Source organism: Fibrobacter sp. (genome assembly GCA_024398965.1).
Classification (GTDB): domain Bacteria; phylum Fibrobacterota; class Fibrobacteria; order Fibrobacterales; family Fibrobacteraceae; genus Fibrobacter.
The window spans coordinates 1-57,671 of the sequence record JAKSIF010000002.1 but is presented as its reverse complement, the minus strand read 5'-3'; the positions used below and the strand labels follow the sequence as shown (position 1 = coordinate 57,671).

General features: G+C 48.9%; 49 protein-coding genes and 1 tRNA gene (1 of these 50 running past the window's edge). 23 read left to right on the top strand and 27 right to left on the bottom strand.

Annotation, left to right across the window (positions count from 1 at the left end):
* The 4 genes in view from MJZ26_01175 to MJZ26_01160 are tightly spaced (at most 29 nt apart) and all read left to right on the top strand, a layout consistent with a single transcriptional unit that may run on beyond the window.
* Positions 1–13 carry the 3' end of a hypothetical protein gene (locus tag MJZ26_01175; GenBank protein MCQ2104380.1) on the top strand. The gene continues 998 nt to the left of window position 1, outside the view, so the window shows 13 of its 1,011 coding nt (coding positions 999–1,011); its start codon lies off the left edge, out of view; it ends in the stop codon at positions 11–13.
* A 29-nt stretch (positions 14–42) separates the two neighbouring features.
* Positions 43–1,209: a glycosyltransferase gene (locus MJZ26_01170; GenBank protein ID MCQ2104379.1), complete on the top strand. Its 1,167-nt coding sequence runs from the start codon at positions 43–45 to the stop codon at positions 1,207–1,209.
* A 10-nt stretch (positions 1,210–1,219) separates the two neighbouring features.
* Positions 1,220–3,184, top strand: a complete 1,965-nt coding sequence (locus tag MJZ26_01165; GenBank protein MCQ2104378.1) for a sulfatase-like hydrolase/transferase — start codon at positions 1,220–1,222, stop codon at positions 3,182–3,184.
* Between the two features lie 14 nt (positions 3,185–3,198).
* Complete coding sequence (locus MJZ26_01160; GenBank protein ID MCQ2104377.1) at positions 3,199–5,829, top strand: efflux RND transporter permease subunit; 2,631 nt, start codon at positions 3,199–3,201, stop codon at positions 5,827–5,829.
* Positions 5,830–6,109: 280 nt separating this feature from the next.
* Here the strand turns inward: MJZ26_01160 and MJZ26_01155 are convergent, their stop codons facing one another.
* From MJZ26_01155 to MJZ26_01140, 4 genes are all read right to left on the bottom strand, one after another.
* Positions 6,110–8,179: an LTA synthase family protein gene (locus tag MJZ26_01155; GenBank protein MCQ2104376.1), complete on the bottom strand. Its 2,070-nt coding sequence runs from the start codon at positions 8,177–8,179 to the stop codon at positions 6,110–6,112.
* A 68-nt stretch (positions 8,180–8,247) separates the two neighbouring features.
* Positions 8,248–8,565 (bottom strand): Dabb family protein, encoded by a 318-nt coding sequence (locus MJZ26_01150; protein MCQ2104375.1) that lies wholly within the window; start codon positions 8,563–8,565, stop codon positions 8,248–8,250.
* Complete coding sequence (locus MJZ26_01145; protein MCQ2104374.1) at positions 8,558–9,751, bottom strand: glycosyltransferase; 1,194 nt, start codon at positions 9,749–9,751, stop codon at positions 8,558–8,560. Before MJZ26_01145 ends, MJZ26_01150 begins: the two co-directional genes overlap by 8 nt.
* Positions 9,752–9,770: 19 nt before the next feature.
* Positions 9,771–11,654, bottom strand: a complete 1,884-nt coding sequence (locus MJZ26_01140) for a CHC2 zinc finger domain-containing protein (GenBank protein MCQ2104373.1) — start codon at positions 11,652–11,654, stop codon at positions 9,771–9,773.
* A 55-nt stretch (positions 11,655–11,709) separates the two neighbouring features.
* Between MJZ26_01140 and ruvC the strand changes: the two genes are divergently transcribed.
* Genes ruvC through mpaA form a run of 3 tightly spaced genes read left to right on the top strand, consistent with a single transcriptional unit; the run spans position 11,710 to position 13,738 of the window.
* Positions 11,710–12,327 carry a crossover junction endodeoxyribonuclease RuvC gene (ruvC, locus tag MJZ26_01135; GenBank protein MCQ2104372.1) on the top strand — a complete coding sequence of 206 codons (618 nt, stop codon included), beginning with the start codon at positions 11,710–11,712 and terminating at the stop codon, positions 12,325–12,327.
* Complete coding sequence (locus MJZ26_01130) at positions 12,324–12,998, top strand: M15 family metallopeptidase (GenBank protein ID MCQ2104371.1); 675 nt, start codon at positions 12,324–12,326, stop codon at positions 12,996–12,998. The genes ruvC and MJZ26_01130 overlap by 4 nt, the downstream gene beginning before the upstream one ends.
* 14 nt (positions 12,999–13,012) lie before the next feature.
* The gene (mpaA, locus tag MJZ26_01125) at positions 13,013–13,738 is read left to right on the top strand and encodes a murein tripeptide amidase MpaA (GenBank protein ID MCQ2104370.1); all 726 of its coding nucleotides are present in this window, start codon (positions 13,013–13,015) and stop codon (positions 13,736–13,738) included.
* Here the strand turns inward: mpaA and MJZ26_01120 are convergent, their stop codons facing one another.
* The 8 genes from MJZ26_01120 to MJZ26_01085 form a co-directional block, all read right to left on the bottom strand.
* A complete protein-coding gene (locus MJZ26_01120) occupies positions 13,739–14,539 on the bottom strand; it encodes a CDP-alcohol phosphatidyltransferase family protein (GenBank protein ID MCQ2104369.1) in 801 nt (266 codons plus the stop codon).
* Between the two features lie 101 nt (positions 14,540–14,640).
* Positions 14,641–16,410: an ABC transporter substrate-binding protein gene (locus MJZ26_01115; GenBank protein ID MCQ2104368.1), complete on the bottom strand. Its 1,770-nt coding sequence runs from the start codon at positions 16,408–16,410 to the stop codon at positions 14,641–14,643.
* A 115-nt stretch (positions 16,411–16,525) separates the two neighbouring features.
* Positions 16,526–19,051, bottom strand: a complete 2,526-nt coding sequence (locus MJZ26_01110) for a hypothetical protein (GenBank protein ID MCQ2104367.1) — start codon at positions 19,049–19,051, stop codon at positions 16,526–16,528.
* Positions 19,044–19,757, bottom strand: a complete 714-nt coding sequence (locus MJZ26_01105) for a response regulator transcription factor (GenBank protein ID MCQ2104366.1) — start codon at positions 19,755–19,757, stop codon at positions 19,044–19,046. Before MJZ26_01105 ends, MJZ26_01110 begins: the two co-directional genes overlap by 8 nt.
* Positions 19,758–21,818, bottom strand: coding sequence for a HAMP domain-containing histidine kinase (locus tag MJZ26_01100; GenBank protein ID MCQ2104365.1), 2,061 nt, complete (start codon positions 21,816–21,818; stop codon positions 19,758–19,760).
* 29 nt (positions 21,819–21,847) lie between these two features.
* On the bottom strand, positions 21,848–23,020 hold the full coding sequence (locus tag MJZ26_01095; GenBank protein ID MCQ2104364.1) for a LysM peptidoglycan-binding domain-containing protein: 1,173 nt from the start codon (positions 23,018–23,020) through the stop codon (positions 21,848–21,850).
* A gap of 31 nt (positions 23,021–23,051) precedes the next feature.
* Entirely contained in the window at positions 23,052–24,416 is a 1,365-nt protein-coding gene (locus MJZ26_01090) for a hypothetical protein (protein MCQ2104363.1), read from the bottom strand.
* Between the two features lie 19 nt (positions 24,417–24,435).
* Positions 24,436–26,184, bottom strand: a complete 1,749-nt coding sequence (locus MJZ26_01085) for an AAA family ATPase (GenBank protein MCQ2104362.1) — start codon at positions 26,182–26,184, stop codon at positions 24,436–24,438.
* A 118-nt stretch (positions 26,185–26,302) separates the two neighbouring features.
* Between MJZ26_01085 and cysK the strand changes: the two genes are divergently transcribed.
* Positions 26,303–27,223: a cysteine synthase A gene (gene cysK / locus MJZ26_01080; GenBank protein ID MCQ2104361.1), complete on the top strand. Its 921-nt coding sequence runs from the start codon at positions 26,303–26,305 to the stop codon at positions 27,221–27,223.
* A gap of 115 nt (positions 27,224–27,338) precedes the next feature.
* Positions 27,339–29,006 (top strand): glutamine--tRNA ligase/YqeY domain fusion protein, encoded by a 1,668-nt coding sequence (locus MJZ26_01075; GenBank protein ID MCQ2104360.1) that lies wholly within the window; start codon positions 27,339–27,341, stop codon positions 29,004–29,006.
* A 74-nt stretch (positions 29,007–29,080) separates the two neighbouring features.
* Here MJZ26_01075 and MJZ26_01070 read toward each other — a convergent pair whose 3' ends face one another.
* The gene (locus MJZ26_01070; protein MCQ2104359.1) at positions 29,081–30,916 is read right to left on the bottom strand and encodes a CotH kinase family protein; all 1,836 of its coding nucleotides are present in this window, start codon (positions 30,914–30,916) and stop codon (positions 29,081–29,083) included.
* A 197-nt stretch (positions 30,917–31,113) separates the two neighbouring features.
* Here MJZ26_01070 and MJZ26_01065 point away from each other — a divergent pair, with 197 nt between their 5' ends.
* A complete protein-coding gene (locus MJZ26_01065; GenBank protein ID MCQ2104358.1) occupies positions 31,114–32,337 on the top strand; it encodes a DUF3300 domain-containing protein in 1,224 nt (407 codons plus the stop codon).
* 38 nt (positions 32,338–32,375) lie between these two features.
* Here MJZ26_01065 and MJZ26_01060 read toward each other — a convergent pair whose 3' ends face one another.
* The 6 genes from MJZ26_01060 to MJZ26_01035 are packed head-to-tail and all read right to left on the bottom strand — an operon-like array spanning position 32,376 to position 36,946.
* Entirely contained in the window at positions 32,376–32,645 is a 270-nt protein-coding gene (locus MJZ26_01060) for a hypothetical protein (protein ID MCQ2104357.1), read from the bottom strand.
* Between the two features lie 10 nt (positions 32,646–32,655).
* Positions 32,656–33,264, bottom strand: a complete 609-nt coding sequence (locus MJZ26_01055) for a LemA family protein (protein MCQ2104356.1) — start codon at positions 33,262–33,264, stop codon at positions 32,656–32,658.
* Entirely contained in the window at positions 33,261–33,950 is a 690-nt protein-coding gene (locus MJZ26_01050; GenBank protein ID MCQ2104355.1) for a hypothetical protein, read from the bottom strand. Before MJZ26_01050 ends, MJZ26_01055 begins: the two co-directional genes overlap by 4 nt.
* Before the next feature lie 12 nt (positions 33,951–33,962).
* Entirely contained in the window at positions 33,963–34,745 is a 783-nt protein-coding gene (locus MJZ26_01045; GenBank protein MCQ2104354.1) for a TPM domain-containing protein, read from the bottom strand.
* Positions 34,745–35,971: a hypothetical protein gene (locus MJZ26_01040; protein ID MCQ2104353.1), complete on the bottom strand. Its 1,227-nt coding sequence runs from the start codon at positions 35,969–35,971 to the stop codon at positions 34,745–34,747. Before MJZ26_01040 ends, MJZ26_01045 begins: the two co-directional genes overlap by 1 nt.
* Positions 35,972–35,974: 3 nt before the next feature.
* Positions 35,975–36,946, bottom strand: a complete 972-nt coding sequence (locus MJZ26_01035) for a hypothetical protein (protein MCQ2104352.1) — start codon at positions 36,944–36,946, stop codon at positions 35,975–35,977.
* Between the two features lie 161 nt (positions 36,947–37,107).
* Between MJZ26_01035 and MJZ26_01030 the strand changes: the two genes are divergently transcribed.
* Entirely contained in the window at positions 37,108–37,743 is a 636-nt protein-coding gene (locus MJZ26_01030; protein MCQ2104351.1) for an alpha/beta hydrolase, read from the top strand.
* Here MJZ26_01030 and lnt read toward each other — a convergent pair.
* The 4 genes from lnt to MJZ26_01010 are packed head-to-tail and all read right to left on the bottom strand — an operon-like array spanning position 37,727 to position 41,762.
* A complete protein-coding gene (gene lnt / locus MJZ26_01025; GenBank protein ID MCQ2104350.1) occupies positions 37,727–39,667 on the bottom strand; it encodes an apolipoprotein N-acyltransferase in 1,941 nt (646 codons plus the stop codon). The genes MJZ26_01030 and lnt overlap by 17 nt on opposite strands.
* A 43-nt stretch (positions 39,668–39,710) precedes the next feature.
* Positions 39,711–40,397 carry a 16S rRNA (cytidine(1402)-2'-O)-methyltransferase gene (gene rsmI, locus MJZ26_01020; GenBank protein MCQ2104349.1) on the bottom strand — a complete coding sequence of 229 codons (687 nt, stop codon included), beginning with the start codon at positions 40,395–40,397 and terminating at the stop codon, positions 39,711–39,713.
* 14 nt (positions 40,398–40,411) lie between these two features.
* Complete coding sequence (locus tag MJZ26_01015; GenBank protein MCQ2104348.1) at positions 40,412–41,173, bottom strand: RNA methyltransferase; 762 nt, start codon at positions 41,171–41,173, stop codon at positions 40,412–40,414.
* A gap of 10 nt (positions 41,174–41,183) precedes the next feature.
* Complete coding sequence (locus tag MJZ26_01010) at positions 41,184–41,762, bottom strand: hypothetical protein (GenBank protein ID MCQ2104347.1); 579 nt, start codon at positions 41,760–41,762, stop codon at positions 41,184–41,186.
* 34 nt (positions 41,763–41,796) lie between these two features.
* Between MJZ26_01010 and MJZ26_01005 the strand changes: the two genes are divergently transcribed.
* Positions 41,797–42,519, top strand: coding sequence for a UDP-2,3-diacylglucosamine diphosphatase (locus MJZ26_01005; GenBank protein ID MCQ2104346.1), 723 nt, complete (start codon positions 41,797–41,799; stop codon positions 42,517–42,519).
* A gap of 4 nt (positions 42,520–42,523) precedes the next feature.
* On the opposite strand, the gene MJZ26_01000 is transcribed toward MJZ26_01005, so the two are convergent.
* The 3 genes from MJZ26_01000 to MJZ26_00990 all read right to left on the bottom strand — a co-directional run bounded on the left by MJZ26_01000 (position 42,524) and on the right by MJZ26_00990 (position 44,636).
* Positions 42,524–42,961: a hypothetical protein gene (locus MJZ26_01000; protein ID MCQ2104345.1), complete on the bottom strand. Its 438-nt coding sequence runs from the start codon at positions 42,959–42,961 to the stop codon at positions 42,524–42,526.
* A 14-nt stretch (positions 42,962–42,975) separates the two neighbouring features.
* Complete coding sequence (locus MJZ26_00995) at positions 42,976–43,719, bottom strand: hypothetical protein (GenBank protein ID MCQ2104344.1); 744 nt, start codon at positions 43,717–43,719, stop codon at positions 42,976–42,978.
* Between the two features lie 134 nt (positions 43,720–43,853).
* Complete coding sequence (locus MJZ26_00990) at positions 43,854–44,636, bottom strand: alpha/beta hydrolase (protein ID MCQ2104343.1); 783 nt, start codon at positions 44,634–44,636, stop codon at positions 43,854–43,856.
* A gap of 286 nt (positions 44,637–44,922) precedes the next feature.
* Here MJZ26_00990 and MJZ26_00985 point away from each other — a divergent pair, with 286 nt between their 5' ends.
* The 11 genes from MJZ26_00985 (at position 44,923) to MJZ26_00935 (ending at position 57,150) form a co-directional block, all read left to right on the top strand.
* A complete protein-coding gene (locus MJZ26_00985) occupies positions 44,923–45,777 on the top strand; it encodes a TIGR02147 family protein (GenBank protein ID MCQ2104342.1) in 855 nt (284 codons plus the stop codon).
* Positions 45,774–47,207: a carboxypeptidase regulatory-like domain-containing protein gene (locus MJZ26_00980; GenBank protein ID MCQ2104341.1), complete on the top strand. Its 1,434-nt coding sequence runs from the start codon at positions 45,774–45,776 to the stop codon at positions 47,205–47,207. Before MJZ26_00985 ends, MJZ26_00980 begins: the two co-directional genes overlap by 4 nt.
* Positions 47,208–47,263: 56 nt before the next feature.
* Positions 47,264–47,334: transfer RNA gene (locus MJZ26_00975), tRNA-Gln, on the top strand.
* An 83-nt stretch (positions 47,335–47,417) separates the two neighbouring features.
* Positions 47,418–48,863: a hypothetical protein gene (locus MJZ26_00970; GenBank protein MCQ2104340.1), complete on the top strand. Its 1,446-nt coding sequence runs from the start codon at positions 47,418–47,420 to the stop codon at positions 48,861–48,863.
* Positions 48,864–48,991: 128 nt separating this feature from the next.
* Positions 48,992–49,894, top strand: coding sequence for a hypothetical protein (locus MJZ26_00965; GenBank protein ID MCQ2104339.1), 903 nt, complete (start codon positions 48,992–48,994; stop codon positions 49,892–49,894).
* Positions 49,895–49,909: 15 nt separating this feature from the next.
* Complete coding sequence (locus tag MJZ26_00960) at positions 49,910–51,541, top strand: PCMD domain-containing protein (protein ID MCQ2104338.1); 1,632 nt, start codon at positions 49,910–49,912, stop codon at positions 51,539–51,541.
* 10 nt (positions 51,542–51,551) lie between these two features.
* Complete coding sequence (locus tag MJZ26_00955; GenBank protein MCQ2104337.1) at positions 51,552–53,735, top strand: PCMD domain-containing protein; 2,184 nt, start codon at positions 51,552–51,554, stop codon at positions 53,733–53,735.
* A gap of 26 nt (positions 53,736–53,761) precedes the next feature.
* Complete coding sequence (locus MJZ26_00950; protein MCQ2104336.1) at positions 53,762–54,433, top strand: DUF3575 domain-containing protein; 672 nt, start codon at positions 53,762–53,764, stop codon at positions 54,431–54,433.
* Positions 54,434–54,474: 41 nt separating this feature from the next.
* Positions 54,475–54,798 carry a thioredoxin gene (gene trxA / locus MJZ26_00945; protein ID MCQ2104335.1) on the top strand — a complete coding sequence of 108 codons (324 nt, stop codon included), beginning with the start codon at positions 54,475–54,477 and terminating at the stop codon, positions 54,796–54,798.
* 126 nt (positions 54,799–54,924) lie between these two features.
* The gene (gene hisF, locus MJZ26_00940; protein MCQ2104334.1) at positions 54,925–55,701 is read left to right on the top strand and encodes an imidazole glycerol phosphate synthase subunit HisF; all 777 of its coding nucleotides are present in this window, start codon (positions 54,925–54,927) and stop codon (positions 55,699–55,701) included.
* Between the two features lie 48 nt (positions 55,702–55,749).
* Complete coding sequence (locus tag MJZ26_00935; GenBank protein ID MCQ2104333.1) at positions 55,750–57,150, top strand: TldD/PmbA family protein; 1,401 nt, start codon at positions 55,750–55,752, stop codon at positions 57,148–57,150.
* 319 nt (positions 57,151–57,469) lie between these two features.
* On the opposite strand, the gene MJZ26_00930 is transcribed toward MJZ26_00935, so the two are convergent.
* Positions 57,470–57,671, bottom strand: a 202-nt coding sequence (locus MJZ26_00930) for a hypothetical protein (protein ID MCQ2104332.1), incomplete at its 5' end; no start/stop codon positions are given.

Here is a 57,671-nt window from a genome sequence, read left to right as displayed (position 1 = left end):
AAAAATCCTTTAACCTTTATCCCTTATCCAATTGCGTAAACCATGATGCTTTTTAATCTCGTCGCAGTACAGCCTATTCACAGCGCCAAGTTCCATGGCGGTGGCTCCTATGGTGAAGTCATCTTCTGGGCCATGGTCAAGCGCGGAACCAAGTTTGCCTGCGTCTACGACAGCCGAAAGTATCTGGATCCGAGTATTCTGGAGGCTTGCAAGAAAAACGAGCTTCCCCTGTACGATATTGCAGAGGCTACTCCACAGCAGATTATCGATTCCAACAACATCGATGCCTTCTATACTCCGTTGTATTCTTTGGAAAAGAAGTGGGCTATCGACGTAAAGCGTTTCGTGTTCACCTGGCATGGCGTACGCGCTCTTGAAATGCAGTACGATACACAGGGCGTTGCCTTTGCCAAGAAGTTTGCTCAAAAGATGGAAGCCCTGGTCCGTTACCGCGAAATCTGGAAGCGTCGTTTTTACAAGCCCAAGTATCAGGATTTGGCGAAACGCATTGCCGAGGGCAAGGCCGAGACTATTACCGTCAGCGAACACAGCCGCGCCAGCATCAAGAGCTTTTTCCCGGAGTTGATGGATAAAGAAATTCAGGTATTCTACAGTCCTATGATAGAATACGAACCTGAAGGATTTCTGCCTCCGGAAGTTCTGACCAAGAAGTATTTTCTGCTTACCAGTGGCGCTCGCTGGGAAAAGAACAACCTGCGTGCTGCCAAGGCTTTTGATGAACTGGTGTCTCAGTATGAGTCCTGCGGAAAGTCTTTTGATTTCAAGATGGTCATTACCGGTGCAGCCAATCCCAAGGTATACTTGAAGAATGTTCACCATAAGGACCGCTTTGTGCTTCTGGGCTATGTGGAAAACAAGGAACTAGAATTCTTGCACAAGAATGCCTATGCCTTCATTTTCCCCAGTTTGAACGAAGGTTTTGGATATCCTCCCATGCAGTCCATGCGCTATGGCGTACCTGTGGCGGCCAGCGGCTCCACTTCCATTCCTGAGATCTGTGATAACGCGGCAATTTATTTCGACCCATACTCTGTTAGCGAAATGAAGAACCGCATGATCCAGCTGCTGGATGCATCCATCTACGGAATGTACGAGGAACGCGCCAAGGCTCGTTATGAGGAAGTGAGCAAACGTCAGAAGCAGGATTTGGAACTGGCTGTTGATTTTATTCTAGATGAAAAGTCGTAGAGAACTGTAGATGGAAAAATTCAAGAAAATTTTTGAAAGCGTAAGGAAGAATCCCTTTTTAAGTATTGCTGCCGTGGCTCTTGCCTTGCAGTCTGCAATGCTGGTTCTTTTCTACAGCCTTCCGGATCCTCTTGGACTTTCTTTGACGGAAATGTTCTCTGGCAAGATCCTATGGCAGGTCTTTATGGCGGTTGGCGCCATTCTGGTGCTGACATCTATTTTTGCCTTCCTGAAGAAGCCGAGAATCTGCATTCTTTTCTTTGCCTTCTACTTCTTTATCGCTATTGCGGATTATGAAGTTTTCCGCTTTTCTCACCAGCGCCTTTCCTATTCTTTTTTGCGGACCTATTTCCACTGGTCCAACATTTTTGACAGCACGACGCTTTCTACCCTTGGTGGCGATTTTCTGGGGAGCGTACTGTGGATTTCTTTACTGTTCCTGATTGTGGTGGGGGCGGTTGTTTTTGTTGTTGCTTCTGTTATCCGCGAAAAAAGAACCAAGAAGCCAATCGCTATTCCTGCAGGCAAGCGGGTGCCGGTGACATTTCTTTCGGTGGGCCTTGGACTTTCCCTGGTTCCGTTGATTTTGTTCCTTGGCGGTGTCCGCGGTGTAACTGAATTTCCCTTCAAGATAGATTGGCGCTTCACCTTGGGCAAGCATACCCTTACGGCACCGATTCTGCATATTGCCGCGGTGGAAACTTTTGAATTCGTCCGAGATAACTATTCCATCACCGATGAATTGATGTCGGATTTGGATTCCTTCCTCCCGTCTGATTTTGCAAGCCTGCGTCGTGACGCCAAGGAATATCCCACCTATAGGAATGGGGCAACTGCAGAATACAAGGCGAAGCATCCCTACAATATTGTTTTCATTTTTGGAGAATCCTTCAAGGGTCGCATTTTCAACCAGATGCTTACTGGAGATACGACTTTGGCTCCAAACATCTGGGGACTGGCTCACGGCAAGTATTCCGAAAATGGAGGCACCCTGTGGTTCAAGAACGCTTATAGTGGCGGCTACCCGACGGTGCGCGGAACCACTTCCACCTATATGGGCTTCCCGTCCCATCCCAATCGAGATGTTCCTAGCTTCTACGCTTCAAACCACTTTAAGGGCTTCCCTGAGTACTTGACGGATTATAAGCGCGCCTATGTGACGATTTCTAATCCGATCTTTGACCATACGCTTCCCTTCGTGGAACGATTCTTTGGCGACAACTGGAAGGTTCCCGAAAATATCGCGATTCCTCATTCCGACGATAGCCTGGGTGTGGACTTAGCCATTGAGACTCTGGGGGAAATGCCCAAGGATAGTCCGTGGCTGCTGACCTTCAACACCATTGCTACCCACATTCCGTTTTTCAGCTATCCTGACGATTATGCTCCTAAGCCCGATGATGCCATGGTCCGCTACCGTACAGCACTTCGCTATACCGACGACCAGCTGGGTCGTTTCCTGGATGTGCTTTCAAAGCGCGAGGATTTTGAAAGGACGGTCATTGTACTTCTAGGTGACCACGATACTCCCGTGGATTCCATTGACTACAAGGTGCCGCAGCCTCTGGGTGTTGCCACCACACGAATCTTCATGGGCATTTTTGCAGCAGACTCCAACTTGATCAACGGCTTTAACGTTCGCGAGGATGCTGCATCCCAGCTGGATGTGGGTCCCACGATTTTTGACTTGGCCAATATTCGTGAACCTAACCATTTCTGGGGTTATGACTTGCTGATGCAGGAACGCCCTGCAAATCAGCCTACTGTTTTCTTCTCCCAGAATGCATATTACCTTGGCTTCCGGGATTCCGTTCTAACAGGCGGCCTGGAAAATGAAGAAATCTACAAGGGCAAAAACGATATTTACGAATTGGTAAACGATACTCATTCTCAAGACTGGAAGAAAAAGGCTGTTGGCGCAAGCAAGGTTTTACGTTCTATTCTTCGTAACGATAACATGCAGCCTAAGGAATAAATTTTAGGGGTACAATGATGAAAGAAAAGAAATCATTCCAGGAAAAATTTTCCCAGTGGTACATTCCTCTGGTTTGCAAGCATAAGTACAAGGCCTTGGCCTTCTACTTGATTCTAGCTTTGCTCATGGCTTTCCCAATCCTGAAGTATCCGGGATTGAAACTTGATGCGGACTTGTCTCACTTGCTGCCAGAAGATACTCCCAGCGTGAAGGCTCTCGAGGAGTCCTTCAGCCGCTTTGGAAGTACCGACAAGTTTATGATTGCCATCCAGAGTGAGGACGTGGAACTGGTGGCTGCGCTGCAGGATTCCATCAGCGACTACATCCACAAGAATTGGGAAGGTGATTTCGTTTCTACCCAGATTGATAACGACAATCAGTTCTTCAAGGATAACGCTCTCCTGTATCTGCCGGTGAGCCACTTGGAACGTATCCGCGACAACTTGGAAGACTTGCAGCTGGAAATCGGCCGCAAGAACGGCCCTCTGGTAGTTGACCTGTTGGAAGATCTTGACGGTAATGCTTCTGGCGATTCTGCAACTCAGGCTGCCGCCCCTGCAGAAAAAAAGGAACGTGTTTGGTTTGATGCCAAGTTGCCTCAGGAACTGGGCCTCCCCGAAGAAGCTGTCGGTGCGTTCGACTCTTTCTTCAAGAAGAACAATAAGGATTCCGTCCAGACAAAGACTGCGTCCTCTGAGGAATGGAATCCCAAGGCTTATTTGCCTGAACATTTGAAGACCCGCTTGCTTGGCTCTCCTCGCCCTGACAGCACCGGTAAGATTCTCTTTAACGGTGTGGTGAACGCTAAGCTGATCAAGCCTTCTACGGACTATGAATTCGTTACCCACATTCTGGAACGTACCGATTCTCTGCTGGCTCACTTCAGCGCCAAGACTTATCCTGTACCGACCCGCTTTACTGTGGAAGGAACCTACGAAGGCCTCAAGGAAGTGGACGAAGTTGCTAACGACAGTATCTTCTCTTTTGCCATTAGCCTTGTGCTGATCATTGTGCTGACCATGTTCTTCTTCCGCAGCGTCAAGGGCCCGATTCTGGTGACGGCCTCCGTGCTTTACGCTTGCATTCCTACCTTCGCCTTTACTGCAATATTCTACGGCAAGTTGAATCCCTTTACGGTGTTTGTGGCATCCATCATCTTGGGCATTGGCATTGACTATTCCATCCACATGCTTGGAACGGCTCAGAAGCTGCTTCATAAGTGCGCCACCTTGGAAGAGGTTCTTGAAGAAGCTCAGAAGAAGATGATGAAACCCTTCATCTTGGCAAGCTTTACGACGATTGCAGCCTTCTTGACTTTGCTTGCAGCCCATTTCAAGGGCTTCTATGAATTCGGCGTGGTGGCTTCCAGCGGTGTGCTGTTCAGTATGCTGACATCGCTTCTGGTGCTTCCTGTATTTGTGAAGTGCATGGGCGGTATTCCTGCTGCTCCTCAGAATAGTTTCTTCCCTAGAAGCTGGAATGACGCGCAAATCTTCAAGTTCTTCAAGTATGCAGCTATCATCGGCTTCGTGCTGGGTGCAGTTTCTCTCGTCTTTGTGAAGGATGTGGATTTCGAACACAACATGAAGAACCTGCGCCGCGTATCTACGGTGGTGAAAACAAACAACAAGAAGATTTCTACCAAGGTGACCCGCGCAACAAACCGCGCAGTGACTTCTACGCCTGCCGCTGTCATGGGCTCCACCTCTGAGCAGTTGGACAAGCTTTATGATACGCTGATGGTCCGCCTCCACGTGGAAAAGGATTCTACTCTGGGCAGCTTCCTTACGCTGAAGAGTTTTGTTCCGCCCGTGGATTCCCAGAAGGCCCGCCTTGAAATCATCGAGGAAATCCGCGACCTTGCTGAAGCCCGCGTCTTTGACCGCGCCGAAGGGGAAGACTCCACGAACATCGCAACCCTGCGTAAGCTTTCTGCAGTGGAAGAAACCTTTACTGCCGAAGATGTGCCTGCCTGGACTCTGGATATCCTGAGAGAAAAGGATGGCTCCTACGGTAAGATTGGCTTTATCTACGGCGATTTCCCCAGCTGGGACGCCCATGCCCTGCACCGTTTCCAGGAACGTTATGGCCACTGGAACTTCGATGGCGAAAATCTTCGCACCTTCTCTTCCCAGTTCATTCTTTCCGACGTAATCGAATCTGTGAAGCAGGATAGCTTTAGACTTGCCTTTGTCATCATCCTGGTAATCTTTGGTACCTTGGTGGTATCCTTCAGAAAACCCCGTCTCTTTGCGGCTGGCTGCGTCTCCTTTGGCATGGGTGTGGTGCTCACTCTCGGCTTGATGGGTTTGCTTACGGATATGTTTGAATTCGGCAAGATCAGCATCTACAATGTGATTGTGATTCCCATGACTTTGGGCATTGGCATTGACGCCACCATCCACATGATCACATCCTGGACGTCCGAAAAGAACATGAGCCTCCGTCAGTTGATAGACACCACTGGCCGTAACGTCATCGCCAGTTCCTGCACCACTATCGCAGGCTTTGTGGGCTTCCTCTTTACCACTCACCGCGGCCTTAAGGGAATCGGCGATTTGGCTTGCCTCGGCATTGCCATGTTCCTGGTGACTAGCATCATCTTCTCTATGTACCTGTGCGGTTCCTGGCTGAAGAAGAAATAACAAACGTTAGGAATCTTGCCCGTTTCGTGAATTAATGAAACGGTTTTCTGCTTAACATAGGACTAAATCCCCGCAAGGAGTGGATTAGTCCTATTTTTTTTAATGATTTGGTGGTTGTTGGACTGTTTTTCTCGTGATTTGTAGGACCAAAACTTAATCGTGCAAAGTTTAGTCCTAAAAAATCGTTGCTTTGTTGAGAAAAAATAGGACGAAAAACAAGGGGATGCTTTTTTAGTCCTACAGGTAATTTTCCCTGGTTTCGAGACGACTTGTCGGCGGATCAGAATCCGATTTCCAAGGCGTAATCGGAAATCTTGATGAGGGTGTCAAGCTTTTCCTTGAGGACCTTGACGGTTTCCTTTTCGCTTTCGGCCAGGTTATTTTTCTGGTGGGTATCGCTGTCGTTGAATAGCCATTCGGTGGATTCGTCGATAGGATATTTGGAAATCAGACGCTTGCCGTTCATACCGATAGCGGCGTATCCGAAGTAGGCTCCCAGGGAGAGGCCTTCGCGCTTATCAACAACTGCTACAGAGGTTTCCACGGAATCATTTGACGTGGTTTCTGCAGGATCCTTTGCTATAGCGGAATCTTCAACTGCGGCCTTCGCAGAACGTAGTAAGTTATGCCCCATGAACATGTTGGGCACAGCCATACCGGCCAGTTCCATGATGGTGGGGGCGATATCAATCTGGGAGGTTTCAACTGTATCGCGGCCCGGTTCGATGCCGTTACCGTAGATCATGAAGGGAATCCAGGTGGCGTTGGAAAAACCGCCGCCGTTCATGGTGGAAACGCCGTTTTCGCCCAAGGGGAAGGCGTGGTCTGCAAGGATAATCACGTAGGTGTTCTTGTACCATTCTTCCTTTTCAACAGCACGCATAAAGCGTGCCAGCTGGCGGTCGGCATAGTTCATGGTGACGTTGATGCGCTCGGTCAGGGGTCTTGCCTTTTCTTCGTCAGTCATGCCCGCGGCAAAGTTGAAGGGGTAATGGTTGGAGCGTGTAGTGATGGTGACCAGGAACGGCTTGCCTTCCTTAGCCAAGGTGTCGATGACGTATGCTGTGGTATGGTCAAAGAAGGTGGAATCATCTTCGCGGTTACGGTCGTAGTGCTGTGCTGTGTACCATTTGGACATCCAGACGCCCAGATTGTCCCAGGCAGGGTCTGCTGCGGAGAAGTAGTGGGTCACGTAGCCGGAGTCCCGCAAAATGGATGCGTAACTAGGAAGGCTTACGTGAGCCAGTTCCGTGGCTTCGGCCTTATAGGAATGGTGGGGAAGGCCTGTGTGGGATGTGAGAACACCGCCTGTGGTGGGAAGACCGCTGGTATGCATGCGTTCCCAGATTCTGCCGTTAGCTGCTATGGAGTCATAGTAGGGTGTGGGGGAGGGCTTGTCCAGGTTCAAAAAGCCGGTGTTCATGCCTCTGTGGGATTCCATGAAGATGACCAGGAAATTGGGTTTCTGGTTTCTTCTTTCCAGCAACTTTTCGTCCTGCAGCAGGGCAGCCTTGGGAGTGCGGTAAAGAGGAGTCTTGCCTTGATCCTTGGGGAATTCCCAGAGGTCGTCGCCTTCAATCTGCTGCCAGATTTTCTGGTAGGAATCGGCGTAACTGGGAAGCTTTTCCGGAGTCAGGTTTCCGCTGCCAGAATTTTCGAAGATTTCGTTATAGATCAAGGTCACCATGGGACGCAGCTTCTTCATGCGAGCGTTACCTGTCCAGATGACATTGATGAAAAGGCTAGAGGCGATAAGGAAAATCAACATGCCCACAAGGGTCTTCTTTCCGGTAAGTCCCTTCTTAGCCCAAAGGCGGTAGAAACCGTAGGTCAGAGGGTACATGAAGAGGGCGATGAAAACCTGCAGATAGGGAATGGACAAGTCGTTGCCAACATAATCCCAGAGCATGATCAGGGAGGAGGCGTCCTTGTAGGTGTTTGCAATGCCAAAGGAAAGATGGCAACCCAGGAAACGCTGCATCTCATTGTCAAAGGCGCTCAAGAACATGATGACAACGTGGAAGATTACGAAAATAATCGAGATTACCTTAACAAGGGAAACCTTGCTCTTGATATTCAACTTGCTTCCAACAAACTTGGCGATGGCTCCTGCAACAAGGAACACCAGCAGCGCCTTGACAATCCAGATGAAGTCAATGCAGATGGCGTGGAAAATGTACCAGTCGGGCTTGCTTACAAAGGGGAATCCGTAAGGGTTGTTACGGAACAATAGCAAGAAGCGAAAGATGATGTGGGTGCACCAGACCGCCAGGGAAATGGGAATCAAGTTCTTGAAGGGAACCAGGTAGGGCGCTACCTTACTGATGACATCTGCAATCTTTTTCTTCATGAATGTAAATATAAAAAATGGGGCTCCCGCTAATGGGAGTCCCAAAGACGATGTAAGCCTCGGTAAGATTAGTATTCGAAGTCGACGGCGCGGCGTTCGGTAACAACCTTCTTCACAAAGCCAACGATGGCTTGATGATCCGGGTGGCCCTGATAGAAGTCCAAAGCTTCCTTGGTGCGGAAGGTCGTGTCAAGTGCGATATCGTATTCGATGTCGCCATTGCCCAGTTCGCTCTTGTTGAAGTTGAGACCGGACTCGATGCTGACCAGACCCGGAATCTTGCCTTCCAGGGCGTGGAATGCGGCTACCAGCTTTTCGCCGTTTTCCTTAGCAGTTGCGCCTTCGGCTTCGGCTTTCAATTTCCACCAAACGATATGTCTAATCATTGTAGGTTCCTTTTTGTTTTGAGATTTCTTTATACAGGTCCAGCTGGCGCTTGAAGCAATGATCCCAACTGAAATTTTCCGCATACTTGCGGGCGTTAAGTTTCTTTTGTGTAAGATCCTGATGGTACAGGTTTACGATGGCGTCTGCCAGGGCTTCAGGCGTTCTTGTTTCCAGGATGGTGCCCGCGCCTGATTCCCTGACGTGTTCCGCAGCGGCTCCTGTGGCGGCGCCAACCTGGGCGTTTCCGCTGGCCATGCTTTCAAGAATGGACAATCCAAAGGTTTCCCAGCCAGAGAGGGCGATGCCTAAGTCCACACTGGCGTAGTGCCTTGCCATATCGTCAATGGACTTGATGAAGCCTGCGTACTGGATGCGCGGATACTTGCTTACGGCTTCTTGAACCTGGGGCAGGTATGGGCCTGTGCCTGCAAATATCAAGGCAGGATCACATTTGAGTTTGTCTGCAATGATGGGGTAGGCGCCTAACATTAACTCGATACCCTTCTCCGCACAGAAACGGTGGGGGAAGAAAATTGTTAATCGCTCAGGATTGCCGTCCTTTAAGTTTTTGACCAGTTCCTCGTCTCGCTTCTCGGGAGAGAACATCTGGATGTCGCAACCCAGCGGAATCCAATGGGACTTGGGAAGATGATTCTGGTCGAGGCGCTCCATGACTTCCTTGCAGGAAACCTGGATGCCGTCATACTTGTTGAATTCTCGGCGGGCATACCAGAATGCAATTTTTCGACAGATCCTACCGAGAGTTTTCCCGAACTTGTTGGCGACAGGGCGTTCCACGTAGGTGACGGGGAAGTCCGCATGCCAGAAACTGAGCAGTGCTGCCTTGGGACAAACCTTGCGAACCGCTTTGCGGACAACAGACGGCAAGATGTAGGGGGAGCCGACTTCAATGACCTGGGGCATGTACTTGCGTAGAATCGGCTGAATCTGCTTTTGCTTCCAGATGAATCGGTATTCCCAGTTGCCAGGGAAGCGGTATGCTTCGACGTGTTCAATGATCAGTCCGTCGCTTTTCTTTTCTGTAAATGTCTTGGAGTCGGGCATGACAAATACAGAAAGTACTTCGCTTTGCTGTTGGTAGTACGCCATCTTTTGCAGGTGGTATCGGCGGACACCGCCTCCTGAGGGGCTCCAAAAGTTGTTGAAGTCTACGATGGTGAACATTCGTAAAGCCCTGATTCGCTTAGGCTTCTTCCTGCATGCGGTTAGACAGCGGATCGATGCTCAGGTTACCCTGGTATAGCTGGCTGCTGCCAAGACGCTTGGAATCTACGTTCATGAACAGGTTGCCGCCCTTGGATTCCAGCCAGTAGATGGCGTCGGAATCTCTCAGGTAGGCGCGGGGGCCAACCAGACCCTGTTCCGAGTCAATCAGTTCACCGCCAAGGAACAGCGGAATATCAAGAGCCTTGTAGAGGTCAAGAATCACGGAGGCGCGACGTTCATGGATATCAGAAAGGTCCATGTGGTCTGCGACCTTCAGGTGGTCGATACCATCGATAATTACCACCAGGTTCGGATGTTCCTTGACTTCTTCCTTCAGGGTTTCCAGCAAGTCCTTGTTGTCGAATACAGGTTGGTCGTCCCAAATTTCAAGACGGTTGTTTCTGACATAGCCCATGAGTTGACGTGTGGCTTCCAGAATCTTCTGGTTGACAGCTTCGTCTTCGCTCTGCTTGCGTACGGTAAGAACGGATTCTCCGATAAGCATGGCGACGAGACGGTCGAAAATCTGGCGGCGAGGAGTTTCCAGTGCCACGTAGATAAGCTTCAGCTTCGGGTTGCTTTCAAGAAGGTCCAGTGCAAAGCTGGAAAGCAATGTGGTCTTGAGACCGAAGGGCTTTGAAGAGACGTAGAAACATCCGGACTGGATACCGTCGATGATTTGAGTCAGTTTGGGGAAAGTATTCAATGCATAGCCCACGCTTACATCTGGCGGACAGCCCATTGCGGTATCAAAGTTTTCCTTGATGTCCTGCAACAGCATGGAACGACGATGGGTGTGAACGGTATCCTCTTCGGTCTGATCAATGAGGGTAACCAGCTGGTCGGCGCCGTTTCTTCTAATGACTTCATCAACGGTTTCGCCCTTGGGCAGAACAATGGACTTGAACTTCATGTTCAGCTGTTCTGCCATCTTCAGGTACTTCTGGATACGGAATTCCTGGACTCTACGGTCCTGTTCGCGCCTGAGGATTACAGTGACGGAATCAGCACCGCAGGCTTTGAGCTTATAGAGATGGCTTTGGCTCAGTTCCTGGTACATGGTGGAAACTACGCCAGGAATGCCTGCCAGGTCGGCAGTCAGAGCATCAAAGAATCCTTCTACAATGATAGGCTTGCTGTTTTCGGGCTGGATATTGAAAGGAATATCGCTAGGGCCGGATGCATAGGAAACGTAGGTGTGCGCACCAATGGAATCGTCAATGAGGCGACCATATACGGAATGGATTAACCCCTTGGAGTTTCGTGCCGGAATGGTAATGCGCGGTTCGTGATAAGCTTCCAGGTTGTCCAGGTAGAAACTGATCTGGTGGCGCTCAATGCCGGCCATCATGCAGTAGCTGACGAAAGGCTCAGGGTCGCCGCTGTAGTAGCCGATGCCGTAAAGCTGGGCCTGTCCGATGCTCCAGCCGCGGGACTGTAAAAATTCAGCAGAAGAAGGGCTCTTGCAGGCAGCCCAGTGGCAGTAGCGAACGAAATTTTCCAGAACCTTGGATTTTTCACCACCGACTTCTTTAAGCCAAGGGTGTTCATCCTGTGTCTCGTGATCAGGTTCTAGTGTGCCAAGAAAGTCCAGGGCTTCTGCTCGGGCTGCGGGCTCTTCGAGGCCGTTGAAACGGCTCCGCATAACAAACTCGATAAGATCGCCTTCGCTGCCGCATTGAAGGCAGCGATAGCGCCAATATCCTAAGGCGTCATAAAAGAACAAGGACGTTTCTTCGGGAGAATGAAACGGGCAGCAGGCGATAAGGTTTCGACCCCAACGGCTGAGAGGAATTCCCAGCTGGCGCGGATGGGTATTGGTGCGCATAATAATGCCTGCACGTTCTTGATCGATAAGCATAGTGGACTCCTTGCTTTTACTCAATGAAATCTAGATATTTTTTATTTTTCATTGCATGATTATCCTTGGGATTGACCCCGGTTCTATAACAACAGGGTATGCATTTATAGATACAGGCTTTCAGATGCCGAAAGTTCTGGAGTATGGAACAATCCATGCCCCCGCAGGCAAGGCTTTGGAAGATAGGCTTCTTCATATTGTAAGCAAATTGGAAGAATTGCTGGATAAGTACCGACCGGAATCGCTAGGTATGGAAGGGGTGTTTTTTGCAAAAAATCCCAAAAGTGCCTTGGTGCTGGGACACATCCGTGGAGCAGTCCTTGTGGCATGCAAACGTCGTGGAATGAGTTTCAACGAATATCCACCAAAGGTTGTTAAGCAGGCTGTTACCGGTGATGGTGCCGCCAGCAAGGAACAGGTGGCCAACATGATCTTTGCCCGTTTTGGAATTCAAGGCGGCGACCTTCCTCTCGATGCATCCGACGCCTTGGCCATTGCCTGGACACATGCGAATCCCTCGCCTTTAGCGGTGGCTCTTTGTAGCGCTTCCAAGACTGTTTCGAAAGGAACTGGAAAAACTTTAAATGCCAAGTCTCTAACATCCAGAAAGAAAAAAGCTACCACCAAGCAGTGGATGGACTTGATTGAAAAAATGGGAGGAACTATAAAATGAGTTCTCTGAATTGCTATGGATTTAGACAGCCCGATTCCTCTGATTTTGTAAACGTAGATGGCTATGTTGTTGATAAAGTAATTTTGCCTAATTACAACAAACTAAAAGCCCGTTTAAGTGAATATGGCTTTTCTCTTCGCTTGGAATCCGCTTACCGCCCTTTCGAACGCCAACTCAGTATCTGGAACCGTAAGGCCAAAGGTGAATTGAAACTCCTTGATGCTAGCGGCGTTCCCATGGAGAGGCCTGCAGACGAAGAACAGTTGATGTATGCGATTCTCACTTGGTCTGCACTTCCTGGCGCCAGCCGCCACCACTTGGGTACGGACCTTGATGTGGTGGATGGTAATGCCTGTCCCGAAGGGTATGAGGTGGAACTGACTCCTGCGGAATGCGATGGCATGTTTGCTCCTTTCCACAAGAAGTTGACTGAATTGATGGACGCTGACGAGGCCTTCGGCTTTAGCCGCGTGTTTGTTCCCGGACGTGGCAAAATTCAGCCGGAGAAGTGGCATATCGCACATCTTCCTTCTTCAAGAATACTACTGGAAGAGTTTGACCTCAAGGAACTTCGTTCCATCTATGAGAAGACCGATATTGCCTGCAAGTCCGCCCTTCTGGACAATTTGGACAAGTTGGCGGAAGAATACATCTATCCGTACTTTATTTGATTTAGGGACTCGCTATGGCTCTTGAATCTTCGTCCCGTGGAATATTTCGTCTGCCTCTTAAGGAATATGGACGGTCCCTTCAGGGATCGGTTCTGCAGTACGTTCCCTGTGAGGGACCTTGCCGCATTCTGGTGATTGCAGGAATCCACGGCGAAGAGCCGGAGACGACCTTTCTGTTGAGCCGCTGCCTTCGGGCTTTTGACCGCCCCTTCAAGAACGTGGCCTTCGTGCTGTGTGCCAATCCCGATGGCATGACCCTTGGGACTCGCGGTAACCTGCGTGGGGTGGACCTTAACCGCAATTTTCCCACGTCAAACTGGACTGCAGGGGACGTCATGTCACGCTCTGTCCTGGAGGCTCCTCGTGATACGGTCCTTACGGCCGGAACTGCCGGCGGCAGCGAGCCCGAGGTTCGTGCCCTGCTGGACCTAATCGCCCAGCTGAAGCCCGCTTCCATCGTCTCGATGCATGCGCCCATCGCCTGTGTGGATGCCCCCAGCAGGACTCCTCTAGTGGATCTTTTCTGTAAGGCTTTCAACCTCCCGTGGCTGCCGGATATCGGCTATCCTACGCCGGGCAGCCTTGGTACATGGTGTAAAGAACAGTCTTGCGGCAATCCGTCTCAAGAACAAAAAAACGCACTCATGGAGTGCGTTACCTTGGAATTGCCCAGGATGTCTCTAGAAGCCCTATTCGACCGTTATGGTCAATCCTTCATTGAACTTCTAGAAAAACTCTAGCTATTTCTTTTCTGCCATTGCTTCGGCAATGATCTTCTTGCGCTGAATAAGGCCCAGGCTGAAACCGATGACGATGTAGCAGGCCATGAGGAGCAGCAGGTATTCGGTGACGAAGGGGATCTTTTCGGACACGAAAGTGAAACCGCAGATGTAGGTGACTACAATGAGGAATCCCTGGAAGGCGTTGAATGCCACATTCTTGCGGGGCTGGAGCTTGGGCAAGAACAGCGGACTTACCATCAGGAGACCTGTAATCAGCATTACGAAAACGGGAATGTAGATCATTGCGCTTTCGGTGTTGGCGAACAGACCCTTAGATTTCAGATAGACCACCAGAATGGCGTTAATTGCGCCTGCAAAGGTGGAAGGCAATCCGGAGAAATGGTGGTGATATGTGTCGGAGTCGCAGGCGTTGTACTTAGCCAAGCGCATTGCCGCACAGAGTACGTAGATGGAGAATGCAACAATCAGCAGAACTGCATTGGACTGGAACCATTCCGGTGCCATGGTCTTGTAGGTAAAGAACAGGGTGAATGCCGGGGCTACGCCAAATGCGATCAAATCGGCCAGACTGTCGAACTGGGCGCCGAATTCGGAACTGGCGTTTACCAGGCGTGCGGCAAAACCATCCAGTTTGTCCAGGAGAACGCAAAGGACGATGAAATACGAAGCCATACGGATGGGGTCGGAAGTAGTAAAGGAACTGAATGCTCCAGTTGCCCAGCAGATAGCGAAAACGCCCAGCAGGAAATTCATGCTAGTGAATGCGTTCGGCAAAATGAAACGAGATTTACCCATCATATCCTCCACATAAAGTGTCTTGCGAAAAATAGATTATTTATGGGGGAAAAAACAAAAAAACGCCCTTTTAGGAGCGTTTTTCTGATAAAAAAGCATTTTTGTTACTTAACCGGCTTGATTCCCCAAAGAGCCTTAATACCCGCTGCTACGATTAGAATTTGAGGCGGCGCGTAGGGGTTTTCTTCGGTGGGGAAGTTGGTCCAATACTTGGTAGAGAATTGGTAGTATTGTGTGGGACGGTACATCACCGGAAGCACAGGAATGGTTTCCATGAAGATCTTGTTCAGTTCTCTGTAGGCTGCAACCAGGTCCTTTTCTTCGGTCATGGCCGGAATGTCGGAAATCAGCTTGTAGGCATCGTCGTTCTTGTAGCGGCCCTGGTTTGCAAAGGCTTCTTCACCTACGGGCTTGTAGGAGAACTTGCCCATAAACTGTTCAAAGCGATTCCAAGGTGATGCTGCGGACAATTCTGCGGTTTGGGTCTTCATGGCCAGGTCGAAGGATCCAAGACGAAGGTCCTTGTCCCAGGCACCGTAGTCCACAAACTTTTCTTCGGCAGAAAGACCGATTTCGTTGAAGGATTCAACCACAACCTTGATTGCGTCTTCCCAGTCGGTCCAGCCTTGGGGGCATTCGATAGTGAAACTACGGACAGGTTCGCCCTTCTTGTTCAAGAGCTTGCCTTCGCTGTCCCAGCTGTAGCCTGCATCGGAAAGAATAGACTTTGCTTTTTCAATATCGTAGCTGTAACCGTACTTTTCGGCATCTTCCTTGTTGAAATACTTGGATTCAATTCCGAAGGGGAGAATGAAGCCAGGCTGCACTGCGGGAGTGTAGTTGGATACTGCCCTGGACTTGATTTTTTCAAAGTTGATTGCATGCATCATGGCGCGGCGGATGGCTACGTCGTTGAATGGTTCTGCGTGATGGGCAATAATGAGGGTGGTGATGGAACCCGGCTGGTGGTAAGGTTCGTTACGGCTCCAGGCGCGGATGCTATCGCGAGCCTTGTCCCAAATGCGGGGCAGGAACACGGAGGAAATGTCCAGGTTACCCTTGGTCATGGCGCTGTTGAAGTGGTTGTTGCCATTGTAGAGGGAATGGATGATGAACTTGGGTGCGGGCTTCTTGCCGTTGTACTTTACGTTGCCCCAGTAGTTGTCGTTTCTTTCCAAAACAATTTGTTCCGGAGAGTAGGACTTGAGTTCATAGGGGCCGGAAATCACAAGGGCGGAGTCATTCTTGAATTCGGTAATCTTTGCCATGTCGTAGGTCTTTCCTGACTTGGCCGATTGGATTAGCGGTTCAAAAATGGACTTGGGCAAGATGGATGTTTCGGCAAGGGCGTTCAAGATGATGAGCGGATTCTTGATTTTGCCGTAGTGGAAAGTCACATTGTTGTTGTTGTCTGCAGTAACCTTGCTCAGGTATTCCCAGTTGCCATGGCGGGGGGTGGGGAGAATGGAGTCAATCTGGAATGTGTAGATGACGTCGTCCACAGTGACCGGTTGGCCGTTGTTCCATTTGGCGCGAGTGTCCAGATGGACGGAAATGGAGCTGTCGCTGACCGTGTAGCTGTCGGCGAGCATGGGTTCCAGTTCACCACTCAACTGGTTAAATGCCAACAGGGCTTCGTAAGACAAACGGCAGTTGCCGTCAATCGGGAAATTGGGGTCGTAATTCAGGGGGTTGAAGTTGGAGGGGGGAGCCCAGTCGAAGCCTCCAATATAAAGGGTTTCCATGCGAGGATAGTCGGAATTGTCTTTTTCGGCGACTTCCTTGGATTCCTCATTGCATGCGAATAAGGTTAGGCTCGTTAGGGCCAGCAATCCCTTGAAAAAGAATCGAGAAAACGTCATTGATAAGCTCATCTTGTTTCCGGTTGGAAATATCATTGAAAATTTAGTGACATTTGTTACAAAAAACCACCAATTTTTTTTTACAAGAGCTGTAATTCAGTCTAATTTGGAATATGTTACGTAAATATTACAAATTGAAGCCGTAAAGCAACCGCTTTGGGGAAGCACTGAACATGGTCTTGTTCATAATGAAGGGGGTCCCTGCTCCTCCGGGAGTGCTGAATTTCCTTGTGGTTTTACCGTCTTTTAGGGAAATTCCAACAACTTCGTTACCTTGATCAATCCATGCTTCGCCGTCTTTTACGTAGGGTTTTGTGAAAATGGAGTTCTTTCCCTGGAACTTCCAGAGAGGGGCTCCCGTTTCTGTATAGAGCAAAATGGATTGGTCTGCAAGGCCAATAAGAATCCTGTTTTCGCCTTGGTCCTGGGTAATTTGTAATGATACGATGGAGGCTTCCTGGAGTATCTGGACGGGGGGCTTGTCTCCCTGGTTTTTGTTGAATATATACAGGCGGTTGTTGCCTGAGGCTGCTACAAGAATGGAATCAGTGCTGGCCAAATGGGTTATGGAATTCATGATTTTTCTAGAAGAACCTTCCCTTGTTTGGCCGGCATTGTCGTCTACATCCACTATTTCACCATCCAAGTTGCTTACGTGGATGATTTCGTCGTTCTTGGAGATGAGGAAGGGTACAGAGAATATTTTTCTGGACCAGGCCAACTTGTTTTCGGAACGCAGTATCTTAAGGAGGTATCCGTTCCAGGTGGAAATATAGGTTGCGTTATTGTAGACCTTGGCTTCGAAAGCTTTTCCGGGGAGTTGGATTATTGTGGGGTCAAAATCCTTATTTAGGTCGTAGATGGCCAGGTTGTACCCGGAGGCAATGGCTAAGGTGTTTTCGTCATTTGCGATAACCGGACTGTTGTCGAGTTTGCCTACGTTTCTTGACCATCGAAGTTCTCCATTATCTACGTTGATGCAGAGCAGCCTGTCTGCAGAGGGGTCGATGGTGAACAGGTTCTTCTTGTTGCTAAAGAACTGGGGGTAACGAGTCTTGGGGGAAGTCGGCAGCAGACTTACAAACTTTGCCCCAATGGCCTTTCCGTATCGATTTAGGATAAGGTTGGTAACAAGGGGGTTGCTGACGGAAAGTCGAACGGCTTCGGACCAGGCTTTTTGCTTTTCCTTGTCGGAACCGTTCTTCTTTTCAAGGAACAAAGCCTTGAAGAACCAGCCCTCGGCATTTCCGGGTTCCAACTTGAAAAGACTGTCGAGTGCAGAGGGTAGTTCGTCCCATTCTTCTTCTTCGCTCAGCTGGGCGGCTTTCTTGGCCATGATTTCAGATTGTAGCGGTCGCTTTCCGTAGTATCTCGGAGCTATGGACTGAAGCTTTCGATCTCCGAAGTAAAGATAGATGTTACCGTTTGTATAAATGGGGGAATGTTCGATGGGCTTAGCAAAGTTAAAATGCCATAGCGGACGCAACAAGGTGTCTACTGCGGTGATGGCGCCTTCGCTTGTGAACAGGCCTAAAGTTCCTTCGGCGAGGGTATGGATTGCGGAAGCGTCGCTCCTAACGGTTACTCGGGTGAAACCTGTTGAGGGATCTATCAAGGCGATTCGTCCGGAGGCTTCAAGAAGGACGATGTTCTTCTCGAACATGAATAGGTATTCCACGCTGCCGACGGCGATCTTCCATAAGGGTGCGTTGCTTCTTTTGGGGATGTAGCAATAGAGGTAGTTACTTGAAACTAGGTACAGGTTGTTTCGATCGGCTAGAACTTTCTTGATGACATCGAACTGGGCGATGGTTCTTGTTTCTGTGCCATCTTCCACGGTGATAAAGTGAATTGCGTTGTCTGGGCAGTTAAGGATGTATTCGTTTGTAGCCTTGAACACACCTTCAATGACACAGCCGTCATACTTTTGACTTATCTGGGTCTTGATGCCTTTCTTGTTAAGAAGTGTCAGCGTGGACTGGTCTTGTACAATGACTTCATCCCCATTGGCGAAGAATCCCTTTATTCCGGAAATGGGGTAGGAACGTTCTGCCTTGTTCGCATGGAACGGTTTGAAGACGAGGCTGTCTTCGCTTGCAACCTTGTACCAGATTCCTTGGGAACTGATGTTCAAGATTTTTGCACTTTCGGGAAGAGAAACATTGATGTTGACAAGCTTGTCGTCTTCAATTTTTTTAATAGACTCGTCTTGCAGCTGTATGTAGGTCGGCTTGGTCCCAAAGCGTTCCTTGATAAGGCTCTTTAGAACAAGGGGGGACTTTAGAAGATTTTCTGGCTGGTTGCTAGTTGCTGCACTGCGCTCTGCAAGCCAGTAGGCTTTGGGTGTTGCCGTTGTACGGTCAAGACTCTGCTTGTAGTAGAAATTGGAGGAACTGTTGTTGCCCGCAAGTTCCTGGATTTTTCCTAGGTAGAAGAAGGCTTCTTCCTTATCTTCCTGGTCGCCTTCGTTGGAAACCTTGGTAAGGATGCGGATTGCCTCGTTGGTTTCGCCCTTCATTTCAAACATGTAGATGGCTTCCTGAATGGAAGTTTCCATCTTGCTTGCAACGGCAAAACCCTGGAGGCAGGAAATTCCTGCCACCAGCAGAGCGCAAAGCCTGGCCTTACATAATGTTTCCCAAATACTAGACATCGAACTTGTAGCCTGCTCCGCGAACCGAGATGATGATCTTCGGGTTGGTTTGGTCGTCTTCGATTTTCTTTCGGAGGTTGACGATATGATTATCGATTGTTCTAGTGGTGGGCATGTTGTCGTCGTTGTATCCCCAAATTTCCTTGAGGATATCTTCTCGAAGAACGACTTCACCACGGTGTTGCCAGAAATACTTGATTACCTGGAATTCGCGAGTTGTCAAATCTAGAGGGACTCCGGCCTTGGTTGCCTCGAACTTCTTGAAGTCCACATGGATGTTGAGGAAATCCAGGACGTCGGGTGTCTGGGCTGGTGCGGCCACAGCCTTTTGAGTTTCGAGACGGCGCAAGAATGCCTTGACTCGTGCCAAAAGTTCCAGGATGGAGAACGGCTTTGTTACATAGTCGTCGGCGCCCATTTCAAGACCTGCCACCTTGCTTGTTTCCTCGGTTTTCGCGGTCAACATGATGATATAGCATTCGGGATGCTTCTTGCGAATGTATCGGCAAACCTCAAAACCGCTCTTCTTGGGAATCATCAAGTCCAGAAGGATTAAGTGTGGCTGGAAGGAATCCGCCTTTTCGATGGCTTCTTCACCGTCATTGGCAGTTTCGACGATGTAGTTTTCCATTTCGAAGTTGTCTTGCAATCCGAAACGGATAATCTCTTCGTCTTCAACGATTAGGATTTTGTAGTTGTCTTCCATTTATTCTGCCCTCTTAAATTTGACGGTGAACGTGGATCCCTTACCGGGCTTGCTTATGAGTGATATTGTTGCCCGGTGGGTTTCTGCCACTCGTTTTACGATGGCTAACCCAAGTCCCGACCCCTTTGTGCTTCGGGTCATTTCATCCCCGACTCTATAGAAATCATTAAATATATTCTTTTGTTCTGCCGAGGCAATGCCGACACCGGTGTCAGTTACGGAAAATACAACCATGTTGTCTTCGCTATGAACGTCTACCGATATTTCGCCGGGTGCGTTGGTATACTTGATTGCATTTTCGATCAGGTTTTGACAAAGGCTGTATAATGCGGTATAGTCTCCCATGACAAAGACGTTGGGCTCAAAATGTGTATGGAATTCCATGCCTTTTTCTACGCCGATATCCTCGACTGCGTCAAAGACCTTTCTTGCACAAATGGAAAAGTCCAACTTTTCCCACTTGAATGCGCCTGTACCGTGTTCCATGCGGGTGTAATTTAGAATGGCTCCAATCAAATTTTCTAGGCGGGAAGCTTCCTTGCCAATAAGGCCGGAATATTCCTGCACTTTTTCGACTTTTTGCACGCGGCCTCTAGCCATCATCTCGGCGAACATCTTGATAGAGGTGAGAGGCGTTTTCAACTCATGGGAAACGCTGGACAAAAAGTTTGCTTTCATGGAGAGCAACTTTCTTTCTTGCGCGATGAAACGGAACATAAAGACGGAACCGAATATGACCGTAATCAATGCGAATAGCATTAGACCGTACAGGAGGAACATGCGGTGGCGCGTTTCTGCCTTGATGTCCTGCATGTCTTTTTCGTACAAAGTAAATTCCCAACCAAAGGCGTCGGTCAAGGAAGTCTGGTTAAGAACCGCGGTGCTGTCTAGGATTGTTCCTAGGAGAACTTTTTCGTTCTTATCAGTAATGGCAAAGGGAATGTTTTTCCAGCTTTGTGCCACGGTTTTCAACTTGCTAAGAAGACGTTCTTGGTAGGCTTCCTTGTCAATCTTGGCTATGACAACCTGGTCCCCAGAAAGAATGGGGTAGGACATCTTGAACAAGGATATGTCATTGTCGTGGCTGTAGAGAATTCCTTCCTTGGCAACCGCCTCACTTTCAAGAATTTCCTGGAACAGGTCTTTGTGCTTGAACAGGATATCCATGTAGCCGAGCTGTCTATTGAAGTTTTCTCGAAGATTCCAGAAAGCTTCGCGCTTGTCGCTTTGAAGGTTTTCAAAGGACAAAATTTGGGTAAAGGCGGTTTCAAAGAAAAACTTTGAAGAGGAAATGTCTTCAATGCTGTTTGATTCTAGGAACTGCTTTAGTACGGAAAGGCAGTATTCTTGAGCTTCCTGGTGCTTCTTCTGTTGAACGAGAATTTCAAAATGCAACAGGTTGATAGAGTGGGTTAAGTCCGCATGAAGATAACCTTGAAGGTGATGCTGCTTTTCGAGAATTTCGAGCAGCTTCAAGGCCTCGTCGTATTTTTTGTTTCGATAATTGTATCGAATCAGACCGAGGATATTTTGAACTTGGTCTTCCTTTGTCTCGAAGATCATGGTGATGGGACGCATCGACCGTGCTACCCGGTTTTGGTAGGCAGACTGGGCAGATTCCCCTTTGATGTTCTGTTCTGCTTGGAAAAGGCTCTTCTCGATGCCTGATGGGGTTAACGTCGAAAATTCCAGGGATTTTCGGAAATGCCTAGAGGAAATATCCGGGTAGATCAGGGAACCTTTGTTGAACAGGAAAATGGCTTCAATGCCTTCTACGGATTTGAATTCTGTGGCGTGGCCGAAGTCAAGAAGTCCTTGAGGTTGCTCGTACAGGAACAGGGAGGCCGTCTTGGTCTCCTGGTAAATCTTGTTCTGTTCCTTGATGACTGCGTCTTCAATTTCAGCCTGGAAAGAGCCTCGACTTTCGTCGAAGTTCTTTTGGGCAAGGAAGGCTTCGTTTTGAATATTTCTAAAACTTAAAAAAGCAAGAATTGCGGTGGGCAGGATAATACCCCCCGCAAATAAAAGGATGAAAAGCAGATTGTTGCGCGAAACCTGCATGGACCCTTTTTAGTGAATCCTTGAGGGAATCACTTAACCACGTTGGCTCGATGGGTGATGGAAACCTTGTGACCCATTTCGATGCGGCGGCTGTTGGAGTACACTTCGCGGATAAGTACAGCAGCTTCCTTCTCGGCTGCTCTAGTAATGATTCCTCGGCCAATCAAACGAGGCGGCAAGGTGGCATCGGACTTGTCTTCATCCCACACGGCAACTGCGTCGCCGGTATTGTAGCCTTGGCTTGCTCCCTTATCGATCAGAACGTAAGCATAGGCACCAATGATAAGCATGGGGTCCATTGCGTAACGAATCATGGCTAGGGAATCCATCTTGGCAGCCTTTTCTTCGGTATAGCCAGATACGTTGATCGGATTAAGAGGCTTCTTCAGACGGGCCTTGGACTGGTTGATGCGAATTTCTCGGAAACTCTGCATGATCTGTGCTCTAGACAAAGTGTCGCCAATGGCGGTAATCTTTGCCAAACCGGAAAGTCTGAGCAGTGCGTACTTGTCGAAACTCTTGCCCTTGGAGGCTGGAACGTCGATGGCGCGAGCGTCAATGATTTCAACCAGGTCACCCTTCTTCAAGTTGGGGTTGGTCTTTTTGCCGATTCCGACCACGACTTCTGTTTCGGGAAGGTGAATCAGGGGAACCTTCTTTTCGCCGGAGATGATCGAGAAGAAGGAACTGTCCTTCTTCAGAGAGTCCAACGTATAGATTTCGGGGGCCAAAACCTGATAGTAGCCATTGAAAAGCTTAGGTGCGGAACGCTTCTTATAATAATAGGCGTCCTCTTCCTTCTTCTTTTTCTTGTCCTTCTTGTCCTTGCTACGCAGGTCGCCCAGCATGTTTTCGAATTCAGAATTACGGGAATCGTCTTCGTCGCATCCAACGGAAGTTACGCCCTTGGGCAGGTTTGTGTCTGCCACAGCGGCTTCGCAGGGATGCTTGCTCTTTTTAGGAGCTTCAGACAGAGCCTGTTCTTCTCGGGTGCTGTCGCCCAGGTAAATGGAGTCGCCCGGGTAAATCCAGTGGGGGTCCTGGATGTGGCGGTTATTTTCCCAAAGGTCCGGCCAGGCGAACGGGTCCTGGAGGAATTCATCGCTCAAGTCCCAAAGAGTGTCGCCTTCTTTGACGATGTAGGCAGATGCCAAAAGGGCTGAAAAGCCGAGACAGATGGATGCACATTTAAAAAGTCGCATAATGATCCTTTAGGGAATATTCCTAAAAAATTTAACCTTTTCTCTGCTTAAAAGTCGGAATGTCCGTTATATAACGGGGTTGTTCTTGACGATTTTCGCGGAAAACACGCTCCTGGGGGCGCTGAACATTGCGAGATTTTGCCTTGAGTGCAGGATTTTGTCCCAGGACTCCTGCTCGGTCAGGGGTAAATAAGGAAAGAATTTCAAACTTGCCACTGTCCGGTTCCAGGTACAGGGGAATGCTCTTTCGGAGCATGTAACCCTCGCGGCGGAGATGCTTGATTTCTTTTGCGGCGACCTCCAGGTTGGATGTCTGGAGGAGGATTCTTTCCGCTCTAGACTGAGATAGAGCTTGGTCAACACCGGGAGCCAAACTTTCGTCGCCTGGAAGGTTCAGGTAGAGTGTCCAACGACCTTCGTTATCCTTCTTGCTGAAGAACTTATTGAAAAACTCTACTTCCACGTGACCACGATGGAATCTCATGTTGTTGTCCATCACGTTACGAGCATTCATCTTGGAAGAAAGCATTGCGTATTCGCGACAATCCAACGAATCAACGCGCTTGAATCTGCTGGCTAACATTGTGGAAACGAAGCTGCTGCCCGAGTAGAATTCAAAGAAGCAGTCTTCTGGATTGGGGTGGATGGCGCTCTCGATGCGGGCCGGTAGACCCATCCAGGCGTCTCTTACGCGGGGGGCCCAGTCCAGGACATGCATGTAGCAGCCCGTATCTCCGATCGGCATAAAGTCGTTACCGAAAGCGGCCTTTGCTTCAACCTTCATGGGGATTGTTCCTGCTGGATCGAAAAGTGCATCCGGTAGGCACTGAATGTTGTGGCAACTGATGACTTCGGGGCAGGTTCTTTCAATAAAGTCAACAAAGGTCTTATAACCATGGGCGGAGTTACGACCGCGAAGGTTAACTTGTACTAAAAGGGCGTATCTGCCATCGCCAGTGGCGCGGAACCAGATCTGTCTAAGAGCCTTGCAGAAGATTCGTAGATGATCTTTTTTCAGCTGTTCGCAAACCCTATTGACTAGCTCCGGAGCATCCATGTTTTTTGCGGGTGCTTCAATAGTCAATTTTTCGTGTTCACCAAAGGTCTTCTTTACAAGACGCCAATCGCAATGATCTGCCGAGGCATCTGCTGTAAACCAGGCCTGGAATTTTCCTGGAATTTTATTTGTTTCGATCCATGCGGACAATTGCTGCTTGATGTCGTCGAAAGTCATTTCCGCCTTGACGACAGGCTTAGTTTGTTCTGCAGTATCTGCAGGATCCTTGGCGAAACGCTTAGGGGATGCACTTTGACGGGTAGATCTAGAACGGTCAAAGTGGCTGCTGCCGTTATCCATTGGGCGGCGGGAGAAATTTCTTTTGGGCTGCTTGTACATAAGTTCTTTCTGTTATAAATTATACAAAGAACCTGGGGTAAATCCAGGAACATTCCCTTGCTAGCATCTTGGGGAATTCACGGAAGTTGCCGTTAATCTGGTACATGTTCAGACTGCCTTCCACAGGTGTCAAGCGCATGACGGAGTCGGCGCGGGCTTCCAGGTAGGGATATTCGTCCAGGTTGCAACTGGAGACCACGGCGCAGCCAGTAAGGGCGATGATGGTGTCGATCATCTGCATCAGAATCTGGTGGGGGGCACCATTCAGACGGGTGGACTTCGGGTTGTGAAGTACTGCCGAAATGGGGTCGATGACCACGACCTTGTAGTCGTGATTTTCAAGCTTCTTCGCTCCCTGGATACGCTTTGCGATGAGCTGGGCGGTTTCAATGGGAGAAAGTGCTGTACCACGTAAATTCAAGAAACCAAATTTAGGGGTGCTGGCGTTTAGGTCACGTTTAGCGCCCAACATGTAAAGACGGTTTAGGAATACGGACTTGGTCAATTCAAAGTTGATGAAAAGGACGTCGTTTGATGTGGTTGTGTTTCCAAACCAGTCTTCGCCATAGCAGATAGAAAGGCCGAGGTCCATAAGAGCCAGAGATTTGCCGCTCTTAGGAGGAGCCGTGAACAGGAAAAATTCTCCGGTACGGAGCATGTTTTCCACGATGGTCTGGTCCTTCTTGGGAGCTTCTTCTGTATCGCTGGCGAGTTCAATAAGGGGCTTTCCATCTAGGGAATATTCCACCCATTCCTGCCATTCCTTGAAGTTTTTAGCGCCCTGGTCAAGGCCGATGAGATACTGCTGCTTGCCACCACGGAGAACGCCCGGCATGCGAACCATCATGTGGGGATTGCGGTTTGATGCATCTACCTTAAATCCTTGGGAATCCAGAGTCTTGAAGAGGAAGTCCACGCGTTCGTTGTATTCTTCTTCGTCGTTGGCAAGAATCTTTACCCAGGCTTGCACGGAGTTTGCGCCTGTGTTGACCAAGGCGGCGCAGGGGAGGTTTAGTGCCTTGTAGTAAGCCAACTGCTTGGCCAGGGACATTTTGGGATTGTCCACAACTACATAGCGGTAATGCCAGCTTTCATCTGTGGCGTCTGCCCCACCCTTGGTTGCGTTAATGCAGAGAAGCGCGCCCTCGGGACTGTCGAGACTCTTCATGATTTTCTTGATAGAGTCATCCTGACCGACAATGTTGGATACTACTTCCTCGGTGCTGTTTGGGGTGTTTGAAATCTTGAATTCAATGGTTTCGTCTGCTTCAAAGGTGACTTCCAGAAGCTTTGCGAGGTCCTTACGCCAGTCAGCTGCGGGCCATGGAATAGAAAGCGCTTCCGGATCAATCTTGAAGTTCTGCAACAGTTCCATGGACTGGGTGTCTAGACCCAGAGCAAGCATTTGTTCCATGGAAATCATTCCCGCGGAAAGCGGGGAAATAATCGGCATGGCTACCGTTTGAGCTGCAGCTGCGTTTTCTGGGGCAGGAGTCGCTGTGCCAGGTGCTTGTTGTTGAGCGGGAGTGGGCTCGACACGTTCAGAAGATCTTTTTTCTGCAGAGAATGCTCGACGAAGGGTCTGTTCGACTTCGTCGCCGTCCATACCTTCATCACGGGCTTTTCCACCCAGCTGGAAGCTGGCGTCCATAAAGGTCCAGCCTTCTTCCTGGGCAGCAACGCCTGCTTTGTACAGTTCTGCCTTCAGCTCATTTCCGCTGTAGGAATTCTTCAGAAACAGGTTGATAATTTTTCTTGCGCTTTCCATAGGTAAATCCCTAGTATTTATTCTTGACCAATGTAGATTTTTTTTACTGGTAGAGGAAATTGGTGTCCCTGAATAAGTGGGTTATTGTTATTATTTAATACACAAGGACGGATTTTTTATGGCTCTCTACAACAGCATTCTCGAAACCATTGGTAATACACCTCTTGTACGCATCAATAAGCTGAACAAGGGTGAAGCTGAAGTTTACGTTAAACTTGAAATGTTCAACCCTCTGGGCAGTGCCAAGGACCGCGTAGCCCTCGAGATGATTGAAGCTGCCGAGAAGGAAGGCAAGCTGAAACCTGGAGCGTTGATTATTGAACCCACCAGCGGAAACACCGGCGTGGGCCTTGCCTACGTGGGCGCCGTAAAAGGCTACAAGGTGGTGCTTACCATGCCCGATTCCATGAGCATGGAACGCCGTATGCTTTTGAAGTCTCTGGGTGCAGAAGTTGTATTGACAGAAGGCGCCAAGGGCATGGCCGGCTGCATCGAGAAGGCAAATGAAATCGCCGCAGCAAATCCGGGAAGTTTCATCCCTCAGCAGTTCGAAAATCCCGCAAATCCGGCAGCCCACTATAAGACCACGGGCCCCGAAATCTGGCGTGATACCGAGGGCAGGGTGGACGTGTTTATTGCGACCGCAGGCACCGGCGGAACCGTCAGTGGCACCGCAAAATACCTGAAGGAAAAGAATCCTAATTTGTATGTAATTGCCATCGAACCGGACGATTCTCCCATGATTACCAAGGGCGTTTCTGGTCCCCATAAGATTCAGGGCATCGGTGCAAACTTTATCCCCAAGATTTACGATCCCAAGGTGGTTGACGAAGTGTACCTGACTAGCACCGAAAAGGCTGGCTCCGCGGCTCGTGCCGCTGCGGCCGAAGAAGGTATTTTCGTAGGAATTTCCTCTGGTGCGGCATTGGAATGCGCACTTACCGTGGCTAAGCGCCCAGAATTCAAGGGCAAGCGCATTGTAGCCCTCCTTCCCGACACTGGCGAACGTTACCTCAGCACCTGGTTGTGGAACGAGTAACAATGAAAAATGAAGGATGAATAATGAAATGTCGTGGGCTGAGACCGACGACATTTTTTCTTATTGCTACATTTTTTATGTAAATATTATGGCAAAAAACCTAAAAGGTTAAACTATGGACATTCCTGAATCTTCGAATTTTATTCAAGACATTATCGTCAACGACTTGCAGACCGGCAAGCGCAACAAGGTGCTGACCCGTTTCCCTCCGGAACCTAACGGCTACATCCACATCGGCCATGCCAAGTCCATTTGCCTGAACTTCGGTACCGCCCAGAAGTTTGGCGGTTTCACCAACCTCCGCTTCGACGACACCAACCCCACCAAGGAAGACGTGGAATACGTGGATTCCATCCGCGAAGACGTGAAGTGGCTGGGCTTCCAGTGGAAGGAAGAATTCTTTGCTTCCGACTACTACGATCAGATTTACGCCTTCGCAGAAAAGATGATTGAAATGGGCAAGGCCTACGTTGAAGACCTGACCCGCGACGAAATGCAGGAATACCGCGGAAACGATGCCGGTAAGCCTTCCAAGCCGTCTCCGTACCGTGACCGTAGCGTTGAAGAAAATATGAAGCTGTTCCGCGAAATGCGTGACGGCAAGTACGCCGATGGCGAAAAGTGCCTCCGCGCAAAGGTGGACCTTTCTAGCCCCAACATGAACATGCGCGACCCGGTGATCTACCGTACCAAGCACTGCACTCACCACCGCACTGGCGACAAGTGGTGCATCTACCCCATGTACGACTTCGCTCACCCCATCAGCGACTGGATCGAAGGCATTACCCACTCCATCTGTACTCTTGAATTTGAAGCCCATCGCCCGCTGTACGATTGGTTCCTCATTGAACTGGGCCTGGAAAACCGCCCCCAGCAGATTGAATTCTCCCGCCTGAACCTGACCTACACCATGATGAGTAAGCGTAAGCTTCTTGAACTGGTGGAAACCAAGGCTGTTCTTGGCTGGAACGACCCCCGTATGCCCACGGTCTGCGGTTTCCGTCGTCGTGGCTTTACCCCCAGCTCCATCCGCGAATTCTGCAGCCGCATTGGCGTATCCAAGGCAGAATCCATGGTGGACGTGAACTTGCTTTACTTCTGCATTCGCGAAGAACTGAACCAGAGCGCCAAGCGTGCCATGGCAGTCATCGACCCGGTGAAGGTTGTTATCGACAACTGGGAAGACGGCAAGGTGGAAATGGTGGAAGTGGAAAACAACCCCAACGATCCTAACGCAGGCACCCGCATGGTTCCGTTCTCCAAGGAACTGTACATCGAAGCCGAAGACTTCATGGAAGAACCTCCCAAGAAGTACTTCCGCCTGAAGCCGGAAGGCGAAGTCCGTTTGAAGGGCGCCTACTTCGTTACCTGCAAGAGCGTCGAAAAGGATGCCGATGGCAAGGTGACCGTTATCCACTGCGAATACGATCCGCTGTCCAAGGGTGGCGAATCTCCCGATGGCCGCAAGGTGAAGGGCACCATCCACTGGGTGAGCGCCGCTCACGCTGTGGACGCCGAAGTCCGCCTCATCGATAATTTGTTCACACTGGAAGATCCGTCCGATGTTCCCGAAGGCGAAGATTGGCACAGCTACCTGAATCCTGAATCCATGGTGATTAAGCAGGCCAAGCTGGAACCCAGCCTGGCTGACGCCAAGATGGAAGACCGCTTCCAGTTCCTGCGTCTCGGCTACTTCTGCCTGGATTCTGACGATTCCAAGCCGGGCCACCTGGTGTTCAACCGCACCGTCGGTCTGAAGGATTCCTTCAATCCCGCGAAGTAATCCCCGGAGATTGCTAGATATAAGAAAGGCCTCGTCATAGACGAGGTCTTTTTTGGTTTCTATGGAGTGAAATTTTATCGACTAAGCATCTTCCCGTTGAGAGTTGCAATCCAATGCAGATTCATCGCATTGGCAGGAATCTGCATGGAGGTTGTTCCCGCTTTGACCTTGGCTCTAAACAGCACGACTCCCTTCAAGTCGACAATAGCGAAAGTTCCACCTATGTCTGTTTGGATTTCCAGGTTGTTACCGTTTACCACAAAGTAGTTTCCTGGAGAAAGCCTGGTGTAATCAACCTGTCTCATGGGTGGCCGGATAACCGCGGAATCCTTCTTTTCCTCGATGGTTGGAATGTGGATTACTGGCTCTGTTACGATTGGATTGGCCGGTTCTGTAAAGCCCAGCTGCTGGTCCATCCATGCCATGCGTTCTTTCATCTTCTTGCGAAGATGCTCAACTTCTCCATCCCAGGAGTCTGCGTTGTAGCCGCCCATGGCCATGCCCATGCCTCCGCCACCGGACTGGTTGCAGTATTTCATCGGCTGCGGGTCTGCGTCATTCTGGCCACTAGCCTTGCCTAGATTAGGCCAGCGCTTGAAGTTTCTATCGGCAGCGTTCTTCAAGTATACCTTCATGGAATCCAAGTAGGTATCCATGGTCTTAGAGTGCCACACGCCGCTGCGTAATTCTGCCCAGCGTTTTTTCAACTCACTTTGGTATGACGGATCTTTCCACATGCTGGTAAGCCAACGAGGAGCCTTAAGTGAACTTCCACCAAAGCCGAATCCACCGCCCCAACCGCCACCGCCGTTTCCGTCGGCAACCTGCTTGCTGCTGTTTTCAATTTGCCAGCCGGTGGTTCCGGAACTTCCGAATCCTCCGCCCATGCCTCCAAATCCACCAAAGCCTCCGCCCCAGCCCCCATTGTTGTTTTGACCTTCAGGTTGGGTGCCGTTACTCATGGCAAGATTAAAGTCCCAGGGAGGTCCTAGGGTTACCTTACCGCCTTTGCTATCCTTGGGCTTATGCAAGAAGAAACTGCACCAGTAGGAGTCGGCATTGTTGGTCACTTCCTCGTGAAGAACATAATCCACTGCTGAACCAACATCAACGTAATTCTCGTAGCCGTCGCCGTTTTTTCCGTTCTTGAATAAGCCTTCAAGGTCATTCAGGTACTTCTTTAGGTATTCTTCTTGCTGGGGCTGGATGTTTTCTTTCTTTGGATAGTGCAGGATAACATTTAGTCCATCGGAGGTTCCAAAGCCTTCGTTGTTGACGCTGCCGTTGCCTGCGCCACCAGTGTTTGTACCGGTCTTATCGAACGCCCAGATGTAACCACCGGTAACATCGTCGCCTTCAACATCTTCTTCCTTAAGCTTGGAAACGTCGACGCGGTACTTGCCGCGTTTGATTTTTTCGATGAGCACGTAAACGCCGCGGTACACACCGTTGATGTATAAGTCAAAGTGCATGGTGCGAGGGCTGTAGCGGCCCGCTTGTCTAAAGAGCCAGTGGGCAAGGGAGTTTCTTAGCATGCTCTTGTCTACGTAAGGCCCGTGGAACACCCAGTCATCAGAAGCGGGAAGGCCCAGCAGACTGACGTCTATGCCTTCTCCTGCCTCATCCCAGAATTCCACACTGTAGCCAGGTTTCGGAAACAAGGCGGATGATTGGCCTCTCACCTTGATGCCGATATCGTATAGCTTTCCCTTGGCGCTATCCGCTACAGAATTCGAGGATTCATCAAGAACCCTCATGGTTGCCGGAATTTTTTCAGTAACGTTCTTGTCCAGACATTTTTGCTTCGTATCAACGAAGATGATTGGCAAGTCGTAAGTTTGAGCCAAGGAACTTGCTGCGGAAAATGCAACAATTCCACCCATAAATAGAATCTTGGCACTCCAACCCATGATTTCTCCTATTTAACACATCCTAGGAAAAATCTATATTGGGTCCGGTATTTATCCCCGTTAATTCTTATTTACGTGTTGTAAAGGAAAACAACGCCCCAAAAACGCAGTTCTTTAGTTCAAAAGGGAAACGGATGCAACAAAGAGGGTGGTTCAAACATCAAATATGTTGTATTTTGTTGGCGTAGGAGTAAGTTATGTTTGATAATAAGTCGGTTTGGAAGAGATTTGCGGGGGCAATCTGTGTTCTGCTTCTCTGTTTGTCCGTAACCACTTGGGCGCAAGAACAAAATTCCCTGGCAGGTCGTTTTAGCGCTTCGGAGTTGGATACGTTGGTTTCTATCATCGCTCTTTATCCGGACCCTCTTTTGGTGCATGTTCTTGCGGCCTCTACTTATGGTGAACAGATTCCAGGTGCAAGTGCCTGGGCAGAATCCCACAAGCAGTTGAAGGGCGAGGAACTTGCCCGTGCCATGGAAAATGCAGATCTTAAGTATGATCCTAGTGTCCAGGCCTTGATTCCGTTTCCTACGGTTCTTGCGACCATGGCAAAGTATCGTGATTGGTCCGACCAGTTAGGCGATGCAGTCTCCGTGCAGAAGGAAGAGGTGATGGATGCCATTCAGCGTATGCGTTCTGCCGCCTATGACCATGGCCAGCTACAAAGCAATGATCAAGTTGTTGTGCAGAAGAATGAAACGATTGTTATAGAACCGACTCGCACCGAATACGTTTATGTTCCTGTGTACAATCCCCATGTAGTCTACTATGTTCATGCCCATGGCTATCCCGCTGTACGTTATGGCTACGGTGTTTGGCTTGGTGGTTGGTACGGTGAGTGGGGGTGGGGATCCTGCTGGTTTGAATGGGATTCTCACTTTATTTATGTCCGTGATTATCGCTGGTATTACCATCGTCCTATTCCTCACCATCCTCGTCGCTATAGTCCTCCACCCCGTCCTAGACATGGTCCCCTGGGTCCCAAGGTCCATCATGATCCTGTTCGCCCGGGAGCTCATATGGAACGGCCTGCATCGCAGAGACCTGCTCCCCAGTCTGCGGGAAGGCCTTTGGTCAAGGATGATCCTAATACCGTAAAGTCTATTAGGGCCGAAGCTGCCGGTGCTAAAACCAATAACCTGGTTGGTGTTCGTAGCGATGCCGCTAGCAAGCCTGTAGTTCGCGACACTCCCCGCCGTGATGATTACTGGGAAGAGGAAGAACAACGCCGCTATGATTCCAATAAGGGCTTTGGAAAGGCCACGGCTGTTGGTACAAGTAATAAAACGCAATCCGGAAGCCGCAATTGGGATAACCGTAATACCAATTCTAGAAACGATTCCCGAAACTCCGGCCGAACCAACGAATCTCGCAATAACGGCCGTGGCAATGGCGGATTTGGAAAGGCGCAACGTCGTTAATCCGCTGCGCCTTTAATCCCCTAATTTTACTATAGAGTCTACAGGTAATGTTTTACTGTAGGCTCTTCTTGTATTTCTTGAATGGGAGGCTTTGGTACGTAAATCTTTACCGCGTAGACATAATGGTCGGTTTCCACAAGAATGTCGCCTTCCTGCATATCCTCGTTGATATCGATTTCAATTTCTACGCCGTCTCTGGCGATTCTCCTAATGGAATGCTCGGTCAGTTCGTGCTTTTCAAAAAGAACGTCAACAACCTTTTTGTAGGTCCCGTGATGGGTTGTGCCTAGAATGCCTGTACATTTCATCCGGGGTCGCCTACTTGGTGTTGAATTCTACCTTGGGGGCGGCACTTGCACCTGCATCGGCAGAGAATTGCATCTTGGGACTTGCTCCGGCAAAGCCTGCGATCAGGCTGTTGGGGAACATGCGAATGGTTGTGTTGTATGCCTGTACTGTTTCGTTATAGCGCTTACGTTCTACGGCGATACGGTTTTCTGCACCTTCTAGCTGGACTCGCAGTTCCTGGAAACTGGTGTTGCTCTTAAGGTCCGGATAATTTTCGCTGACAGCCATCAAGCGCTGGAGTGCGCCGCCTAGGGTCGCCTGGGTTTCCTGGAATCGCTTCATGGCAACTTCGTCGCTCAGCATGTTTTCGTCGACCTTTACGACGCCGCCCATCTGGCTGCGGGCTTCGACAACTGCGCTCAGAGTGCTTTTCTCGAAGTCGGCTTCACCCTGCACGGTGGCAACCAAGTTGGGAATCAGGTCGTAGCGGCGCTGGTAGGTGTTTTCTACTTGAGCCCACTGGGCCTTGACGCCTTCGTCAAGAGCGATAATATTGTTGTAAACGCTGACGCTCTTTCCGACGATGATTAATGCGAGTAAAACAACCGAAATCAGGGTCCCGATAATGACCTTTTTCATACAACCTCCATAGAGTCAACCAGGTTGACAATTTCTGTGACAGTAGCAATATAGTTATTCACGCTTTCCAGGAACAGCTTTTGGTTCTTGCTGCTAATGGGAGTTTGCAGCATAGGATATTCGGCAAATATCTCCTGGTGACTTTGTGGGTATACACCATGTTTTAGATAATGCACTCCATACATGATGGGGAGCATGGTTGAGCTGGCTCGAACAAAGAAACCCAGGGGATTGCGGTCTTCGTGGAGATAGATGAATGCACGACGAAGATGAATCAGGAGCCCGCGCAGTTCTCTTTCGCATTCAAGACGAAGACATTCCAAATTTGGCTGGTAGTTGGGGAGGGGCTGTGAGCCCGCGATAACGGCATTGCGGTTTGCAATGTGCAGGAACTCCATAGGGAAAACATCTTCCGAGGTCTGGATTTCTTTTAGGGTGAAATAGAATCGGAATTCGATGTTTTCTTTTTTTGCCTTAGGCAGTAGCGCTTGCAACGGCTCTATTGCCTTGGTGGAATTGTCTCGTAGAATGAAACTGATTGTCCATGGCTGTTCCATTGCGTTGAAACCTTCCATAAGGCAATCCCCATGGACGAATGCGGATATAAGATTGTCGCCCAGAGCTTTCTGAATTTGCTCGGGCCAGGAAGAATTCTGAAGTTCTATAATGCTGAGATTCTTTTTCATATACAAATCCTTTTACCAACTGCCGCCGGAGCCGCCTCCGCCAAAGCTTCCTCCACCGAAACCTCCACCGAAACCGCCGCGGCCTCCTCCAAAACCACCGCCGAATCCACCGCGGTCATTGTGCCTGCTGGATCTGCCGATGGCGTTACCCAGCATGAACCAAAGACAGCCATTACCGCGGCCTCCGCTGAACTTAGCCATCATGACGAGGAAGAAGACGAACATCACGAAGAGGAACATCTGGGGAGGTGCGCCCTGTTCTTCCTGGAACTGCTCGTCGTTGATTTCAAGGGTGACGTTTTTTTCTTTAGCAGTGACTTGAGCAATGGCCCATGCCAGGCGTACAACACCATCGCCATACTTTTGCAGTCGGAAGGCGGGAACAATGGTCTGCTGTTGCAATCGCTCTACCAAGGCGTCGGGAAGGTAGCCTTCAGCTCCGTAGCCTACTTCGACGCTTCGACGGCGTTGCTTGATGCTTGCGAAGATGAGTATGCCTTCGTTAGACTTGCCGCCAACGCCCCAACTTTCTGCTACCTGCAGTGCATAGCTTCTATAGTCGTTGTGCCCGATGTCGTGCATTAGCGCACACGCAATAGCAACGCCCGTCTTTCGGTACAGTTCCTCGGATATGGTGTTGAATAGCTTGATTTCCTGGGCTGTCATCAAATGGTCTTCGTCAAAGACATAGCTGTTGACAGGGCGCGCTGGGGTGGCTATCGCCCAGGCGGAAGTTACCAGTGCTAGTGTAAGCCCTAGGAGCAAAAGTACGATATTTCTTTTTTTGCCAAACATTATTTGCAGTGTGACTCCAGCATTTTCTTCAGTTTGGTGAAATCGGCTTTTTGAATAGCCTTGACAATAGCCTCGTCCCTGGATTTTCCTACGGAACGAACGTTTGTGCTTGTGGCAATGTTGTTTCCTCTCATGGAAATGGTTACGTCGTAAGAAACTAAGGCGGTGTTCCCTGAGTTCAGGGAGTTCTTTTGTTCAGCGGATATTCCAAAATTGATGAGGGGGGCCGCATCACTGCGTTCGCCAATGGCCATGATCGATTTCTTGGAAAGAGATTCCTTGATTGAATTGCAGATGTCCTCGTTCTCAGAGCATTTCATCTGAATGAGGCATTCCTTTCGAGTGACGGAATATTGAACTTCTAATTTTCTTTGCAGTCTGGCTTGTCTTAGTATGGCTAAAGGCAGGTCCGGTTCAATGTAGAAGACGAAAGGCTCCTCCTCAAGGTTTGCTTTTTTTAGCTGAACTTGTACATAGCCTTCCATGTCGGTTTTTGAGGTGGTTAATGTCTCTCGGCCCTTGTGAACGACAACAGGAAATTCTGGCAATGGTCCTTGGCTGTCGCTAACAAGGATCTGCCATGAAGGCGTTTCGGTGCTTGTGTTTTTTTGTTCAGCAAAGGATATCCTGGAAAGTTCCTGGATCAAGGATTTTTCCAATTCAGGAAGTCTAGACTTAAGACGATGCGTCTCGTTAATGGGGTATACTTGTGCAAGCTGCTGTAGGAGCTTTTCGTAGGTTGCTACACGAGGCTTTGCCAAGTCCAATGTTCTTGCTGCGTCTGCATAATGGCGGGTTGCGATCGATTCTTGTATGTTTTTTTCAGCCTTGCTTAGTTCCTGTTTTTCGGTGTTCATTTTGAACTGGATGTCAGCAGTGAAATCGTCAAGATCCAATGTTGCTGTTGCGGAAAAAACATTGCCGTCTTTTTTGCCGGGAGTAATCTTCACCCCGTTTAGCTTTAAGTCGCTTGTTAAATTATTCTGAGCCTTGTATGTTTCAACAAGAGTTTCCTTGCCGTCAACAGTAATGCTCTCTTTCTTGAGAACCTGGGTTGTGGAAACCTGAGTAGAAATCTGCTTGGCAACTCCTGCTACAGCTGAATTATTTGCCTCTTCTTGAGAAATGCTGGAGGTTGCAGTATATGTTATTACACGACCCGCTTGAGCCTGGGCTGATAAGATTGTCGCAAGGATGATGGTGGGGAGTGTAATAATCTTCATCATTTTCTATTGAACGTTCATGATAATCAATTTTTTCGTGATGTTAATTTTCTTGGTTTCGGCCAGAGGCTTGAGTGTGTTGCGAATAGCACTGTACACGTCCTGGACATCCTCAAATTTTTGCGGATCGGCATAGATTTGCAAATCAACAGTCTTGTCGGTCATGGTATTGACCTTTACCTTGTTGAAAACCGCTTTCAAATTCTGGGAAATGGCTTCCTGTAAGTCTTCTAGCTGGCTGTCGGAGTAATCGCCTTTAAGATTAATGACTGCTTTGTATTGAACGCCGAGCTTTTGATCTTCTATCCAGTATTTAGAGATGATTTCTTCAAGACCGCTCATGGCCTTCTTTGCCGCAGTTTGGAAATTCGCCTTGATGTCGTTTGGAGACAGCCGCCCTTGGGAATCTACAGTTCCTGACTTGGTTCCAAGCAGCCTTGCTGTAGAAGATTCGTATGCATTCAGGTCCACGATGATGAACCCGTTCTTATCTGCATAACCGGAAAACTTGATGTAAATGTCTGCGTTAAGGGCAAGACTTGCCAAATAGGCAAGGTCTTCGTCTGTTCCTGCAATGTCGTTTTGCATCTTGATGATGTTGTCAACATCGGAAGAGCCTTCTAGATACTTGACATCATAGGATTTTTTGGTCAAGTATTCGTTGATTCCATCGAGAGTTGCCCTGGTATAGGGATTGCTTTGGGTGAGTTGGATGGATGTCAAACCCGAGGTGCCGTCGTTTGGCTGCACCATAATGACGGGGCGAGGAAAGTTTGTGCTGGATGCATCCTGGACTTGTTTTTGATTGGAATATTCCGACTTGAACTGAGTGGCGCTAGCCCTATCAGGGTTCAATTGGTCGTATTTATCGTATGCCTTACTTCTGGTGGCGTCGGCATTGGATGCCGGTTGGGTGCTGGAGCAGGCACCAAGGACCATTGCTACAAGGCTGCAAAACAAAAACTTCGGGTACATCATATCTATGGATAAAGTTATCTAATCAAGGATTGATGGTCAACAGAAATGTGATAAAAACACGTGACAAAATGTTTTTTTAGTCGCAACGGTTCCATTTAAAAAAAACTCTATATATTTAAAAATTGAAAGAGTTTGATAATTTGATCTTATAAGAGGCTTGTATGGATGAAAAATGGTATTGGTTGCCTGATTGGGCTTCTGACATGGCTCTTTGGGAAGACGATTTGATTAACGCCTGTCCAGAGGCGGATCATACCTTTGTTCCCTACGAAAAAATGGCGTCCTACCTGGATAAGATTTTTGACTTGCCTGGCCTTGCTGAGGCTTCTACGATTGTGGGCTGGGGCATGGGTGCGTTTGTCCTTTTAAACAATGCAGATAAACGACCGAAAGGCCAGAAGTGGATTTTGCTTTCGCCCTTTGCCGATTTTTGCGATGAGGACGGTAGCTGGACTGAACAGAATCTTCAGTTTATAGCACACCAGACTTTGACCACGGTTGATCCATCCTTGAATGCCTTTATGGAACAATACGAAGAGGAATTCGGAGAATGGCAGGAAGAATGGTTTAAATGCGCGAAAAAGATGTCGCCGAAGTCGCTGAGTGACGGCTTGTATTATCTTGCAAAGAATCGCATTGAAACGGAAATAGAATGCAATGATGTCAAGGTGATATTCGGCCGAATGGATCAGGCAATCAAGCCTGCCATGACCTTGGTCTTGAAAGACTTCCTGACGGGCGCGGAATTTAAGGAACGCCCCAAGGCTGGCCACTGGCCGCCTATGCTTCTGCTTTAACCTTGCGCAAGACTATCGTGAATCCTGCACAGGCAATTAGGTAGAAGAGGAAAAACCAAAGCAAGGCTGTTTCAACTGAATCGCCGATGTGTGAATAGAGGGTGTCCCTGGTCTTGAGGGGCATCTTTCTTTGTATTACGGCGTCAGTGAAGATTTCCGTATTCTTGTCGAAATGTCCGTACTGGTCTATGAAGGCGGATACGCCGGAGTTGGCGAGTCGGGCCGTGGGCATGCCGTTTTCGATGGCGCGGTAACGAACGAGATTGAGATGCTGGTAGGGAGCGGTGCTTCTGCCGAACCAACCGTCGTTGGTAATGTTTACCATCATACGGGAACCTGCGCGGATAGCCTCGCGGATAAGATCTCCAAAGATGGCGTCGTAACAGATGTACGGAGTCCAGTTGTAGGGCGGATAGACCGGAGTTTCCTTGCCGGGAACGAAATCTCCTTCACCTAGGTCCACATAGTTCAAGATGGGGAAGATGTCATCAAAAGGAATGCGTTCACTAAAGGGAACCAGGTGCTTCTTGATGTAACGTTGGTAATGAGCCTGCCCACCGGGGACGAACAGGAAAGACGCGTTGTAGATATCATACTTGCGGATGGAACCGGGCTTGTTTCTCTTGAAGTCTAGCGCACCCGTCAGGATACGGGTCTTGCGGGAATCCGCCATGTATTGAAGTTTCCGAATGACTTCGGGTTGTCTACGAATGTGGTCGGGGATGGCGGTTTCTGCCAGGACAAGCAAGTCTGTATTTTTGTCGGCAAGTTTGGTCATTCCAAAGGTTTTTGTGACGATGGAATCAAAACGGTCCTTGCTCCACTTGGCGCCCTGGGCAATGCTGGGCTGAACAAGTGCTACGGATGGATTTTCCTTGGCTTCGTCATTGTAGAACGGTGCTGCCTCGGGAGCGGAAAGAACGATGGATCCCTGCACCAGTAAAACGACGAAGATAATCGCAGGGATAGCGAGGACGGGAATTGCTTTTTTGTAAGAGGCAGCCTTGCATAGGGTGTTCGCTACAGCCTGGTTCGAAGCTATGATTAAAATGCTGTAACCAAAGATGCCAATCCAGGGCAGCATTTGCAGTAGTTCGAGATGGTTTCCGAAGACGTATCCTACATGGCTCCAAGGAAAGCTGAAGTCCCCGCGGGTACGGGTCATTTCAAGGCCTGCATAGAACAGCGGGAACAGAATGAACAGGGGACGGATCCCCTTGAACTTGATATCCTTTGCGACGGAATAGATGAACGCAGCAAAAACGTTATAGGCGCTGAAGTAGGCGATAAGCAGGAATAGGCCAAAGAGGATTAGTCCCGAGGGGGCCGTTTCCACATGCATTACGTTGTAGATCCAGTAATAGTTGATACTGTTGTACAGCATGCCAGACCAGAAGGTGGCAAAAAGAGCCTGCTGCCTTCCGTATCGGTTCATGACCATGAACCAGGGTACTAATAGTAATAAGGCAGCCGGTCCCAAGGGCATTGGCGGGAATGCAAAGGCGTAAAGTCCCCAGGAAATGGCGCAAAGTGCCAAGGCTACGCGAGAATCCTTTTCCTTGATTCGCCTAATATTCCAACGGATAAAGAGCCCAATCCAGAATAGCCCTACCGGGAGGAAGGTAATTGCTATTTGGTAAAGCCCGGCGTGTCCCGCTCCGTTGAAGTCTGCTGTATTGTAGTCGATGGCAAGATGCAGAAATGCAAGAATGCTGTAAGTATTGATCCAGCGGGAAAAATTCTGGCGGATAGCCTTGATTGCCAGGAAGGGTAGGGCTAGTGCGAAGGGAATGAATTGAGGTGTGAACTCATAAAGCCCGGGCTCATTGGGACGTTGGGTAAATACGATAATCTCTGCCAGCAGAATGACTGCCGTATAGATCCAATAAATCTTAGGAAGCGTTTTTATTCGTTCAACAAACATTAAAACTCTCGTAGCACAGAAGTCGAAATCCTTGACAGGCTGATTATAGGCCGCTCTTGTCCTGGGGATTGAAAATCAAGACGAATTCTCCTTTGGGAGGATGGCTCTTGAAGTGGGCGGAGATTTCGGTTGGGGTCCCAATCAGGTGTTCCTCGAATTTCTTTGTCAACTCTCGCATCAAGGCGATTTTTATATCTCCAAAGACAAGCTTGATTTCCTCAACGAACTTGTCAATGTTGTGAGGACTTGCGTAGAAGATCTGGGTAGCTTCCTCATCTTTCAGCTTTTCAAGCAAGTGGATTCGCTGGGCGCTTTTCTTGGGGGAAAAGTACTGGAAGGTGAAGTGGTCTGTTGGCATGCCGCTGCTTACAAGGGCGGTAATCATGGCGCAGGGGCCGGGAACGGCGCGAACGTCAATTCCTTCTCTAACGCATTCCCTGACCAAGTTGAAAGCCGGGTCTGCAACGCCCGGAGTGCCTGCGTCGCTAATGAGGGCGATATCGCCTTGGTTCTTGAGGAACTCTACATACTTGGGGGTCACCTTTTCCTTGTTGAAGTCATGGTAGGCTTCCATGGGGGTGGAAATGTTGTAGGCGTCAAACAGAAGGCGGGAGTGCCTTGTGTCTTCGGCCAAAACCAGCGGAACTTCCTTGAGGATGCGAACCGCACGGTAGGTGATGTCTTCCATGTTCCCGATAGGGGTTGCAACAATGTAGAGTGTGTTTGCCATATTCAATTAATGCATTAAGCTTGTTTTACCAGTTTGGCGCAGTAGATAGGGCCGCGTCCCTCGGAGTTGTCCGGCAGGATATGGACGCCGAATTCAGTGCGGTCTGCTCCCGGAAGAAGGTCTTCGATTTCCACGAATTTCATGGCAGGGCGTTTCTTGAGAATCTTCTTGACCACGTCGTCATTTTCCATGGGGGAGAGGGCGCAGGTACCATATATGATGGTTCCGCCAGGGCGAAGTGCGTCTACGGCGGAGGCCAGCAGGGCGCCTTGTTCTACGGATAGGCGCTTGACACGTTTGGCTGACCAGACTTTAAGATGCTCGGGAGAATTCAGTACATGCCTGTCGGAAGAGCAGGGGGCGTCCAGAAGAATCTTGTCGTAGGATTCCTTTTTGTGGAGGCCAAACTTGATTCCATCGTATCCCGAGACAGTAATGATTTTGGCCCAATCCTCGGGAAGGGTCGTGTCGATTACTTTCTGAAGACGGTTCCTACGGTCTGGGGAACGGTCGTTACTCTGAAGGGAGCCTTCGCCCTTAAGCTTGGAGGCGATAACTAGGGTCTTGCCGCCAGGTGCTGCGCACATATCCAGGACCTGGTCTCCAGGATTTACTCCCAGGGCGTTGGCTGCGAATACGGAAGCCTCGTCCAGATAGTAGGGAGCGAGACCTTCGCCAAATTGCAGTTCCATGGCCTTGCCTTCGCCCTTGAGGGCTTCCAGCAGGTTTGGCCAACGATCGCCGAACAGTTCCGAGTAGTAGTCGAAGAATTCCATGGTTGCCCTGCTAGTAGTCGCTTACGCTGTTCTGGTCGGCGGGACGGTCGCTCAGTTCGTAGGCCAGTCGCTGCACCAGCTTGCGGTGCATTTCGTCTGAGGCACTGTTCACCAGGTCGCTGCGAAGGCGGCCATAGAGGGTTGCATTCACCTGCTCCTGTTCCGTAAATTCAACATGCTTTACTAAGGTGCCGTCACAGAAGATTCGTGCAGTAAGCTTGTAGGTCCAGGTTTCGTCTACGGGCATGACGGGCCAGAAAGGTATCATGGCGCCGAGGTACCAGGCCGATCCGGAATCGTTCCGCTGGACAGAGGCCTGTACGGCCGCGTTCCCGCGGCAGCGTTCCCTGGGGAACGCCTCGGCGCTAGCTGCTGCGGTATAAGCCCTCAGCAAATCCTGGCTAAGCTCGATGGACTGGTCTCCAATAACAAGAGGTATGCTCCCGAAAAAGCTGTACTTTTCCGTTGTCTTGGGAACGTTATCCAAATTTCCGCGGGTCAAGTTCATTGAACAGCCGGAAATACCCATGGCCGTTCCTGCTGCTAGTAAACCCTTCAAAAAGCGGGCAGATATCTTGTGGAAACTCATATACTAAAAGATAATATTATTTATATTGCCAGCCATGGAACTGCCTGCCTATTTCATCAGTGATGCGCATCTGGGAATCGATCCTCCTGGATGTATCAAGAACCGCGAAGAAAAGCTTGTTTCCCTTCTCAAGTCCTGGAAGGGGGCTGCATCCCACGTGGTTATTGTAGGAGACCTGTTTGAATTCTGGTACGAGTACGGCTACTATGTGACCCGGAATCATTTCAATCTCTTCAGGGCTCTTGCTGATTTAGTCGAGTCGGGAGTTCAGGTTCATCTGTTGCAGGGAAACCATGACTTTGCCTATGGGGATTTTTTCCCCACAAGCCTTGGTGTGCAGGTCCATAAGCAAACCGTGCTGGAAATCCAGGGGAAGAGGGTTCTGTTCCGCCATGGAGATGGTGTGGCCAAGTCGGACTTCGGCTATCGCCTATTCCGTCGCATTCTGGATTTTCCCCTGAACCGTTTCCTGTTCAAGCAGATTCATCCGGATTGGGGCATGGGCCTTGCACGCTTTGTTGGACGCAATAGCCGCAAGTACGGAGAAAACCGTATTATCAAGATGGACGAGTATCTTGGCTGGGCCAACCGTACCATGAAGAAAAACGATTGCTCCCTGTGCGTCATCGGTCACCACCACGTTACCGGAACTTGGAATGTGGATCAGGGTGTGGTAGCCTCTCCCGGTGACTGGATAAAAAAACTCACCTACCTCCGTATGGAAGCAGGTGAAATTTCCATTGAAACTTTAGAGTAACGGATTATTCGGCTGTACCGGATTCTCTAACTTCGGAGCTCTTTGCAAGCTTCTTGCCTGCGTTTTCGCCCCAGATTCCGGCAACGATGTCGGTGTTTGCGAACTTGTCCCAGTAGTCGTCGACCCAGCACCAATGATGGGTTTCGCCCTTTTCATCGGTGATGGTCCAGTTCTTGTGGACTGAGAAGGTCATGGTCTGGGGCTGGGGTTTGTAGCCGAATGCGTCAACCTGGTTCTCGGGCGGGTCGATGGTGAGAGTCCATGCCTTGCCGTCTGTACGCTTGAACAGGAACACATTGAATACCAGGAGCACTGCTAAAGCGATTACTCCGCCGACCATGTTCTTCTTAGAGAAGAAAAATATGGTGAGGAACAGAATGAGGACGCTCAGTGCAGCGAAGTTGTAGTGGATGCTGTAGAAAGCTTTAAGGACGTCAACCATAGGTTACCTCGTTGTTACTTTTTGGAGCCCTTTGCGTTTTTCTTGTCTGCAATGATGGGGGCTACACTAAAAGATACAACTTTTCCGTCCACAGAGCACTCGGTACGGAAACTTTGTTTGGGCAAAGCGATGCCAAAGGAGGACAAAGTGCCCATAAAGGAGGCGTTGGCATGGCTTGCGATGGTTCTTACGTTGATGAAGCCCTTCTTGCTGAAGGTCAACTTGAAAGTTTTCTTGGCGGCGTCGAATTCTGCTGTCAGGGTGTTGTTGACGACTGTATTGACTGCGTTCTTGGTATTGCGGTCAAAAATAATGGTGCCGCGGCTATCGATGGAAAGCATCGTCTTGTTTGCCACTGCGTTGCGGCAGGCGATTGTCTGCCAGGCGCCCTTCTTCTTGCCTGCGCTCTTGGCGGTGAATACGTACTTGCTGCCGTCTTTTTCCAAGGTGTATGCGCCGGTAGCGATCTTTTCGCCAATGGCGTTCAGAGCTCCCTTGAAGTAGAGGAATTTGGACTTGGATCCGTTTACGCCAGGAATGAAACGGAAAGAGGTTGCCTTGGCTTCTTTAATGGGGGTGACTGCAATGCGTTTGCCAACAGGGTCTACTTCTATATCAGCGTAAGGGCCGATTTCTGTAATTTCACCTTTTTTGTTGGTTTCCTGAACTGCCATCTTATCGAGCTTCAAAGTCTTGATTGCTTCAGCAGGGAAGCGGATGAAGCCGCGGACGTCCATTTTTACAATAACACTTTCCATAGATAATTACCTCTTTTATCTTAATTTCTTCTTGTAAATTAACAAAAAAAACGGACGAATTCGAAGAAAGTAAAAGTTTTTTCGTGAATGTCTAACGAAATAGGAAAAATGTAAGCAATATTGACTTTTTTTTATTACAAATTGGGCGAAAAATGTAGTGCGGTTTTGATTGTTTTTTGCAGGGAACCGCCCTCGCGCCTTAGGATTGTTACACCCGGAATCATTTCCGCAGTTGCCTTAGAGCGAGCTTCGAATTGTTTTCTATCAATGACAACGACTGTGTTCTGGTGAGAACATCCGATTTTTGAAGAGTCCATCTGGACGTTCGCTCTCACAAGAAATTCGGGATAGAATGCGCGGTATTTTTGTGATACGGCTTCGGCGATGCTTTTTACGGGGTCTATGAGCAAAAATCTTTTTGGTACCGTTGGTTTACATGTGGCCTGTCGGGTTGCAAGTATGGCTCCCGTACCTCGTCCCGCGACGAAGGAAAGACCTCCGTTGACTTGAGCTGCACACTGGGCGATTTGATCGGCGTCGGTCTCAAAAGTTTCCTGGCTGGGTTTTCCCTTGTTTTCGCCGCTGCCGCGGTAATTGAAAGTCACGATTTGGATTTCCGGAAAGCTATCGATTTCTGCCAGGAACTGCGCTGCGTCTTCATCGGCATCGGGATAGTAGAGCATAACGGGAGCGTCTTCGTTCCCGTATTTCCAGCCCTGGAGTACAAGGCCGTCTTCTAGAGTACAGGAAATTCCTTTGGCCCTGCCTGCAATAGCCTCGTTGGCTTCCTTGTGGGTGATTGCCCTTGGAAATGCGTTTTGACGTTCAGTAAGAGCAAAGTAGAACACCATGCTGACATAAATGAGGGCGAGAACGCCTACAAAACGGAGAACTCTGAGTACAAAAGCTTTTATCATGCTAGGAAAGATAGAAAAACCGCGGATGGGTAAAAATGAACGTAAAAAAAGGACTCTCGCTTGGAGTGAAGCGAGAGTCCGAGGGATGGGATTGGGTGTTCCCCAAATTTAAACAAAAAATTTTTAAGGTGGTATAGGGTGAAAGAAGATTTTTTAGCGAAAGTGTTCTCTAAGTGTTCTTTTTCCCGTTCTCTACGCGGGATAACGCGATGGAAGCCTATTTTCGGGGGTGTTTTCTAAAAATTAGGTGTTCCCAAAAAACGATAAAATTTTATCTTTATTTCCGATGAACGTATACGCTTACTACAATTACAGGAAGTACCTGCAGGACTACTACGACTATCGTAAGTCCGTCCAGAGGTATTTCTCCTATAGGTCCTTTGCGAAGAAGGCCGGCTATTCTTCTTCGGGTTTTTATCTGGACCTGATCCGCGGGCGCAAGTCCTTGACGCCCCAGATGCTCCCGAAATTTATTGCGGCACTGGGCCTTAACGAAAAGGAAGGTCGCTACTTCTCCTTGATGGTGGACTTTACCCACGCGACGACTCCTGCCTCCAAGCAGGCTATCTTCGAGCAGATGTCTGCTCTGTTGCCCAATGCGATCAAGTCTTTGACCAAGAGCCAGCAAGAATACTACAGCAAGTGGTATTATGTGGCTGCTCGCGAAGCCTTGTCGGTACTTCGTGTCAACGACAAGAATATCCAGGAACTGGCTTTGTTCCTGAATCCGAAGATTACCTTGCCCCAGGCCAAGCAGGCTATCCAACTGCTTAAGACCTTGGGCTTGATTGAGATTGGTGACGATGGCTGCTACCATTCCGTGAACAAGGCTATCTTCAGCGGTTCTGAAATCGCCCCGCTTTTTGTTCACCAGTTCCAAAAACAGATGATTGACCTGGGTAAAAATGCCCTGGATCATTACAGCACCGAACGCAGAAATGTATCTTGCATGACCATGAGCGTTTCTGCCGAAGGCTTGGAACGCATTATCAGCAAGATTGACTTGTTCCGTAAGGAAGTGGTGGATATCATCCGCTCTGATGAAGGCGAAACCATGGTTTGCCAGATGAATATCCAGTTCTTCCCCCTGAGCAAGGAAAAGATGGAACTTCCACCCGAAGTTGACGAGGAGGAAAAATGAGCAATCGCTTTTTGAAATCTTCTTTGTTTGCCCTGACTGTAAGCGTTGTCATGGGGCTTTGGGCTTGTAGCGACGACAAGACTGCAGGTACGGTGACCGATACAGGCAATACCATTGCCGGTGTAGAAGATATCCGAGTGACAGGTGTTGTTACCCGCGTAGATGGAAGCGTTGCCTCCGAAGCCGTGGTTCGCATGGCTCGCCGCGCTGTCATTGAGAACGGGGCGCTGAGGGTTCCTGAACATATTGAAGTGACTACCGACACTGCCGGTGTGTTCGCCTTTGATTCCGCCTTGGCAGACACTTTCCAGTTGGCTGTTATCGATACGAGCGCGTCTGAAATCTTCTATCTCCCGCGTACTACACGCGAATCCGGTGATATCGATAGCATCCGCCTTGAAAAGGCCGCTGTGTTCAACAGCGTTCTGTATTACGAAGACGTGACTGATCCTGCGGTTCCGGTTGGGGCCCACTTTACGGTATCCCTCGAAGGTACCCCCTTCTACCAGAGCGTGTTTGCAGGAGATTCCTTCTCCGTGTTGATTCCTGCTGGCGACTGGTGGATGGAGTTCTTCCCTGGCGATCCCCTGATTGTTGCTAAGCTTCAGGATTCCGGAGTCTCTGACAGCCTGATTTTCCGCAGCTGGAAGCTGGACGACGTTAAGGCCGGCGATTCTGTTTCTGCAGGCCCCTTCATGTGGAGTACCACGACCGAAGTGGATTCCTTGATCAAGGAAGAAGAAAAGGAAGCTGAAATCGTTTCTCGCATTTCCGGTAAGGTCCTGTGCAAGGGCGACAAGCCCTGTGAAGGAGTGGAAGTCGCCCTGGTTACGGACCTTTATGGCTTTGGCTTTACCGAAGGCGATTCCCTGGAATTTACCGCAGCAACGACGACCGATAGCCTTGGTCGCTGGTGGCTTCCAGTTCCCGAAGAAGTTCCCGACGACAGTTTCCGTGTGGAGTATCGCCTGCTTGAAAAGGGCAAGGTTGCTCTTGCTGGAGTTTCCCGCTATGCCAAGAAGAAGGAAGTTGAAAATCTGAAGGATACCCTGGACTTGGGCAAGACTACCTTGTTGAAAACCTCTGGCCTGGTCAGCGGCGTGCTTCTGGTGGTGAACCAAAACGACACGACCCAGTCCAACAATTGCATGGTAAACAGTGTTGTTGTGGGCATCAAGGGTACAACCCACTTTGTAAGGGAAGTGACCTGTAACATGCTGTCTGTCAACGACTTGCCTGCGGGAAAACAGGAACTTTTGCTCTATTCTGGAGACACGAAGGTGGTTTCTACGTTGCAGAAGGAAATGGTTCCCCTGGAAAATTACGTGGTCGAAAACGAAATTTCCCTGCCGGAAGGGGGTGTCCAGCAGCAGCAGTGGATGACTTACACTCCGCCGAGCCCTCCCCGTGGAACGGCTCCGAAGAAATAATTTCAAAAAGCCCCTTGCCAAAGCGCGAATGTTTATCTAACTTTGGCTCAACTCGATGAGTTATGGTGTAACGGTAGCACAACAGATTCTGACTCTGTTTGTCTAGGTTCGAATCCTGGTAACTCAAGAAAAAACCTCGGATTTTTTCCGAGGTTTTTCTTTTTTTTATATATCTTTCTTAACATGAAGGTTTGGAGTTTTTGTCAGAGTTTGTGCATCTTCTGGGTGTCTGCCTGTGCCTTGTTTGTTACGGGTGCCATGGCAGAAGACGCAGTTAAGAAAAGCCGCGAGGTTCCGGTTCGTTACCTGCTTAACGGGGGCGAATCTGAACTGGAAGCCATTTTCGTAAAAATCGAAAAAGATACGGTTTATCTCAAGAAACCAAATGAACAGGAGCAAAAGCTCCTTGCAAAGATTGCTGACGCCGAGAATGTCGCCCTCCAGGAAAGCAACGGCCAGGAAGTTGTTGAAACAGACGATGAAGAGGACGTTGAAATCAAGAAGGATTCTGCCGAGGTCATTATGACAGATGCGGTAAAGGATTCTGTTGCTGCGCAGTCTGCCGAGGCTCCTGTCGAAGAAATCGTTCCCGAAGATGACGGGGCGGAAGATGACCTTGAAACTGCGATGGTCAAGGAAGAATCTCGCCTTAAGAAGGAAGAAATCGCAAAGATTGAAGAAGAAATCCGCCAACGTGAGATTCAAGACAGCATTGCCGCAGATTCCTTGAATCCGTTCGTCAAGATTTTCCGTTTTGAACTGAAACGTCTTTACAATTTGGAAGACGAGGTCATGATTGACCTGTCCTTGTCTAACTATGTTGTTCCCGAAATCGTCGAAGAGAACGAATCCATTGAACTTTACCCTCCGGGAAATGCGAACCTGCTGGTGGTTTCCGAACCTGCGGCATGCTCCCTGTTCGTCAATGGAATCCCTCTCAAGCAGGTGGCGCCTGATACCATTAGGAATATCAAGCCGGGTAAGTATACCATTTCTGTAATGCAAGTGCTGAAGGATGTAGAATGGTGGGGCTCGGCTGTGGTTCGTATCAATGCGGACAGTTTGAACAAAGTTTCCATTCCTGTTCTTAGGCCGGAAACCCGTTTGACGTTAAATACGGATCCGGAAGCGGTTGAGGTCTACATTAATCGGGAACCTTCTGAATATGAGATGCCGAACTATGTGACAGACGTATTGGTTCGGGATATCAAGCCGCAGGTGAATGCGCGTCTTTACTTCCGCAAGGTTGGATATCGCGATACCACCATCACCACGGAAATCCGGGCCTACATGCCCAACTTGGTAAATGTGGAAATGACTCCGGTCCTTGACGATCTTGACTTTATCCAGGAACAGCGGGAATTTGACAAGGCTCGTAGTCGTCACCGTCTGGGTCGTGGTTTGCTGTGGGGATCCATTGCTCCCTTGATTGCCGGTGGTGTCATGTGGTACCTGGCCGAACGCGATTGGAGCGATGCTGCGGCCAAGAAGTCTGCCTACGAAAAGCTTTCGGCCTTTGACAGCGAAGATACGCGTCAGATGGTCAAGGATAACCACAGGTTGAATGATTCAGGAGACACCAAGTGCGGTGTTGCTATTGGCCTTGGCGCCCTTGGCGTCGGACTGCTTGCCGCTGGCATTGTCCTTGCATTCTAGCTTTATAACGAATTAAATGTTTTTGCCTGCTGATTTTGCCTCTGTTTTTCTCCAAAGGGCTGAAAAATTGTATGTAAATTTTTATTTTTCATTTTATGAAGAATAAATTATTTACTGCATTTTTTCTTTTGTTTAGTGGTTTAGTCTTCGCTCAGGAAGAAATTCCTTCCGAACCCAACAGCGAGGGGTACAATTCCTCAGCTGAAATCTACCAGGAAAATACGGCTTTAGAAAATGTTTCTTCTTCGTCGGTTGAAAATCATACTCAGCCTGCGGCAGTTGCTGAAGAACAGTCCTCAAGTTCCGTAGCAGTAGAAAACGTGTGGAAGGATGAAGCCTCTTCAAGTTCCGTTGCTGGTGGACTTTTGGATGCCCTATATCCGGTTTCCAAGGATGAGGCCATTGCCAAGGGCCGTATCTACGGAGGCGTAAGTCTTTCCCTGATTCAAGGAAACACCGATGAAGATGCCTTGAATATTTTGATTGGCGATGTGTACGATGCCTACGGCTATACCTTTACTGTAGAAGCTTTTGGTGGATACTTTATTAAGGATGCCATGGCCTTGGGTTTACGTGCAGGCTATTCCCGCACTTGGTTTGATGTTGATTTTGCCCTGATGGAAGACTTGCTTGATCTTGCCGAACATCGTAAGTATGTTAGTAATGGATTCTTTGTTCAGCCTTTGCTGAAAAACTACCTGAAGGTGCTGGATTCAAGAAACTTCTATTTCTTTAACGAAACTTCGATTTCCTTCGAGTATTCCTACGGAATTTCTCAAACCGATGATGGGGAAGACATGAGCAAGAGTAGGAACCGGTCCTGGTCCATTGACGTTGGTATCAATCCTGGAATTTGCATTATGGTGTTGAATCGTTTCGCCTTTGAAACCTCTGTGGGCTTGCTTGGTCTTAGCTCTAGTGTTATCGAGGTTGAAGAGAATAATGAGACTCGCAGCCAGTTCATGTACAATATCGTGAATTTCACCATTAACCTGTTGGCTTTGGACTTTTCCTTGGTCTACTTCTTCTAGGGAAGGGGCGTTGCTATGAAAAGAAACTTAATCAGGGTGATTCTGTCAGGGTTGGCATTGATGGTGTGCATTGGGCTTGCCGCATGCGGCGATTCCGATTCTAAGTCTACCGCGGTGATTCCAGAAAGTGCCGAACTGTTTGCCAATAGTGACGTGAGCATTGACTCGGAAAATCGTGTCTTGGAAATCACCAAGGCAAAGGATTCCCTTGTTGTAGAGTCTTTGAGTGAACTTGGCGGAGTCAACTATTACCTGGCTTTAGATGAAGACTTGGTCGATCCCACCATTGATTGGGATAACCCTCTCGAAACTGGCTCTGTAATAACGAAAGACGAAACGGGTTACAGAAACATTGTTGTAATGGACGAAAAAGACAGAGTCATTGCGGTTTGGCAAATCAAGTATCCTGAATCATCATCCTCAAGTGGAAAGAAGGAGAGCTCTAGCAGCGTCAAGGAAGAGTCCAGCTCTTCTGATGAGCAAGAATCCTCTAGTTCCATGGATGAAAAATTATCCAGTAGTTCCAAGGATAAAAGTTCCAGCAGTGAAGCAGTTGTTGAGAGTTCAAGCAGTGCTGATCCCGAGGAAATTTCCAGCAGTAGCGTAGAACCTGAGTGCAGTTCAAGTGATGAAGAAGTGGAATCCAGCTCCAGCGAAAGAGCTCCTGTTGTAATTAAGGCTAGTGAGTTGACTATACCTGACGGCAAGGTTTCCATCGAGGGGGAAAACATTTTTGTTGATATGCCTTATGGTACCGACCTAACAAAGTTGAAGTTTGATCAGATTGATTCAACTTTTGACTTGACCCGTTCCATCGAGATTAAGCTTGTCGACGAAAATGATGAAATGGTCTCCTATAGGGCCAAGGCTGGTGTACAGCTTCCGGGATCCGACTTCGGAGGGCGTGTAGATAGCTTCTGGGGGACTACCAGTGATGCCATGACAATCGCTGGCTGGGGTAAGTATAAGGTTCCGCTCCTTGGTATAACAGTCGATGTTTCCATGAGATCCGACTCTGCCAATGCATACTTCGATGATGGCAGAATGACCTTGATAACACAGGTGGTTGTTGGACATTCTACCGGTTTTGACGGTGGCTGGAAAATGGCTGGCGGGTTCTACTTTGCAGGCTCGTATAGCGGAGCCGATGGTGCATCCTTATACCAGGCTGATAATGATGAAGCAGGTGCGGATAATTGTGCTGCAGATTTTTCTCAGTATATGGAACATGGACGCCCCTTTATGGCAAGACCGGTGAGCTTCCAGGTGGATTATTCCTACGAGCATAGGAAGAATACAAACACAACGTACCCTCAGTCCATGCTCATGTATGTGGTTCTTGTCAGCGCCGACAATAAAGTTGTAGCGGCGGGCTCCGTTTCCGATCAAGAATCTGTTGAGGGCGTGTCAAGGCTTGTTGAATTGAAGTATGGTGACGACGCTGGCTTGCTCGGCGGATCCGTTGTCGGCCTCGAGGGACTTACCTTGGGTACAGGCACAGAAGATGTTGCGTCGATACGCGTAATGTTTGCTTCGTCGTCTTTGGCTTTTATTGCTGATGGAGGCTCCAGTTCTCAAATGAACAAGAACTTCCGCGGTGGCGAAGGCTCTAAACTGATTGTTGATAACTTTAAACTGAATTACTAGTGAGGAAGTGATGATGAAAAAATTAAGTTCGCTTCTTTTTGTACTTGCCCTTTTTGCAATCCTCGCAGGCTGCACCGCAGACTACGATTCCTTTGGTACGTCTGACTATAGAACATTCAATAGCATTCGTTTCGTTGAACAGGATGGCGATGCTGCGGTCTATGAAGATGAGCATAGGGTAGAGATTACCTTGGTCGAACCCAAGAAGGGAAAGACTACCTGGGATTCTGTAACGGTAGAAAGTATTGATATCAGTTCTATGGCTACACTTCATCTGGTGGATGGAAAGTTCAAGGAATTCCCCAGCGATTCTGCAGCCCTGGATTCTCTTGCAAACGATGTTTCTTATGTGGAAAAGAGTCTCGGCAAGAAAAGTAAGATTCGGGTTCCATCAAGCCTTTCCATCTACTTGATGGTGGTTTCTGAAAGCGGGTTGCCTTCTATTTGGCAGATTTCCTTTACCATTCCTGGGGTGGAATCCAGCTCCAGCGAACAGGCTGACGATGAGGGTAGTGGTGATTCCGATGATGATACAGGAGATGAAGAAAAATCTTCCAGTTCTGTTGAGGAAATTTCTTCTAGTTCCTCTCAGAAAGAAGAATCTTCCAGCTCCATTACCTTAAGTTCTGAAAAGAGCTTGGACATTTCCTTTGAAGGCCAGAAGAGCTTTAGTCAAAAGGGCGATACCCTTTATATCGGTCTTGAAAATGGAATTGATTTGGCGGATGTGAAAATTAAGAAAACCGCTATTCCGGAAGGTGCTTCTATTGATACAGATCCTGCTTCTGTGACAACTTGGAAGGATTTCCAGACATTTACGGTAACCGCCGAGGATGGCAGTTCCCGCAAGTGGGTTGTAGCCATTTCCATTCTTGAAGAAGGCTATGAGGTGTCTACTGAAAAGGAATTGCTGGCTATTGAAGCTGTTGGTCAAACAGACGAGGCTACCGTAGATAAGGAAAAGAAGACCATCGTCTTGCACTTCCCATCCAAGAATGCGGCGGCAGAGGTTTCCCTCAAGCTGTCGGTGTCGGATAAGGCCTCGTCCAATGTGGGAGACGAAAAGATTAATCTTCTCTCGGATTACAAGTTGACAATTATTGCAGAAGACGGCTCTTCTGAGGAATGGACTGTTTCTGCAGATTATCCCGTTGTAGAATCTCCGCGTATTCTCGGTATGAAGATTGCGGGTAAGGCCGCCGTAGTAGATTCTGTAAACGAAAACGGCAAGATGATTTTCCGGGTTCACTTTGATGAAATGCCCTTCCGTGCGGACCTTTCGAAGGTTGCTGTAAGTGATATTGAACTTTCCAAGGGAGCAACAATCAAGGGCATTGAAGACGGTTCCTCTTATGATTTGGGAATGGGCGCAACCGCTACTGTAACAAATGATGATGGAGAGTCTGTTGAGTATACGATTCGTGCGGGTTACCAGTTGCCGGGTTCCGATTTTAACACTTGGAAGAGTAGCGGAGTTATGTCTCCGGATTCCATTTGGGGTAATGCCAACATGGTGGGTGAAACCACGTCTAAGTATACATCTGGATCTGTCATTGGAGCGCAAATCAAGACCAGTAGCATTCTAGGTAAGATCGCTAGCGGCAGTCTTTATACGGCAGAATTTAACCCCAAGGGTGTAGGCACACTTGCCATGGCCAACTCCTCTACCTGGCCCGACGGTAACGAACTACTTGACTTTGGTAAAAAGTTCAATGCCCGCCCTGCTTACATCGACGTAACCTTTAACTATAACGGCTCCGGTGATAGCTGTGATATTTACCTTGTTCTAGAAAACAGAACTGGAGACATGAACCGAAACCGCAGTAGTTCCGATGTAAATAAACTGGTTGCCTCAGCATGGTATCGCTCTACTACTGCGGATAATACCGGCCGAAAGAATCCGGATGTGGTTAGCGTGTCTGCAGTCGATGCTACAACCAAGATGCGCACCATGCGTATGAAACTTCACTATGGTACTCCTCTTGCTGGATCTCCTATTGAAAACTCCTCGATTTTCAACACGAAACTGGAATCCAAGGATACAAAGGCTATTGATAATAGCTTGATTCAGGGAACAGGGGAGGAACCTGTAACCCATATTCGACTGGTCTTTGCCTCCAGTGCCGATGGAAATCACTACAAAGGAAAGAGCGGTGCCACATTGCAGGTGGATGGCGTTCGTTTGATTTACTAAATTTGGCTTTGAAATAAGGAATGCTTATGCTTAAGAAATTATTTGCTTCTGTGGCTGTGGTGGCTTTTCTTGCAGGAACGGCTGCCGCTCAGGATGACGTGTCTCAGTATACATCTGGTGCTCCTGCTCCGGAAACCCCGATGATGAATATCAACGAGGTGGCCAGTAGCGAACCTACGTTTGCCATATCCCTTCATCCATGGTCCATGATTATCTATACTGGCGTACTTGGAGTTCCTTCAATCTTCTTGACCGTAGAAGGAAACATCAATTCCAATGCCTCCATTATCACTCGTCCCTATTATTTGGGAAAAAGCTGGGAGCATAAGGATCGTGAAACCCGAGAAAAGGAAGAAATTGACCTGAATCTCTTTGGTATTTCCGAAGGCTTCCGTTACTACTTCAACCGTGGACATGCGGGTTATTTCGCATCCTTCCACGTGATGTATGAATATGTGGGAATTGATTACGAATACTCTGGTGATCATGATGACGATTTTAGCGTCTCCGGTAATTCTCTGGGTATTGGCGTCTACCTTGGTAGCAAGACTATGTGGAGCCGTTGCACCTCTTCTTGGGATATCGGCGTGACCTACTCTAAGGCCTTCATTAAGGGTGATAGCAAGGATGATGTGGAAGAAGTCACATCCGTTGGTTTTGGAATTGATCTTAACTACACAATTGGCTTTGCTATTTAAAATTAATTTTGCTATTTTGATGGCATAAATTGGAGATGTTTATGGCTGCTTTAGCTCTTACCGCAGAAAATTTTGACGAAGTGATTAGTTCTGGTCAGTTGGTCTTTGTTGATTTTTGGGCAACCTGGTGCCGTCCTTGCATGATGATGGGACCCATTGTTGATGAACTGGCCGCCGAATACGATGGCATGGCTATCATCGCCAAGATCAACGTGGATGACCCGGGTGTTAGCGATATTTGCGCTCGCTTCGGTATCACCAATATCCCCAACATGAAGCTGTTCAGAAACGGTGTGGAAGTGGGTAATGTGGTTGGTGCAGTTCCCAAGAACACGGTGAAGACTGTTATCGACAGAAATCTGTAATTACCAGCCTACGGAAAAAGATTTTTGGAGGATTCTTCGGAATCCTCCTTTTGATTTTTGCCTGAACTGCGAGAGCTACCCCCGCGTGGGAACCATATAAAGATTTTCTTTTTCTACATTTTGGCTATGCTTACTAAACGTTTGATTGTGTGCTTGGATGTCCGTGACCGCAAGGTGACGAAGGGTGTTAAGTTCAAGGGTAATATCGATATCGGTGATCCGGTGGAGATGGGTGCCCGCTATAGCGACGATGGTGTCGATGAACTGGTGTTTTACGATATTACCGCCAGTGCCGAAAACCGCCCCTGTGACATGGAGATGATCCGTCAGATTGCAAAGCGTGTTTTTATTCCCTTTGCTGTTGGCGGCGGTATCCGCAATCTTGATGACATGCACCAGGCCTTGCTTGCCGGTGCTGAAAAGGTGAGCGTGAACAGTCTGGCTGTTCTTCATCCTGAGATTATTGCTGAAGGTGCCAAGGCTTTTGGCCGTCAGTGCATTGTGCTGGGTATGGATGCCAAGTTCGTGGGCGTTTCTGAAAAGTTCCCCAGCGGTTACGAAGTGTATATTCGCGGTGGTCGTCAGGCTATGGGCCTTGATGCCGTGGAATGGGCCAAGAAGGCCGAAGAGCTGGGTGTGGGCGAGATTTGCCTGAATGCCATTGATACCGACGGTGTCAAGAACGGCTACGAGCTGAACATTACCGACCAGGTGGCCCGCGCCGTGAAGATTCCCGTGATTGCAAGCGGTGGCGCAGGAACTCCGGACCACATTGTAGACTTGTTCAACAAGACTTCTGCTGACGCAGCCCTGGTGGCTTCCATGGTTCACTTTGGCGACTATACCATTCCTGAGATTAAGGATGCCATGCGCAAGGGTGGCGTTGCTGTTCGCAATAAGTAATTTGGACGGGACTGCGCTCCTGCTGTCGGTCCTCCGCGAGGTTTGTATATGAATCCGTCTACTGCGATTAAGATTTTTGAAGCCGGCAAGAGCGCCGGTGCTGACTTTGTAGAAATCTTTGAAGAAGAAACCCGCAGCTCCACGCTGGGCTTAAAATCCAGTCAGATAGAGTCTGCTACGGCGGGTACGGATTTCGGTATTGGAATTCGTTTGCTTTACGGTACTGAGGTGCTTTACGGTTTTACCAGCGATGAATCCGAAGAGGCCCTGGTGAACTTGGTAAAGACTTTGGCTTTTGGCCGTATTGCCGCCATGAATGGTGGGGTTGGCTCTGCAGCAAAGCCTTTTGAGTTTGCGCCGGCAAAGCGCGTGTGTGATTACAATGCAAGTGCATTCCAGGATCCTCGAATTCTGGGCCAGGCTGTGAAGCAGGATTTCTTGTTCAGGGCAGACAAGGCTGCTCGAGCCATGTCCGACAAGGTTGCACAGGTTGCCGTAAGCGTTTCCGACGATTGTTCCCATATCAATTTGTTGAACAGCGAAGGCTTGAACATTGAAATGGACCGCAGTCATTTGCGTTTAAGCGTTAGCGTTACAGCTACAGATGGCACGGAACGTTTGACGTCTGCTGAACGACCGGGAGCCATTGGCGGCTATGAACTGCTGGCTAATTACTCTCCGGAGGAAATGGCGAACTCCGCTGGTGAACGTGTTCTTCGCATGCTGACCGCCGGCTATATCAATGGCGGGCAGATGCCTGTAATCATGGGCAATGGCTTTGGCGGAGTCATCTTCCATGAAGCCTGCGGTCATCCGCTGGAAACAGAATCCATCCGCCGTAATGCAAGCCCCTTCTGTGGCAAGTTGAACGAGGTCATTGGCCAGCCTTGCCTTACCGCCATCGACGATGGAACCTTGGATGGTGTCTGGGGAAGCCTGAAGGTGGATGACGAAGGTACGCCTACGGAACGTACGGTTCTTATTGAAAACGGTGTGCTGAAAACCTACATGTCGGACCGTGTTGGTGCCCAGGAAGTGGGCATTGCCCGTACTGGAAGCGCTCGCCGCGAAAGCTACAAGTACGCCCCTGTAAGCCGCATGCGTAACACTTTTATTGCCCCGGGCAATAACACCTTGGACGACATGATTTCTAGCGTAGATTACGGCCTGTACGCCGCCCGTATGGCGGGTGGCTCCGTAAATCCGGCTACTGGCGAATTCAACTTTGCAGTGGATGAAGGCTACGTGATTCGCAATGGCAAGATTTGCGAACCCGTTCGTGGCGCTGCACTCATTGGCAAGGGCCACGAGATCATGCCGAAAATCAGCATGGTGGGTTCGGACCTGGAATTGGCTGCAGGTGTTTGCGGTGCTAGCTCGGGCCATGTTCCTGTAACCGTCGGTCAGCCCTCTATCAAGGTTGATCAAATCCTGGTTGGCGGAAGATAATCTGTCTTCTGTTAGAAAATAAAAGAGGCGCCCCGAAAAGGAGCGCCTTTTGCTTTTAACCCATAAAAAAACGGCTCCCCCCAAAGGGAACCGTTTTTTGGTGTATGGGATGTTTGGTTTTGTATCCTTAAGATAGGTTTATATACTCCAATAGGGAATAGTCCAGAGTAACATTGTGTTGTAAGGTTTTACAACACGGCGCTTGGGTGTTTTGTTGCAAAATGAGGCTGAAAACGGTTTGTATTGAAATGGAAAATGGTTCAAAAAGGAACTGAAAAGTGCGTTTTTTACGAAAATTTTGGGGATTGAGTTTTTTTTCTTAGGAAAAGAACGTTTTTTCGAAATTTTGGGCGTTTGGCATGACAATTGCATAAGAAGGTGCGATAAAAATAAGGAAAAGTGCGAAAAAGCGGGATGGCAATGCCGCAAATCGCCAAAAGAGGCAAATATGTCTGATTTTAATAATGATGCAGAAAAGGTTTTGGCCAAGGCCCAGAGTTTGATGGACCGTAATTCCCATT

Bases quoted from the DNA above. Each gene is read 5' to 3' on its own strand.
- MJZ26_01060 (MCQ2104357.1), bottom strand. From the start codon at position 32,645: ATGAAATGTACAGGCATTCTAGGCACAACCCATCACGGGACCTACAAA.
- MJZ26_01140 (MCQ2104373.1), bottom strand. From the start codon at position 11,654: ATGCTTATCGATCAAGAACGTGCAGGCATTATTATGCGCACCAATACC.
- MJZ26_01105 (MCQ2104366.1), bottom strand. From the start codon at position 19,757: ATGGAAGACAACTACAAAATCCTAATCGTTGAAGACGAAGAGATTATC.
- MJZ26_01050 (MCQ2104355.1), bottom strand. From the start codon at position 33,950: ATGAAAAAGAATCTCAGCATTATAGAACTTCAGAATTCTTCCTGGCCC.
- MJZ26_01000 (MCQ2104345.1), bottom strand. From the start codon at position 42,961: ATGGTTGACGTCCTTAAAGCTTTCTACAGCATCCACTACAACTTCGCT.
- MJZ26_01040 (MCQ2104353.1), bottom strand. From the start codon at position 35,971: ATGATGAAGATTATTACACTCCCCACCATCATCCTTGCGACAATCTTA.
- MJZ26_01075 (MCQ2104360.1), top strand. From the start codon at position 27,339: ATGGACATTCCTGAATCTTCGAATTTTATTCAAGACATTATCGTCAAC.
- MJZ26_00985 (MCQ2104342.1), top strand. From the start codon at position 44,923: ATGAACGTATACGCTTACTACAATTACAGGAAGTACCTGCAGGACTAC.
- MJZ26_01160 (MCQ2104377.1), top strand. From the start codon at position 3,199: ATGATGAAAGAAAAGAAATCATTCCAGGAAAAATTTTCCCAGTGGTAC.
- MJZ26_01055 (MCQ2104356.1), bottom strand. From the start codon at position 33,264: ATGAAAAAGGTCATTATCGGGACCCTGATTTCGGTTGTTTTACTCGCA.
- hisF (MCQ2104334.1), top strand. From the start codon at position 54,925: ATGCTTACTAAACGTTTGATTGTGTGCTTGGATGTCCGTGACCGCAAG.
- trxA (MCQ2104335.1), top strand. From the start codon at position 54,475: ATGGCTGCTTTAGCTCTTACCGCAGAAAATTTTGACGAAGTGATTAGT.
- MJZ26_01145 (MCQ2104374.1), bottom strand. From the start codon at position 9,751: ATGTTCACCATCGTAGACTTCAACAACTTTTGGAGCCCCTCAGGAGGC.
- MJZ26_01070 (MCQ2104359.1), bottom strand. From the start codon at position 30,916: ATGGGTTGGAGTGCCAAGATTCTATTTATGGGTGGAATTGTTGCATTT.
- MJZ26_01090 (MCQ2104363.1), bottom strand. From the start codon at position 24,416: ATGTACAAGCAGCCCAAAAGAAATTTCTCCCGCCGCCCAATGGATAAC.
- MJZ26_01150 (MCQ2104375.1), bottom strand. From the start codon at position 8,565: ATGATTAGACATATCGTTTGGTGGAAATTGAAAGCCGAAGCCGAAGGC.
- MJZ26_00995 (MCQ2104344.1), bottom strand. From the start codon at position 43,719: ATGGAAAGTGTTATTGTAAAAATGGACGTCCGCGGCTTCATCCGCTTC.
- MJZ26_00935 (MCQ2104333.1), top strand. From the start codon at position 55,750: ATGAATCCGTCTACTGCGATTAAGATTTTTGAAGCCGGCAAGAGCGCC.
- MJZ26_01065 (MCQ2104358.1), top strand. From the start codon at position 31,114: ATGTTTGATAATAAGTCGGTTTGGAAGAGATTTGCGGGGGCAATCTGT.
- mpaA (MCQ2104370.1), top strand. From the start codon at position 13,013: ATGGCTCTTGAATCTTCGTCCCGTGGAATATTTCGTCTGCCTCTTAAG.
- MJZ26_01170 (MCQ2104379.1), top strand. From the start codon at position 43: ATGATGCTTTTTAATCTCGTCGCAGTACAGCCTATTCACAGCGCCAAG.
- MJZ26_01100 (MCQ2104365.1), bottom strand. From the start codon at position 21,818: ATGCAGGTTTCGCGCAACAATCTGCTTTTCATCCTTTTATTTGCGGGG.
- MJZ26_01035 (MCQ2104352.1), bottom strand. From the start codon at position 36,946: ATGATGTACCCGAAGTTTTTGTTTTGCAGCCTTGTAGCAATGGTCCTT.
- MJZ26_01085 (MCQ2104362.1), bottom strand. From the start codon at position 26,184: ATGGAAAGCGCAAGAAAAATTATCAACCTGTTTCTGAAGAATTCCTAC.
- MJZ26_00980 (MCQ2104341.1), top strand. From the start codon at position 45,774: ATGAGCAATCGCTTTTTGAAATCTTCTTTGTTTGCCCTGACTGTAAGC.
- MJZ26_00990 (MCQ2104343.1), bottom strand. From the start codon at position 44,636: ATGATAAAAGCTTTTGTACTCAGAGTTCTCCGTTTTGTAGGCGTTCTC.
- MJZ26_00960 (MCQ2104338.1), top strand. From the start codon at position 49,910: ATGAAAAGAAACTTAATCAGGGTGATTCTGTCAGGGTTGGCATTGATG.
- lnt (MCQ2104350.1), bottom strand. From the start codon at position 39,667: ATGTTTGTTGAACGAATAAAAACGCTTCCTAAGATTTATTGGATCTAT.
- MJZ26_01165 (MCQ2104378.1), top strand. From the start codon at position 1,220: ATGGAAAAATTCAAGAAAATTTTTGAAAGCGTAAGGAAGAATCCCTTT.
- MJZ26_01015 (MCQ2104348.1), bottom strand. From the start codon at position 41,173: ATGGAATTCTTCGACTACTACTCGGAACTGTTCGGCGATCGTTGGCCA.
- MJZ26_01120 (MCQ2104369.1), bottom strand. From the start codon at position 14,539: ATGATGGGTAAATCTCGTTTCATTTTGCCGAACGCATTCACTAGCATG.
- ruvC (MCQ2104372.1), top strand. From the start codon at position 11,710: ATGATTATCCTTGGGATTGACCCCGGTTCTATAACAACAGGGTATGCA.
- MJZ26_01005 (MCQ2104346.1), top strand. From the start codon at position 41,797: ATGGAACTGCCTGCCTATTTCATCAGTGATGCGCATCTGGGAATCGAT.
- MJZ26_01030 (MCQ2104351.1), top strand. From the start codon at position 37,108: ATGGATGAAAAATGGTATTGGTTGCCTGATTGGGCTTCTGACATGGCT.
- MJZ26_01155 (MCQ2104376.1), bottom strand. From the start codon at position 8,179: ATGAAGAAAAAGATTGCAGATGTCATCAGTAAGGTAGCGCCCTACCTG.
- MJZ26_00950 (MCQ2104336.1), top strand. From the start codon at position 53,762: ATGCTTAAGAAATTATTTGCTTCTGTGGCTGTGGTGGCTTTTCTTGCA.
- rsmI (MCQ2104349.1), bottom strand. From the start codon at position 40,397: ATGGCAAACACACTCTACATTGTTGCAACCCCTATCGGGAACATGGAA.
- MJZ26_01010 (MCQ2104347.1), bottom strand. From the start codon at position 41,762: ATGAGTTTCCACAAGATATCTGCCCGCTTTTTGAAGGGTTTACTAGCA.
- MJZ26_00955 (MCQ2104337.1), top strand. From the start codon at position 51,552: ATGATGAAAAAATTAAGTTCGCTTCTTTTTGTACTTGCCCTTTTTGCA.
- cysK (MCQ2104361.1), top strand. From the start codon at position 26,303: ATGGCTCTCTACAACAGCATTCTCGAAACCATTGGTAATACACCTCTT.
- MJZ26_01095 (MCQ2104364.1), bottom strand. From the start codon at position 23,020: ATGCGACTTTTTAAATGTGCATCCATCTGTCTCGGCTTTTCAGCCCTT.
- MJZ26_01045 (MCQ2104354.1), bottom strand. From the start codon at position 34,745: ATGTTTGGCAAAAAAAGAAATATCGTACTTTTGCTCCTAGGGCTTACA.
- MJZ26_01115 (MCQ2104368.1), bottom strand. From the start codon at position 16,410: ATGAGCTTATCAATGACGTTTTCTCGATTCTTTTTCAAGGGATTGCTG.
- MJZ26_01110 (MCQ2104367.1), bottom strand. From the start codon at position 19,051: ATGTCTAGTATTTGGGAAACATTATGTAAGGCCAGGCTTTGCGCTCTG.
- MJZ26_01130 (MCQ2104371.1), top strand. From the start codon at position 12,324: ATGAGTTCTCTGAATTGCTATGGATTTAGACAGCCCGATTCCTCTGAT.